55 protein-coding genes (1 of these 55 cut by a window edge) are annotated in these 55794 nt (G+C 62.0%); 29 read left to right on the top strand and 26 right to left on the bottom strand.

The genetic code is table 11. The annotated features are described in order from the left end of the window. The first annotated feature begins 424 nt into the window (after positions 1 to 424). A complete protein-coding gene (locus QEZ49_RS14330) occupies positions 425 to 931 on the top strand; it encodes a hypothetical protein (protein WP_280387918.1) in 507 nt (168 codons plus the stop codon). A 161-nt stretch (positions 932 to 1092) separates the two neighbouring features. On the opposite strand, the gene coaA is transcribed toward QEZ49_RS14330, so the two are convergent. From coaA to mnmE, 8 genes are all read right to left on the bottom strand, one after another. Then, entirely contained in the window at positions 1093 to 2049 is a 957-nt protein-coding gene (gene coaA, locus QEZ49_RS14325; RefSeq protein WP_068462987.1) for a type I pantothenate kinase, read from the bottom strand. Between the two features lie 41 nt (positions 2050 to 2090). After that, the gene (locus tag QEZ49_RS14320) at positions 2091 to 2411 is read right to left on the bottom strand and encodes a phosphoribosyl-ATP diphosphatase (protein ID WP_157066782.1); all 321 of its coding nucleotides are present in this window, start codon (positions 2409 to 2411) and stop codon (positions 2091 to 2093) included. Between the two features lie 127 nt (positions 2412 to 2538). Beyond that, positions 2539 to 3414 carry a ParB/RepB/Spo0J family partition protein gene (locus tag QEZ49_RS14315; protein WP_280387916.1) on the bottom strand — a complete coding sequence of 292 codons (876 nt, stop codon included), beginning with the start codon at positions 3412 to 3414 and terminating at the stop codon, positions 2539 to 2541. A gap of 21 nt (positions 3415 to 3435) precedes the next feature. Then, on the bottom strand, positions 3436 to 4260 hold the full coding sequence (locus QEZ49_RS14310) for a ParA family protein (RefSeq protein ID WP_068462993.1): 825 nt from the start codon (positions 4258 to 4260) through the stop codon (positions 3436 to 3438). Between the two features lie 5 nt (positions 4261 to 4265). Then, the gene (locus QEZ49_RS17290) at positions 4266 to 4613 is read right to left on the bottom strand and encodes an RsmG family class I SAM-dependent methyltransferase (protein WP_348534819.1); all 348 of its coding nucleotides are present in this window, start codon (positions 4611 to 4613) and stop codon (positions 4266 to 4268) included. Then, positions 4510 to 4935 (bottom strand): 16S rRNA (guanine(527)-N(7))-methyltransferase RsmG, encoded by a 426-nt coding sequence (locus tag QEZ49_RS17285; RefSeq protein WP_348534818.1) that lies wholly within the window; start codon positions 4933 to 4935, stop codon positions 4510 to 4512. Before QEZ49_RS17285 ends, QEZ49_RS17290 begins: the two co-directional genes overlap by 104 nt. Continuing rightward, on the bottom strand, positions 4935 to 6812 hold the full coding sequence (gene mnmG / locus QEZ49_RS14300; RefSeq protein WP_280387913.1) for a tRNA uridine-5-carboxymethylaminomethyl(34) synthesis enzyme MnmG: 1878 nt from the start codon (positions 6810 to 6812) through the stop codon (positions 4935 to 4937). The genes QEZ49_RS17285 and mnmG overlap by 1 nt, the downstream gene beginning before the upstream one ends. A 172-nt stretch (positions 6813 to 6984) precedes the next feature. Continuing rightward, the gene (mnmE, locus tag QEZ49_RS14295; protein WP_280387910.1) at positions 6985 to 8337 is read right to left on the bottom strand and encodes a tRNA uridine-5-carboxymethylaminomethyl(34) synthesis GTPase MnmE; all 1353 of its coding nucleotides are present in this window, start codon (positions 8335 to 8337) and stop codon (positions 6985 to 6987) included. A 117-nt stretch (positions 8338 to 8454) separates the two neighbouring features. Between mnmE and QEZ49_RS14290 the strand changes: the two genes are divergently transcribed. The 3 genes from QEZ49_RS14290 to QEZ49_RS14280 all read left to right on the top strand — a co-directional run bounded on the left by QEZ49_RS14290 (position 8455) and on the right by QEZ49_RS14280 (position 11573). Next, complete coding sequence (locus tag QEZ49_RS14290; RefSeq protein ID WP_280387909.1) at positions 8455 to 10482, top strand: thioredoxin domain-containing protein; 2028 nt, start codon at positions 8455 to 8457, stop codon at positions 10480 to 10482. A 118-nt stretch (positions 10483 to 10600) separates the two neighbouring features. After that, positions 10601 to 11425, top strand: a complete 825-nt coding sequence (locus tag QEZ49_RS14285; RefSeq protein WP_280387907.1) for a sterol desaturase family protein — start codon at positions 10601 to 10603, stop codon at positions 11423 to 11425. After that, positions 11391 to 11573 carry a hypothetical protein gene (locus QEZ49_RS14280; protein WP_280387905.1) on the top strand — a complete coding sequence of 61 codons (183 nt, stop codon included), beginning with the start codon at positions 11391 to 11393 and terminating at the stop codon, positions 11571 to 11573. The genes QEZ49_RS14285 and QEZ49_RS14280 overlap by 35 nt, the downstream gene beginning before the upstream one ends. A gap of 374 nt (positions 11574 to 11947) precedes the next feature. On the opposite strand, the gene QEZ49_RS14275 is transcribed toward QEZ49_RS14280, so the two are convergent. Together QEZ49_RS14275 and QEZ49_RS14270 are read right to left on the bottom strand one after the other, a co-directional pair. Then, on the bottom strand, positions 11948 to 12592 hold the full coding sequence (locus tag QEZ49_RS14275; RefSeq protein ID WP_280387903.1) for a DUF2865 domain-containing protein: 645 nt from the start codon (positions 12590 to 12592) through the stop codon (positions 11948 to 11950). Positions 12593 to 13239: 647 nt separating this feature from the next. Beyond that, entirely contained in the window at positions 13240 to 14214 is a 975-nt protein-coding gene (locus tag QEZ49_RS14270) for an NADPH:quinone oxidoreductase family protein (RefSeq protein ID WP_280387902.1), read from the bottom strand. 112 nt (positions 14215 to 14326) lie between these two features. On the opposite strand from QEZ49_RS14270, the gene QEZ49_RS14265 reads away from it, so the two are divergent. Beyond that, on the top strand, positions 14327 to 14866 hold the full coding sequence (locus tag QEZ49_RS14265) for an RNA methyltransferase (protein WP_280387900.1): 540 nt from the start codon (positions 14327 to 14329) through the stop codon (positions 14864 to 14866). A 129-nt stretch (positions 14867 to 14995) separates the two neighbouring features. Next, complete coding sequence (locus QEZ49_RS14260; protein WP_280387898.1) at positions 14996 to 15496, top strand: invasion associated locus B family protein; 501 nt, start codon at positions 14996 to 14998, stop codon at positions 15494 to 15496. Positions 15497 to 15697: 201 nt separating this feature from the next. On the opposite strand, the gene QEZ49_RS14255 is transcribed toward QEZ49_RS14260, so the two are convergent. The 3 genes from QEZ49_RS14255 to QEZ49_RS14245 all read right to left on the bottom strand — a co-directional run bounded on the left by QEZ49_RS14255 (position 15698) and on the right by QEZ49_RS14245 (position 18602). Next, positions 15698 to 16387 (bottom strand): Smr/MutS family protein, encoded by a 690-nt coding sequence (locus tag QEZ49_RS14255; protein WP_280387896.1) that lies wholly within the window; start codon positions 16385 to 16387, stop codon positions 15698 to 15700. Beyond that, positions 16357 to 17724 (bottom strand): MltA domain-containing protein, encoded by a 1368-nt coding sequence (locus tag QEZ49_RS14250; RefSeq protein ID WP_280387894.1) that lies wholly within the window; start codon positions 17722 to 17724, stop codon positions 16357 to 16359. The genes QEZ49_RS14255 and QEZ49_RS14250 overlap by 31 nt, the downstream gene beginning before the upstream one ends. A 146-nt stretch (positions 17725 to 17870) precedes the next feature. Then, positions 17871 to 18602, bottom strand: a complete 732-nt coding sequence (locus QEZ49_RS14245; RefSeq protein WP_280387892.1) for a Tim44/TimA family putative adaptor protein — start codon at positions 18600 to 18602, stop codon at positions 17871 to 17873. Positions 18603 to 18818: 216 nt separating this feature from the next. Between QEZ49_RS14245 and QEZ49_RS14240 the strand changes: the two genes are divergently transcribed. Then, positions 18819 to 19400, top strand: a complete 582-nt coding sequence (locus tag QEZ49_RS14240) for an FxsA family protein (RefSeq protein WP_280387890.1) — start codon at positions 18819 to 18821, stop codon at positions 19398 to 19400. A gap of 104 nt (positions 19401 to 19504) precedes the next feature. Then, positions 19505 to 20020: a protein-export chaperone SecB gene (gene secB / locus QEZ49_RS14235; protein ID WP_068463018.1), complete on the top strand. Its 516-nt coding sequence runs from the start codon at positions 19505 to 19507 to the stop codon at positions 20018 to 20020. 167 nt (positions 20021 to 20187) lie between these two features. Here secB and dnaQ read toward each other — a convergent pair whose 3' ends face one another. The 5 genes from dnaQ to QEZ49_RS14210 are packed head-to-tail and all read right to left on the bottom strand — an operon-like array spanning position 20188 to position 23855. Next, positions 20188 to 20910, bottom strand: a complete 723-nt coding sequence (gene dnaQ / locus QEZ49_RS14230) for a DNA polymerase III subunit epsilon (RefSeq protein ID WP_173952853.1) — start codon at positions 20908 to 20910, stop codon at positions 20188 to 20190. A gap of 36 nt (positions 20911 to 20946) precedes the next feature. After that, entirely contained in the window at positions 20947 to 21564 is a 618-nt protein-coding gene (gene coaE, locus QEZ49_RS14225) for a dephospho-CoA kinase (RefSeq protein ID WP_280387887.1), read from the bottom strand. A gap of 2 nt (positions 21565 to 21566) precedes the next feature. After that, positions 21567 to 22394, bottom strand: a complete 828-nt coding sequence (locus tag QEZ49_RS14220) for a shikimate dehydrogenase (RefSeq protein WP_280387885.1) — start codon at positions 22392 to 22394, stop codon at positions 21567 to 21569. Next, positions 22391 to 23011, bottom strand: a complete 621-nt coding sequence (locus QEZ49_RS14215; protein WP_280387883.1) for a Maf family protein — start codon at positions 23009 to 23011, stop codon at positions 22391 to 22393. The genes QEZ49_RS14220 and QEZ49_RS14215 overlap by 4 nt, the downstream gene beginning before the upstream one ends. Further along, a complete protein-coding gene (locus QEZ49_RS14210; RefSeq protein WP_157066781.1) occupies positions 22995 to 23855 on the bottom strand; it encodes a pyruvate, water dikinase regulatory protein in 861 nt (286 codons plus the stop codon). Before QEZ49_RS14210 ends, QEZ49_RS14215 begins: the two co-directional genes overlap by 17 nt. Positions 23856 to 24289: 434 nt before the next feature. On the opposite strand from QEZ49_RS14210, the gene hemE reads away from it, so the two are divergent. The 3 genes from hemE (at position 24290) to rho (ending at position 27281) form a co-directional block, all read left to right on the top strand. Next, complete coding sequence (gene hemE / locus QEZ49_RS14205) at positions 24290 to 25357, top strand: uroporphyrinogen decarboxylase (protein ID WP_280387879.1); 1068 nt, start codon at positions 24290 to 24292, stop codon at positions 25355 to 25357. A gap of 2 nt (positions 25358 to 25359) precedes the next feature. Next, positions 25360 to 25779, top strand: a complete 420-nt coding sequence (gene hemJ / locus QEZ49_RS14200) for a protoporphyrinogen oxidase HemJ (RefSeq protein WP_280387877.1) — start codon at positions 25360 to 25362, stop codon at positions 25777 to 25779. A gap of 239 nt (positions 25780 to 26018) precedes the next feature. Continuing rightward, positions 26019 to 27281 carry a transcription termination factor Rho gene (gene rho / locus QEZ49_RS14195; protein WP_280387875.1) on the top strand — a complete coding sequence of 421 codons (1263 nt, stop codon included), beginning with the start codon at positions 26019 to 26021 and terminating at the stop codon, positions 27279 to 27281. 103 nt (positions 27282 to 27384) lie between these two features. On the opposite strand, the gene QEZ49_RS14190 is transcribed toward rho, so the two are convergent. The 3 genes from QEZ49_RS14190 to QEZ49_RS14180 are packed head-to-tail and all read right to left on the bottom strand — an operon-like array spanning position 27385 to position 29754. Continuing rightward, on the bottom strand, positions 27385 to 28401 hold the full coding sequence (locus QEZ49_RS14190; RefSeq protein WP_280387873.1) for an NAD-dependent epimerase/dehydratase family protein: 1017 nt from the start codon (positions 28399 to 28401) through the stop codon (positions 27385 to 27387). Between the two features lie 48 nt (positions 28402 to 28449). Further along, positions 28450 to 29028 carry an RNA 2',3'-cyclic phosphodiesterase gene (gene thpR / locus QEZ49_RS14185; protein WP_280387871.1) on the bottom strand — a complete coding sequence of 193 codons (579 nt, stop codon included), beginning with the start codon at positions 29026 to 29028 and terminating at the stop codon, positions 28450 to 28452. A 12-nt stretch (positions 29029 to 29040) separates the two neighbouring features. Then, positions 29041 to 29754, bottom strand: coding sequence for an arylesterase (locus QEZ49_RS14180; RefSeq protein ID WP_280387869.1), 714 nt, complete (start codon positions 29752 to 29754; stop codon positions 29041 to 29043). A 112-nt stretch (positions 29755 to 29866) separates the two neighbouring features. Here QEZ49_RS14180 and QEZ49_RS14175 point away from each other — a divergent pair, with 112 nt between their 5' ends. The 3 genes from QEZ49_RS14175 (at position 29867) to QEZ49_RS14165 (ending at position 34038) form a co-directional block, all read left to right on the top strand. Further along, positions 29867 to 30559, top strand: a complete 693-nt coding sequence (locus tag QEZ49_RS14175) for an ABC transporter ATP-binding protein (protein WP_280387867.1) — start codon at positions 29867 to 29869, stop codon at positions 30557 to 30559. Continuing rightward, positions 30556 to 33135, top strand: a complete 2580-nt coding sequence (locus tag QEZ49_RS14170) for an FtsX-like permease family protein (RefSeq protein WP_280387865.1) — start codon at positions 30556 to 30558, stop codon at positions 33133 to 33135. The genes QEZ49_RS14175 and QEZ49_RS14170 overlap by 4 nt, the downstream gene beginning before the upstream one ends. Positions 33136 to 33294: 159 nt before the next feature. Beyond that, on the top strand, positions 33295 to 34038 hold the full coding sequence (locus QEZ49_RS14165) for a Bax inhibitor-1/YccA family protein (protein ID WP_280387863.1): 744 nt from the start codon (positions 33295 to 33297) through the stop codon (positions 34036 to 34038). A gap of 248 nt (positions 34039 to 34286) precedes the next feature. Here QEZ49_RS14165 and QEZ49_RS14160 read toward each other — a convergent pair whose 3' ends face one another. Further along, the gene (locus QEZ49_RS14160; RefSeq protein ID WP_280387861.1) at positions 34287 to 34676 is read right to left on the bottom strand and encodes a DUF2794 domain-containing protein; all 390 of its coding nucleotides are present in this window, start codon (positions 34674 to 34676) and stop codon (positions 34287 to 34289) included. 743 nt (positions 34677 to 35419) lie between these two features. Between QEZ49_RS14160 and QEZ49_RS14155 the strand changes: the two genes are divergently transcribed. Beyond that, positions 35420 to 37489, top strand: a complete 2070-nt coding sequence (locus tag QEZ49_RS14155) for a M3 family metallopeptidase (RefSeq protein WP_280388565.1) — start codon at positions 35420 to 35422, stop codon at positions 37487 to 37489. Positions 37490 to 37552: 63 nt separating this feature from the next. Here the strand turns inward: QEZ49_RS14155 and QEZ49_RS14150 are convergent, their stop codons facing one another. Next, positions 37553 to 38326, bottom strand: coding sequence for a DUF1223 domain-containing protein (locus QEZ49_RS14150; RefSeq protein WP_280387859.1), 774 nt, complete (start codon positions 38324 to 38326; stop codon positions 37553 to 37555). A 350-nt stretch (positions 38327 to 38676) separates the two neighbouring features. Further along, positions 38677 to 41394 carry an aconitate hydratase AcnA gene (acnA, locus tag QEZ49_RS14145; protein WP_280387857.1) on the bottom strand — a complete coding sequence of 906 codons (2718 nt, stop codon included), beginning with the start codon at positions 41392 to 41394 and terminating at the stop codon, positions 38677 to 38679. Between the two features lie 249 nt (positions 41395 to 41643). Here acnA and ccmA point away from each other — a divergent pair, with 249 nt between their 5' ends. The 5 genes from ccmA to QEZ49_RS14120 all read left to right on the top strand — a co-directional run bounded on the left by ccmA (position 41644) and on the right by QEZ49_RS14120 (position 44762). Continuing rightward, positions 41644 to 42300: a heme ABC exporter ATP-binding protein CcmA gene (ccmA, locus tag QEZ49_RS14140; RefSeq protein ID WP_280387855.1), complete on the top strand. Its 657-nt coding sequence runs from the start codon at positions 41644 to 41646 to the stop codon at positions 42298 to 42300. Then, positions 42297 to 42962, top strand: a complete 666-nt coding sequence (gene ccmB, locus QEZ49_RS14135; RefSeq protein WP_068459762.1) for a heme exporter protein CcmB — start codon at positions 42297 to 42299, stop codon at positions 42960 to 42962. Before ccmA ends, ccmB begins: the two co-directional genes overlap by 4 nt. 118 nt (positions 42963 to 43080) lie before the next feature. After that, positions 43081 to 43842 (top strand): heme ABC transporter permease, encoded by a 762-nt coding sequence (locus tag QEZ49_RS14130; protein ID WP_280387852.1) that lies wholly within the window; start codon positions 43081 to 43083, stop codon positions 43840 to 43842. A 4-nt stretch (positions 43843 to 43846) separates the two neighbouring features. Next, entirely contained in the window at positions 43847 to 44032 is a 186-nt protein-coding gene (gene ccmD / locus QEZ49_RS14125; protein ID WP_280387850.1) for a heme exporter protein CcmD, read from the top strand. A gap of 34 nt (positions 44033 to 44066) precedes the next feature. After that, the gene (locus tag QEZ49_RS14120) at positions 44067 to 44762 is read left to right on the top strand and encodes a DsbE family thiol:disulfide interchange protein (protein WP_280387848.1); all 696 of its coding nucleotides are present in this window, start codon (positions 44067 to 44069) and stop codon (positions 44760 to 44762) included. 127 nt (positions 44763 to 44889) lie between these two features. Here QEZ49_RS14120 and QEZ49_RS14115 read toward each other — a convergent pair whose 3' ends face one another. Then, positions 44890 to 45528 carry a carbonic anhydrase gene (locus tag QEZ49_RS14115; protein WP_068459757.1) on the bottom strand — a complete coding sequence of 213 codons (639 nt, stop codon included), beginning with the start codon at positions 45526 to 45528 and terminating at the stop codon, positions 44890 to 44892. A 215-nt stretch (positions 45529 to 45743) separates the two neighbouring features. Here QEZ49_RS14115 and QEZ49_RS14110 point away from each other — a divergent pair, with 215 nt between their 5' ends. After that, positions 45744 to 47348 (top strand): SulP family inorganic anion transporter, encoded by a 1605-nt coding sequence (locus tag QEZ49_RS14110; protein ID WP_280387846.1) that lies wholly within the window; start codon positions 45744 to 45746, stop codon positions 47346 to 47348. Positions 47349 to 47487: 139 nt separating this feature from the next. Here QEZ49_RS14110 and pdxY read toward each other — a convergent pair whose 3' ends face one another. Continuing rightward, the gene (gene pdxY, locus QEZ49_RS14105) at positions 47488 to 48312 is read right to left on the bottom strand and encodes a pyridoxal kinase (RefSeq protein WP_280387844.1); all 825 of its coding nucleotides are present in this window, start codon (positions 48310 to 48312) and stop codon (positions 47488 to 47490) included. Positions 48313 to 48647: 335 nt separating this feature from the next. On the opposite strand from pdxY, the gene QEZ49_RS14100 reads away from it, so the two are divergent. The 8 genes from QEZ49_RS14100 to QEZ49_RS14065 all read left to right on the top strand — a co-directional run. Beyond that, a complete protein-coding gene (locus QEZ49_RS14100; protein ID WP_280387842.1) occupies positions 48648 to 49547 on the top strand; it encodes a CoA ester lyase in 900 nt (299 codons plus the stop codon). 97 nt (positions 49548 to 49644) lie between these two features. Further along, positions 49645 to 50703, top strand: coding sequence for a MaoC family dehydratase (locus QEZ49_RS14095; RefSeq protein ID WP_280387841.1), 1059 nt, complete (start codon positions 49645 to 49647; stop codon positions 50701 to 50703). A 404-nt stretch (positions 50704 to 51107) separates the two neighbouring features. Continuing rightward, the gene (sdhC, locus tag QEZ49_RS14090) at positions 51108 to 51536 is read left to right on the top strand and encodes a succinate dehydrogenase, cytochrome b556 subunit (RefSeq protein ID WP_280387840.1); all 429 of its coding nucleotides are present in this window, start codon (positions 51108 to 51110) and stop codon (positions 51534 to 51536) included. Next, positions 51527 to 51907, top strand: a complete 381-nt coding sequence (gene sdhD / locus QEZ49_RS14085; RefSeq protein WP_280387838.1) for a succinate dehydrogenase, hydrophobic membrane anchor protein — start codon at positions 51527 to 51529, stop codon at positions 51905 to 51907. The genes sdhC and sdhD overlap by 10 nt, the downstream gene beginning before the upstream one ends. A 4-nt stretch (positions 51908 to 51911) precedes the next feature. Further along, the gene (gene sdhA / locus QEZ49_RS14080; RefSeq protein WP_280387836.1) at positions 51912 to 53777 is read left to right on the top strand and encodes a succinate dehydrogenase flavoprotein subunit; all 1866 of its coding nucleotides are present in this window, start codon (positions 51912 to 51914) and stop codon (positions 53775 to 53777) included. 52 nt (positions 53778 to 53829) lie between these two features. Beyond that, positions 53830 to 54222 carry a VOC family protein gene (locus tag QEZ49_RS14075; RefSeq protein ID WP_280387834.1) on the top strand — a complete coding sequence of 131 codons (393 nt, stop codon included), beginning with the start codon at positions 53830 to 53832 and terminating at the stop codon, positions 54220 to 54222. A 38-nt stretch (positions 54223 to 54260) separates the two neighbouring features. Next, complete coding sequence (locus tag QEZ49_RS14070; protein ID WP_280387832.1) at positions 54261 to 55115, top strand: SDR family NAD(P)-dependent oxidoreductase; 855 nt, start codon at positions 54261 to 54263, stop codon at positions 55113 to 55115. Between the two features lie 208 nt (positions 55116 to 55323). After that, positions 55324 to 55794: the 5' portion of a hypothetical protein gene (locus QEZ49_RS14065; protein ID WP_280387830.1), read on the top strand. The gene runs 93 nt beyond the window's last position; only the first 471 of its 564 coding nucleotides appear in the window; its start codon is at positions 55324 to 55326; its stop codon lies beyond the right edge, outside the window.

The following is a 55794-nucleotide window of genomic DNA, read 5'->3' as shown; positions in this document are numbered from 1 at the left end:
CCGCAAGGGGCGATCCCACCCGACCAACATGACAATCAGCGGCGTCCATCATAACGATGGGCGCCGCTTTCGTTTTCGCTCGGCGGCCGGCTCCCGGAACGGGAGTCGCCGAGCGCTATAAGAAGTGGCGTGGATCCCGACCTGCGTCGGGATGACGGTGCGGGAGGCGAGCGGGGCAGCACGCACCAATCAGCGCTGGCGGCCGGCTGGGCGGAGCACGGTCGCCAGCGCTACCTAAAAGGACGGCGCGACATACAATGCGTGTTGGCATTTGCGCCACAATTGCAGCCGATTGCGCCTCAATCTTTCCAGACTGGTTTCATTGGCTCTGGCAATCCTCTGACTTTCCAGCATTATCGCAAAAGAGATCTGTTCCGGGCGATATGGGTCGATCAAAATCGATATGACCGATTGCAAGCTGACAATGCAGAAGTGTTTCACGCGCACGGCGGGCAGCTTGCCAGCAGCGGACACGTGGAACAGGGGCCAGCGCAACGCCCGCGACGGGCAGGCAGCGTCCCAGCCGATCCCTCTGCACCGGATCATCCCTGACAACAGAACATTCCTCGATGCATGCCGGCGCACGATTTCCCGTGCAGCCCTGCATCGTCGCGCGCGCCGGTTTGAAATCCTGCGCAACAAGCTTCAGGCGGCGTTGAGCACGCTGCCCGATGAGACTATCGCCACCCGAGCTGCTCCGGGGTTGCTGCGGCCGCCGCTGTCAGCAACGCACCACACCTTTGGCCGTGCATCTGGCCAGGTGACCGGACCCAGAGCATTTCAAATGGCGATAGAGCTGCGGACAGTGTTGAGCCCACTTCGTCCGCAACAACAGGCGGTTCAAAATACCCAGCCCGCTTTCAGCGCCTCCTGGGCTTCGAACATCGCGGCATCGACGCTGCGAGAACCGCAACCGCCGCATCAGCATTGAGCGGCATTCCCTGCACCTAGAGCGAATAGAGCGTTACCTTTAGGACCGTCTCCCCAGGCGGTCCTTTTTTATGGGGTATCGGATGCGCGGCATGGTCAGCGATGTGGTGATTGTCTGAGCCGGACGCGGCGTCAACTACAGCAGGCGACAACAGCGTTGCGTCACAGCTTGCGCAGCGCCACCGACTCGACGTGATGATCGGCCGCTTTGCGCAGAATGAGACGCGCGCGCTGGCGCGTGGGCAGAATGTTTTCTTCCAGGTTCTTCAGATTGATGCTGCGCCAGATCTGATTGGCGCGCTCAAGTGCGGCTTCCGGCGTAAGGCTGGCGTACTTATGGAAATAGGCACCGGGATCGCGGAAAGCCGTGCTGCGCAGACGCATGAAACGTGCGGCATACCATTCGCCGATTATCGCCGGATCGGCATCGATATAGATCGAGAAATCGAAGAAATCCGAGACGAACGGAATGGCCTCGCCGCCGCGTGGCAGGCGTGCGGGCTGCAGAACATTCAGCCCCTCGACGATCAGAATGTCCGGGCTTTCGATGACGACCTTCTGATCGGGCAGGATGTCATAATGGAAGTGCGAATAGACCGGAGCCTCGACGTACCTCACGCCCGCTTTCACGCTGGCGAGGAAGTTCAGAAGGCGCGCGCTATCGAAGCTCTCCGGGAAGCCCTTGCGGTCCATCAGGCCGCGCCGCTCCAGCTCGGCGTTGGGCAGCAGAAAACCGTCGGTGGTGATCTGCTCGACGCGGCGATGATCCGGCCAGCGGGCCAGCAACGCCTTCAGCACGCGCGCGGTGGTGCTTTTGCCGACCGCAACCGATCCACTGACACCGATGATGAACGGCGCTTTGCCGTCGGTGGTGCGACCCAAAAACTTGGATGAGACGGCATCGAGCTGCTGTGAGGCGGCGACGTAAAGGTTCAGCAGGCGCGACAGCGGCAGATAGATCTGCTCGACCTCTTCGACGGACAGCTCTTCGATCAGACCGGAGAGCTGCTCCAGCTCGCTCTCCTTCAGCGTCATCGGCGTATCGGCACGCAGGCGCGCCCACTCCTCGCGGTTGAACACGCGGTAGGGTGAGAATTCGATTTTGCCGGCGTTGTGCATGGGCTGGGTTCGGCACGCGCGCAAGCGACTGATGCGAGCGCTCAGCTGCTTGCTCGTCCCGCCTTCTCCTGGAGGCCAGAAATGCCCTGACGGTTGGCCAGAACGGCAAGCACGTCGGCGATGGCGACGTTGCGGGATTCCAGCAGAACCAGCAGATGATAGAGCAGGTCGGCGGCTTCGCCTTTCAGCGCATCGTCGGATTCCGACGTGGCCGCAATGACGACCTCAACCGCTTCCTCGCCAAGCTTTTTGGCGCACCGCTGCGGCCCCGCGTCCAGAAGCTGGCGCGTGTAGGAACTGCCCGAATCCGCAGAGCGGCGGGCGCTGATCGTTGCTGCAAGTTGCTGCAGCACATCGCTCATTGAGCCGCTCATGGGGCAATCCTCAACGGACGCAATGGGTTATCCTGTCGGCGAAATGCAACAAGGGCGCGGCCACGTCAAGTGGTTCGCGCCCTTTTGTCAAAGCCTGTCGGCTCCAGCTAACCCCTCAAGCGCCGCCAAGGCGCTGCCGGATATAGTCGAGCTGGTCGAAATTACCGAACTTGATGATGAGGTTGCCGCTTTCGCCCGAGCCACGCTTGATCTCAACCTTGAGACCGAGGGCGTTTGAAAGATCGCGCTCGAAAGCCTTGGTGTCGGGGTCTTTTTCACGGGCAACGCGCGGAACCGCGCCACCGGCAGGCACGACTTCACCGCCTCCCTGCACCAGCGCCTCGACCTCGCGCACGTTGAGGTTCTGCTCAACGATGCGCTGCGCCAGACCTTCAGCGTCGTCGCGGCCAATCAGAGCGCGGGCATGCCCAGCCGTGAGGCGGCCATCCTGTACCATGGTCTGGACGCCATCCGGCAGCTTCAGCAAGCGCAGCGTGTTGGCAACGTGGCTGCGCGACTTGCCGATGATCTCGGACAGCTTCTCCTGACTGTAGGCGAAGCGCTCGATCAGCTCGCGATAACCAGCGGCTTCCTCGATCGCGTTCAAGTCCGCGCGCTGGACGTTCTCAATGATCGCGAGTTCGAGAACTTCCTGATCGGTAAGATCGCGAACGATCACCGGAACCGTATGCAGGCCAGCCTTCTGTGCCGCGCGCCAACGGCGCTCACCGGCAACGATCTCATAGCCACCGCCGTCGGCCATGCGGACGATGATCGGCTGCACCAGACCCTTGGCTTTGATCGATTCCGTCAGCTCGGCAAGATCTTCCTCACGGAACTCCTTGCGCGGGTTGAGCTTGCTTGAGCGCACATCGACAGTCGGCACCATGCGCTGCTGCCCTTCGGGCGGAAGCGGCGCGCTGCCGGGCGTCGGCTCCTTCATCAGAGCTGCTAATCCGCGTCCGAGGCGGCTGGGAAGGGGGGCGTTCATGATCCCTCTTAGGCGGTTAGGTTAAGCGGCCTTGTTACGGCCTTCGCGCTCGATGATCTCGGTGGCAAGCCGGATGTAAGCCTGGCTGCCCGCGCAATCGAAGTCGTAGAGCAGGATCGGCTTGCCGTGCGACGGCGCCTCGGCCACCCGCGTGTTGCGCGGAATGATGGTCTCGTAGACCTTGGGACCGAAGAACGCCCGGACGTTGTCCGCCACTTCACGTGACAGCGTGGTGCGCGCGTCGTGCATCGTCAGCACCACGCCCTGGATTTCGAGCGACGGGTTGAGCGTGGCGCGGATCTGGTCGATCGATTCCTTGAGCTGGGAGATACCTTCCAGCGCGAAGAACTCGCATTGTACTGGCACCAAAACCGCATTTGCCGCCGAAAGCGCGTTAAGCGTCAACAGGTTGAGCGACGGCGGACAGTCGATGAGGATGTATTTGAACTGCTGATCCGGCGGCAGATTGCGCTGACGGGCGCCGAGCGCCGCTACAGCGTCACGCAACTTGTAGGGCCGGTTGGCGTCGGTCAGCGTGCTTTCGACGCCCACGAGATCGGAGTTTGCGGGAACCACATAAAGGCCGGGCACCGCTGTCGCCAGCGCACACTCGACCAGCCCCAGCCCGCCGGTAAGCACATCAAACGCCGTCCGGGGCCGGCTATCGACATCGATGCCAAGCCCGGTGGAAGCGTTGCCCTGCGGATCAAGATCTATAATGAGAACGCGCTCGCCGATTGAGGCCAGCGCCGTGCCGAGATTGATTGCCGTGGTCGTCTTGCCGACGCCGCCCTTCTGATTGGCTACCGCCAATGTGCGGGGCTCACCTGGTCGCGTCGCGCCCATCGCCACTACTCCTCTCTTTCGACCTCCAACGCCTTTATCGCGACTATTCTCCCGCCAGCATCGGTCAAGCTTGGCTCCAGCGTCGCGTCAAACGTCCACCGCCTTCTTGCTGCCGCTACTTCGGCCTCAGCTTCGCGACCCTTCAAAAACAGCGCCACCGTGTGGGCTGAGAATGCAGGTGCGGCAAGTTCCAGCAAGCGCGGCAAGGGTGCCAGCGCGCGCGCAGTGATAACGTCGACGCCTCCAAGCTTAGATTGAAGTCGCGGCTTTCTCGATTCGCTCCGCGCGGATGTCCACAGCTGCGCTGCAGCGACGGCCCACTTCGCGGAGGAATGCTGCCTTTCGGGTATCACTTTCGACCATGGTGACCTGCGCGCCAGGCCGTTTGGCCAGCATTATGGCCAAAACCATGCCGGGGAAGCCGGCGCCGGAGCCAAGATCCAGCCAATTGGTGGCGTTTTCCGGCGCGAAGCGGAAAAGCTGGGCGGAATCGGCGAAATGGCGCGACCAGACCTGATCCAACGTGCTGGGGGCGACAAGGTTAATGGTCCGTTGCCACTGCCGGAGCAGGGCCTCGTAGGTCAGAAGTTTATCAATCGTTTCACGTGAAACGTCGAAAAGGCGGGCGAAATCCTGCGGACCGGCCACTGATTCTGATCGCGAGTGTTCGCCCATCAGGCAGATTTCCGGGTTTTGGCGGCCTGGGCTTTGATCTGTGCCAGCAGCAGCAGAAGCGCGGCGGGGGTGATGCCGTCAATGCGGGCCGCCTGGGCGATGGTGGCGGGGCGATTACGCTCCAACTTCTGGCGCACCTCGGCGGAAAGGCCTGGCAGGGCAGCGAAATCGAAGCCTTCAGGGATCGCGAGGGCCTCGTCACGGCGCAGGGCGGCGACATCCTGCTCCTGACGGTTCACATAGGACGCGTAGCGGGCATCGACGTAAACCTGCTCGGCGATGGCGGGCGCGATCTCGCCTATCTGCGGCCAGATGGCGGCAAGGCGCTGAATATCGACATCCGGCAGGGCCAGCAGATCAAAGGCTGAGCGGCGGCGGCCATCACGGTTAACGTCAAGGCCGTGGCGACCGGCTTCATTGGGCGTGAGCGACAATTCCCGCAAAAGCTGGGTTGCGTCAGCCAAGGCGACGGATTTGGCCTCAAAGGCGATTCGTCTTGTTTCGCCAACACAACCGATTGCGCCGCCAAGGGGCGTCAGACGCTGATCGGCATTGTCGGCGCGCAGCCGCAGCCGGTATTCGGCGCGGGAAGTGAACATACGATAGGGCTCAGTGACGCCACGGGTGACGAGGTCATCGACCATGACGCCGAGATAGCCATCGGCGCGGGAAACGCCGAATTCAGGGTCGCCGCCACCGGCCAGCAGCGCAGCGTTTATGCCGGCCAGCAGGCCTTGCGCGCCCGCTTCCTCATATCCGGTGGTACCGTTGATCTGACCGGCCAGAAACAGGCCCGGCAGCCGTTTCACGTGAAGCGCGGGGCTCAGCTCGCGGGGATCGACGTAATCGTATTCGATCGCGTAGCCGGGGCGCTTGATGACGACATTGGCCAGCCCCGGCATGGTGCGGATGAAGGCGTCCTGCACATCGGCCGGCAGCGAGGACGAAATGCCGTTGGGATAGACGGTGTCGTCGTCCAGCCCCTCCGGCTCCAGGAAGATCTGGTGGTTATCGCGGCTGGCAAAGCGGACCACCTTATCCTCGATGGACGGGCAATAGCGCGGTCCAGTGGACGAAATCCGGCCGCCATACATCGCCGAGCGCTCAAGATTGGCGCGGATAATGGCGTGGGTGGCCTCAGTGGTGCGGGTGATGGCGCAAGTCACCTGCGGGGTGGTGATGCGTTCGGTCAGGAAGGAAAACGGCACCGGCGGGTCGTCCGCGGCCTGCTGTTCCAGGCTATCCCAGTCGATGGAAGCCTTGGAAAGACGAGCCGGAGTACCGGTTTTGAGGCGACCGAGTTGCAGGCCCAAGCCATATAGACGCTCGGAAAGCTTGAGCGCGGGGGCTTCTCCGGCGCGGCCAGCGGGATATTGCTCCTCGCCAAGGTGGATCAGACCGTTGAGGAACGTGCCGGTGGTTAGAACCACAGCGCCAGCGGCCAGCGAGCGGCCATCGCGGGTTACGACACCGCAAACACGGCCATTGGTGACGATCAGATCCTCGACGCCACCTTCGATCACCTCAAGATTTGCGGTCTCGCGGATGGCCGTCTGCATGGCCTGGCGGTAGATTTTGCGGTCCGCCTGCGTGCGCGGGCCCTGAACGGCGGGGCCTTTGGAGCGGTTCAGAAGGCGGAACTGAATTCCGGCCTGATCCGCGACCCGGCCCATCAGCCCGTCCAGCGCATCGATCTCACGCACCAGGTGGCCTTTACCGAGCCCACCGATGGCCGGATTGCAGGACATTTCGCCGATAGTGTCGAACCGGTGGGTGACGAGCGCGGTGCGCGCGCCCATGCGCGCTGCGGCGGCCGCGGCTTCGCAACCGGCATGGCCTCCGCCCACCACGATCACGTCGAATCTGGCGTCAGTCATCGCTTTGAACCTGATATTCGGCCGATGATCGGAGGCTGGCGACCTATTCGCAGCTCTGGATCAGGCGGCACAGCGGAAAAAGCCACAGACGGCGCGAATCGTCAAAGGGGCGGAACGCCCGCCGAGCTGGCACCGGAATGGTAAACGAATCGTTTCACGTGAAACAACGCAACTACTTGCCAATGCAGAATCGCGAAAAAATCTGGCCGAGAATGTCTTCGACGTCGACGCGGCCGGTAATGCGGCCCAGCGCCTGAACGGCCATTCGCAAGTCTTCGGCGCGCAATTCGTGCTGGTCGGCGTCGCCCGCGAGGAAGCTGGCGAGGGCCTGAGCGCAGTGGTTCAGGCTTTCGCGGTGGCGCTCGCGGGTGAGGGCCGGGGTGGTCTGGTCGCCTATACGCTGCCCGGCGACGGCAGCAATGCGCTCGATGAGGGCGTTGAGGCCATTGCCGGTGCGGACCGAAATCGCGAGATCGGCGGCGAAAGGCAAAGGCGGCGCGTCGGCAGAAGCGGCGGGCAGTAGATCGATCTTGGTCGCGACGGTGAGGCTTTGCGCCGGGTCGCGGTGGGCGACTTCAGCAGGCATTGCGGGCAGCGGCTCGCGAGCATCGGCAAGCCAGAGGACGAGATCGGCCTCCCGGACATGCTCGAGCGACCGGCGAATGCCTTCGCGCTCGATAGCGCCGGAAGCCTCTCGGATGCCGGCGGTGTCGGTGACGATGACGGGCAGGCCGCCGAGGTCCAGACGCACCTCGATGGCGTCGCGGGTGGTGCCTGCTTCGTCGGATACGATGGCGGCGTCGCGGCGCGCGAGGGCGTTCAGAAGGCTGGATTTGCCCGCATTCGGCGCGCCCGCCAGCACGACGCGAAAGCCATCGCGCAAAATTTCGCCGCGATGGCCGTCATCCAGATGGGCCTGAATGTCCGGCAGAACTTCGGCAACAATGGTGCGGGCGCGGGCGAAGGCGTCGTCGGCGACATCGGCTTCGTCGGAGAAATCGATAGCGGCTTCGGCCAGTGCGCTGGCCTCGATGAGTAAGCCGCGCCAGCCCTCGTAGAGCTTCGAAAGCGCACCCTGCGCCTGTGCCAGCGCCTGTTTGCGCTGTGCTTCGGTGTCGGCGGCGATTAGATCGGCCAGACCCTCCACCTGCGCCAGATCTATCTTGCCGTTGCGGAAGGCGCGGATCGTGAACTCGCCTGCCTCGGCCATACGGCAGCCGGGAAAGCGGCCCAGCGCCTCTAAAACTGCGCTTACGATGGCCGGGCTGCCGTGCAAATGCAGCTCCGCCATGTCTTCGCCGGTCTCGGTGCGGGGGCCCTGGAGCCAGAGCACGAGCGCATCATCCAGGACATCGCCGCTCTGATGGTGACGGATGCGGCGCAGTACTGCGCGACGGGTGTCACCACGCGGTGGTGCCATCCGATCGACAACCTCACCAGCGGCAGGACCACTGATGCGCACCACCGCCACGCCTGCCCTTCCGGGCGCGCTGGAGAGTGCGAAGATGGTGTCGGCCTTAGGCATGAAAAACCCGTGGTGCTGGCGGCATCGTGATGTGCAGTTGCGGCCATCCCGGCTTAGAATCGAATGGCATCGGCGGATTAAGCGCCCATCTACCCCTTGAAGGTTAAGGAGGGCCGCATGAGCGAAAACCGCCTGAACAAAGAAACAAGCCCCTATCTCCTGCAGCACAAGGACAACCCCGTCCACTGGTGGGCGTGGGGACCGGAAGCGCTGGAGGAATCCCGCCGCACCGGCAAGCCGATCCTGCTGTCGGTGGGCTATGCCGCCTGCCACTGGTGCCATGTGATGGCGCACGAGAGCTTCGAGGATGAAGCGACGGCCGCGGTGATGAACGAGCTGTTCGTCAACATCAAGGTGGACCGCGAAGAGCGCCCGGACATCGACGCCATCTATATGGGCGCGCTGCACGCCCTGGGAGAGCAGGGCGGCTGGCCGCTAACGATGTTTCTCGACAGCGGTGCGCGGCCGGTGTGGGGCGGCACGTATTTCCCCAACACAGCGCGGTTTGGCCGACCGGCGTTCGTAGATGTGCTGCGTCAGGTGGCAAACGTATTCCGCAACGAGCCGGAGAAGGTGGCCGAGAACGCGCGCGCGCTGACCGCCGCCGTGGGTCAGCCGAAGCCGGCCAGCGCTGCTCCCGCGATCGACGATCGGCTGCTGAAGGATCTGACCCAGCGCCTGGTACCCGCCGTCGATTCGGTGCGCGGCGGTCTGCAGGGCGCGCCCAAGTTTCCGCAGTGGAGCATCTTCTGGCTGCTGTGGCGCGGCGGCATTCGCTATGACCACGCGCCTGCGCGCAACGCCGTAGTGCTGACGCTCGACAACATCTGTCAGGGCGGCATCTACGATCACCTCGGCGGCGGCTTCGCGCGCTATTCCGTCGATGAGCGCTGGCTGGTGCCGCACTTCGAGAAGATGCTGTACGACAACGCGCTGCTGATCGACCTGATGACGGAAGTCTATCGGGAGACGGGATCGCCGCTGTATCGCGCCCGCGTGGCGGAAACGGTGGCGTGGCTTGAGCGCGAGATGATCGCGGGGGGCGGCGGGTTGGCGGCATCGCTCGATGCGGATTCAGAAGGCGAGGAAGGCAAGTTCTACGTCTGGTCGCTGGATGAAGTGCTGAATGTGCTGGGCGATGAGGACGGACGCTTCTTTGCCGAAATCTACGACGTGACGGCCGACGGAAATTTCGAAGGCCACAACATCCTCAACCGGCTCGGCAGCATGGCGCTGCGCAGCGACGCCGACGAGCAGCGGCTGGCGGATCTGCGCGCGAAGCTGATGGCGGTGCGCAATGGACGCGTGCGCCCCGGCTGGGATGACAAGGTTCTGGCCGATTGGAACGGCCTGATGATCGCGGCGCTGGCCCGCGCGTCGTTCGTGTTCGATCAACCACTCTGGCTGGATATGGCCAAGAAGGCGTTCGATTTCATCGTGACGCACATGCAACGCGATGGCCGGTTGCAACACTCGTGGCGCGCCGGCATCGCCAAAGCGCCGGCAACCGCATCCGACTACGCCAACATGATCTGGGGCGCGATGCGGCTGTTTGAGGTGACCGGCGAGCGGCGCTACTTCGATCAGGCCGCTGCGTGGGCAGATGTGCTGGACCGCCATTACTGGCTCAGCGAGCAGGGCGGCTATGCAACCTCAGCCGACGATACGCGCGATGTGATCCTTCGGCTGAAGCCCGGCACCGATGATGCGACACCGAATGCCAATGCAATCATGCTGGCCAATCTTATTGCTTTGGCAACCATAAGCGGTGAACAGCGCTACTTCGCGCGCGCCGAGGCGTTGCTGGCCACATATGCAGGAGATATCGGGCGCAGTGTGGTTGCACACACAGGGCTACTGGCGAGCACATTCGATTTGATAAGCCCGCAGCAAGTCGTTGTCGCGGGCCAGCATCTCCAAGGTGGCGTGGAACTGATGGAGGTCATCAGAAGTATTTCTTTGCCCGGCGCAATGCAGTACGCTTTTTGTGGCGACGCAGACGGCTCGGATTTGCCCGGCCTTCGCGACAAGAGTGCCAATAACTCAAGAGCAACGGCTTATGTGTGCCTTGGCCCGCAGTGTTCACCTGCGCTGACCGAGCCCATGGAAGTTGCAAAGATGCTGAAACAGCAGCGAAGTCTGTAAAGAACAATCCGCCCGGAGGCCGCCTGATTGGCGGTGACCGATGGAGGCCCGGCTAGTTCAGTGTCCGTTACCTCCGTTATGCCAGAGGCTCTGCCTCGCCTGTTGACCGGAGACAATGATGTCAGCACTCCGCGCTATCGTCCGATACGGTTATGCGCCCTTCATGATGCTGGGCCTTATCGGTGCCGCGTACTGGGTTGTTACTGAACTTGTGATCGCCCGCGATAACGTCTGGGCCTATCTGTGGCTCGCACCGCTGCTTGGCCTTGCCTATGCGGTTGCCTTCGCCTCAGAAAAGATCGCGCCGTTCTTTGATGAGTGGAACGATCACGACGCCCACGGCGACGTGCCGACCAACTTCATCCATCTCATTGTTTATGAGATGCAGAGCATCAACGGCGTGCTGCTGATCCCGCTGATCGTCTGGCTGTTTCCGTTCAACGCCGAGATCTGGCCCAATCAATGGCCGCTGTGGGCTCAGCTGCTGATGGCCTACCTGATCTCCGACTTCGTGTTCATGATCATGCACTACCTGAGCCATCGCTTTCCGGTGCTCTGGCGTCTGCATGCCGTGCATCACGGGGTCGGGCGGCTGTACGGCTTTAACGGCGTGATGCGCCATCCTGCTCACCAGGCGCTTGATATGATCGTTGGCAGCATGCCGCTGGTGATCATGGGCATGCCGATCCCGGTGGCCGTGCTACTTGGCTTCGCGATTTCGATTACGCTGATCGTGCAACACTCGAACGTGGACGCGCGGCTTGGCCCGCTTCAGAAGCACTTCTCGATCGGCCGCATTCATCACCTGCATCAGGTGAACTGGGGCACCGAGGGCGACTGCAACTTCGGCCTGCTGCTGGACGTGCTGGGACCGGATGCTGGGCACGTTCCACGAGGAAACCTGCCACGTGAGATCAAGGCCAGCGATCTTGGTCGTCGATGAGATTCCGAACTTCCCGAAGAGCTACATAGAGCAGTTCCTGCTACCGCTGGTTTACGAGCCGGGGCAGGGTGAGCCGGAGCGCTACAAGAAGGCGGCTCAGGAGACACCGGCGCAGGAAGCACGCCGGTTGGTGAACCCTGCGGAATAGAACAGCGGGCGCGGGTCCGCTGAGTCGGTGGCCGATCCACAAATAACGCTGTTACAACTCAAAGCCCCTGCCCAACGGCGGGGGCTTTTTGTTTTGGGATTGCAGCGGGGTGGTTTGGGAAGGGACAGCTGTGGCGCAATGGTTCGGCAGGGCGGTCGGGTAAGAGGCCGGTGCGACGGCAGCAGAACTGAAGAAACTGTTACACGTGAAACATCATATGATTCATAGTGATGTAGCGCAGTGCTAAGTCTTGAAATGAAGACTTGTGGAGCGCGTGGCCTTTGCCGCCTTGGCTTTGCCTGCGGCAACTTCAGAAGTGATGGGCTGTGTCGACGCGCCTGCCCGCGCGGCCTCCCTGAATGGAGGACGGCCGCTCAGTAACGGCTGACGCCACCATCCCACGGCGACTGCTGCGAATGCGGGTCAGGCCCCTGCCGCATGAGATAGGCTTCGATTTCACCGCCACTGCCACCGCCCGCGGGCGGTCCGGCATAACGCTGCTCGCTGCGGCGCATATCCGCCATCATGCGGTCGTCGTCCTTGTAGGCGCGGTGGCGCGCTGCCGATTCAGCCGACCAGGGTGCAGCTTTACACGTGCAGCCGGAGACGAGCTGCTTGCGATAGAGAAACGCGTTGCGCTCCTGCACGTAGGGACGACCGGCGAGGTCAACCATCGTTTCGGGACTGCCGCCCGGCACGGGGTAATAGTAGAGACGCGCTTCGCTGGTGCAGCGGGATTCGCACGCGCGCGCATCCTGATGCAGCCGCTCGCGGCCGACGCCATCACCGATGGGGAAATAGAAGCCGTCGCAGGTGCGGACGCACAGGGTGCGATAACGCCCGTTGTCCGTGGGCCAGTTGCCGCCGCCGTAGCTGTAGTGGTCGTAGCTGCGATCGTAGCCATCGCCCTGGCCGCTGTAGCCGTAGTTATAGGTGGGTGGATTGATGTTGCGCTCGACCTGACGCTGCCCCCAGCCGAGCAGCTTGGAGAAGAAGCCTTCGGCCTGCGCGGGCCACACCGACGGCAGCCGCGCCCGTTAGCGCCATGAGCGCCATCAACCCAAAACGAAAAACCCGCATCGAACGCAACGCCCCACCCAAAAACACTCAGCGGTCAGCATCGCCCCCATATGGCAAATAATTTCTGAACGACGGTTCCGATCTGCTGCATGAGGTTAATGCGGGGCAGGGGGAAAGGGTTATCTTCTGGCGCTCGGCGACTCCCCTGCGGGGAGTTTTAGGTAGCGCTGGCGACTGTGCTCCGCACAGCCGGCCGCCAGCGCTGATTGATGCGCTGCGCCGCTCGCCTCCCACACCGTCATCCCGACGCAGGTCGGAAACCACGTCAGCTTTTTATGGCGCTCGGCGACTCCCGTTCCGGGAGCCGGCCGCCGAGCACGTAGGAATCCTTCCAGGGGCAGGGGCAGGGGCAGGGGCAGGGGCAGGGGCAGGGGCAGGGGCAGGGGCAGGGGCAGGGGCAGGGGCAGGGGCAGGGGCAGGGGCAGGCAAAAACTGCTTCGCTCCGCTGATGGTTTCAATCCCGAACGGTAGCCGGAACGGTAGCCGGAACGGTAGCCGGAACGGTAGCCGGAACATATCCAATATAGTTGGATTCTATATTTTATCGATAAATCAGTTTGTTATTGTGTTATGTTAATGTTATTTATCAGGTTTTGAGCACGACCTTGCCCACCGCCTCACGACGATCGATGACGCCCAGCGCATCGCGAATGCTCGCCAGCGGGAATGTGCCGTGGATGCGTGGCGCGAGCTTGCCTTCGGCCACCCACTGCAACACCTGACGCATGTTCTCGCGGTGTCCGGCGGGATCGCGCTTCACCGCTTCGCTCCAGAATACGCCGATGGCATCGCAGCCCTTCAGCAGCAGCAGGTTGAGCGGGATCTTGGGGATGTCGCCCGACGCAAAGCCGATGACGAGGAAGCGCCCCTGCCAGGCCATGGCGCGCAATGCGGCTTCGGCGCTGTCGCCACCGACGCAATCGTAGACAACGTCAACGCCACGGCCGCCGGTCAGCGCCTTGAGACCGTCTTTCAGGTCACGGCCGGCATAGTCGACCGCATCGTCGGCGCCGTGCGCGCGGGCTACGGCGAGCTTTTCCTCTGACGAGGCCACGGCGATGACGCGGGCGCCCATCAGTTTGGCGATTTCGACTGCTGCCAGACCGGCGCCGCCCGCAGCACCAAGCACCGCAACGGTTTCGCCCGCCTGCAGATGGCCGCGATCCTTGAGGCCATGCATCGCGGTGCCATAGGTGACGGCGATGCCAGCAGCGCCCTCATCGGAAACGACTGCCGGGATGGCAACAAGCTGATCGGCCTGCGCAACGACCTGTTCGCGCGCGCCGCCCCAACCGACATAGGCGGCGACGCGATCACCAAGGGCAACGCCGCTGACGCCTTCGCCCAGCGCCTCGACCACGCCCGCGATTTCACCTCCGGGAGAGAACGGCAGCTCAGGCTTGAACTGGTATTTTCCGCGCGTGATGAGCGTGTCGAAGAAGTTGAGCGCCGCGGCCTTCACGCGGACCAGCACCTCGCCCGCACCGGGCTGTGGCGTCGGAATTTCTTCCACCGAGACGCCGGCGGGGCCATCGAGGCTCTTACAAAGGGCCGCTTTCATGTAAAACCTCTTGGCAGAACAGAAATTTCGATACTCGGGCGCGTGCACCCTGCGCGCCTTTTCGACCACGCCCCGCGTTGCACCGCAAGCGGGCGACAAGGGAAAATCAGCAATGACCAATCAGCCGGCCCCAAGCTGGTCGCATACCAACTGGCCACCGAAGGCGCGTGGCTATTTCGCTATCGGCGCGGAGCGAATGTCGAAGTCGCGCAACCTTGGCAACCTGATGCGCTCGGCGCACGGGTTTGGCGCCAGCTTCACGTTCACGGTGGGAGCGACATACAAGGCGCTGGAAGCATTTGCTGACACCTCCAAGAGCCAACTGCATCTTCCGCACTACAACTGGGCGGGCCTGGAAGAGCTGACGCTACCGCAGGGCTGCAAACTCGTCGGTATTGAACTGCTTGATAAAGCGATTGATTTACCCAGCTTCCGCCATCCTATGAAGGCAGCTTACGTGCTGGGTCCGGAGCAGGGTTCGCTTTCGGAACCGCTACTGGAGAAATGCGATTACGTGATCCGCATACCGACCAGTTTCTGCGTCAATGTTGCGATGGCGGGCGCAATCGTCATGTACGATCGCGTGCGGACGCTGGGGAAATTTGCCGACCGACCGGTGCGTGAGGGTGGCCCAAGAGAAACATCACAATAAAACATCGCGCAATGAGGCCATCTTCACGTCGAGAAGCGGGAGAAGATGGGGACAGGCGGATGACGCCGGACAGCAGGATGCATATGCTGACCTTATAATAAGCGCTTCGACTTTTGAGGAAGGGACCCAATGCGCACAACTATCGCATCGGCCATCGCAATTTTTGCGTTTGTCGGCACCGCCGCCGCACAAAATGTCGACCTCGTCGAAAAGCAGGGCGCCTGGAGCGTTTATGCCGACGCAGCGAAGGAAGTTTGCTTCATCGCATCGCAGCCGCAGGCAGTTGAACCACTGGGCGCCAATCGCGGTCCGATATTCTTCTACATTTCGGCCTGGCCCAAGGACGGTGTGAAAACCGAACCGAGCGTGAAAGTGGGTTATCCGGTCAACACCGATAAGGATATGTCGGTGACGGTCGGGTCGGACACCTTCAAGCTGTTCGTCAAAGGTGAGCGCGGGTTCGTTTCCGACGCCGCCGAAGAACAGCGACTGGTGGAAACCATGAAGAAGGGTTCGAACGCACTGGTGAAGGCAACCTCGGCGCGCGGCACCAACACCACCGACACCTATTCGCTGATGGGCATCACGGCAGCGCTGGACAAGCTGGCGGCAACCTGCCCCGGCAGCTAAGCGCAGCATCTGGCTGACGTGTTCGGCAATTGGCCGCGCAGAATGCTGTGCTGTTTTTGAAATTTGCGACGGGTAGTTTCACAACGGTAGAGCTGCCCGTTGTTTTATTGCGGTGTCTCCAGAAAGCACCCGTTTTCCGACAGGAAGCACGACAAAACAAACACCAAGAGCTGTCCCGAGATTCAAGAAACGCTGAAGGCTCTAGATATCCGGCATGCCGGGGCGGCGGCGCAGATGGACATAAAGCGCGCCCTCGCCACCGTGCCGGATAGCAGCGGTTGTGAAACCGATTATGAGCGGCGAGACATCGGGCTCGGCCAGCCAACGGGGAACATTCCGGCGCAGCACACCGCGCAAATCGCCGTCACCGTCGAAGCGCTCGTCATAGGCGGTTTTCACCGGCGCGCCCTTGCCCGTGATAACGAGCACCCAGCGCTTGCCGTCGCCATAGGCGCGATGCAGGAAGCGCAACAGTGCACTGTGCGCCTCGGCCTGACGCATGCCGTGCAGATCGATGCGGCCTTCGATTTCGATACGGCCGGAGGAAAGCTTGCGTGCCTTGCGGCGCTCCAGTTCCAGCGGTGATGGCCCCGGTGCGGGCAACGCTGGCGGACGCTTGATCAGGGTGTGAGGTGGTGAAGGTATGGTCGGCTTGGCGACGCGGACCATCTTGCCGGGCGGCGCTTTTTTGGCTGGCGCTGGAGCCGCATCTTTTTCCGGCGGCTCGTCTTCAGGGACGGCGGGGTGAAAGCGCTGCTTCTTGCCCTTGATGGGATTGATGCTTTGCGCCGTGTACTCCCACAGTGCGCGCTCTTCCGTTGTCAGACGCGCGGGATTTTTCTTGCCCCACGGGGATTTTTTCAGCGGGCGCTTTTCACTGTCGTCTGCCATTGCAGGTGCTCGCCGAACCTCAAACCCTGTCCGGCCACCGCTTCGGCAGCTACGGGTAGCAATACATAGAAGTTTCCGGCGTGCCGCGTGGTGCCAGCCAGTTTGCCGGCAGCCGTGCCAGAACCGAAATAGATGTCGCCTCGCTCCGCCCCTTTAATGGCAGAACCAACATCCTGTGCAACCATCAATCGATGGAAGCCATCATCCTTTTTTGCACCCTTAAGGCCCGGCACGGAAAGATAAATCGGCGTACCGAGCGCATGGTAGGCAGGGTCAACCGCCAAGCTGCGGCCCGGAGTCAGCTCCACCTGCATGGCACCCATCGGCCCTTCGCCGTCAGCCAGTTCGCGGAAAAACACATACGACTGGTTCTGCCACATGACCTTCTGGCCGCGTTCCTTGTCTTCGCGCAGCCATTTGCCCAGCGCCTGCATGGACATGCGATTGGCGGGCAGAATCTCGTTTTCGATCAGGTAGCGGCCGATGGATGAATAGGGGTGCCCGTTCTTGCCGTCGTAGTTGATCCGCACCGTAGTACCATCGGTGAGCTCGACACGGCCTGAGCCCTGAATGTGCATGAAGAAGGCTTCGACGGCGTCTTCCAGATACAGCAGCTCCAGACCCTTGCCATCCAGCGCGCCCTGCTCGATCTGGGCCCGGGTGGGATAGGCGGAGGTGCCTGACGACGTGCGGCGGACGTGGGTGAGACCATCCTGCTGCGAAGCGCGGTCGGCCTCATCGACCACATTCATCAGGTCGGTGGGGCGCTTATAGACCGGCGTTTGAAACTTGCCCTGGCGGGTGCGCGAGCCCTGCATGACCGGTTCATAATAGCCGGTGAGCAGGCCTTCGTTCTTGGTATGGACGACGCGGTGCGGCGCGAAATTGGCTTCAAAGAAGGCTTTGGCCGCCGCCTTGGTCGAGACGTCCGCCGATTGCGCCAGCCGGCAGGCGGAGGCCAGCACACTGCCCGGAACGCGGCATTGAGCTATCGCGCGGGTTGTCGGCCTTTCGGCCATGCGGATGGCATCGTCGCAGGATTTCACGAACGTCTTGAAAGCTTTGAGGTGATCGTCGGTTTCCCAGCCGATGAGGTCAGCAAAGGAAGCGGCCTCCAGCTTGGCTTCGGGTACCGAGTTGCGGGCGGCTTTCTTGCTCTTGCCGCTGGCGCTTTTCTTGGCTGGTGGGCTGGCGTCTTTGGCCATGGCGGTCTGCGCTATCGCTGCGGTCGTTGATGCGAGAATGCCGCCAACTAGCGCGACTGCGCAGGTGGCAGCCAGCATAGGCCATGGCGTGCGAACGACACGGAAAAAGCCGGATGCGCGATCACCGGACATGGTCGCGTATGGCCCCCAAAAAACAGCAGCGCCGGACCAATTGCCGACGCCACCCCTTGCCTCTCCCCCGCGTTGCACCAGAGCCGCAACGCTAAAATTCAGAATGGGCCGCCATCGAGATGATCGAGGGCGGCCCATAATTCCTATCAGGCGGGTGACTGCGTTGCGATCAGGCGCCAGTTTGGATTGGCGCGCGCCTTCGCGGTCGAGATATCACGGCTGAAGGTCCAGATATCAGTGACTTCCTTGATGCGCTGCGGGTCACCGTTGATGATTGCCCCGGCCTTATCGCGGGTGGCCGAAATCAATTCGCTGACGAAGCGAACGGTGACGGAAGCAATCCCGCCCTTCAATTCAGCTTCGGAGATGTTTGCCGAGTTGATGCCGACGAAGCTCTGGTCGACCTGCTCGCCGCGCCCCTCGCGCTCGGCGATGGCGCCTTCGAAGCCATCATAGACTTCGCGGCTCAGCAGATCATTGAGCAGCTTGCGATTGCCCTCGGCAAATGCCGTGACGATCATCTCGTAGGCTTGCTTTGCGCCGCGCAGGAACGTTTCCGGTTCGAACTGCGGGTCAAGGCGAGAAATTTCCACCAGACCGGAACGGGCGGCGGCTTCAACGCCCGGCATGGTCTTGATGCGCTCTTCAACGTCGGCCTGGTTGATTTCAGGCGCGATGGTGGCGCCCGAAGTATCGGCATCGCGACGGGGCAGAGCGACGACGTTGTCGCCCGGCGCACCGGCGGCGCCCTGACGGGCTGCTGTGCGGCGCTCGATGCGGGCTTCCTCGTCACCCGTACGGCGTCCCAGAACGCTTCTCAGCTTCAACACCACGACGACCGCGACGATGAGCGAGATGAGGGTGAACAGATCGGTCATAGAACGGCTGCCTTCCTGGCAATCAACAGCGTGACTGGATACGACAGCAATATATGATCGCGTCTTAATGGAAGCCCAAATCCGGGGAAAGATGGGCCTCTGATCCGATCCGCCATCAGGGGTTAAGGTAGTCCTTTCTTCAAGGTAAGGCACAAAAATGGCAATGCCAACCCGATTGCGCCGATGCACCACATTTGCGCGCGGGATGGTGCTGGCATGCTCAACAACCTGCTAGCGGGAAAGGAAAAGCCGGCAATGATGTCGCCGCTGCAACTTATGGCGATCCTAGCCCTGCTGGCGCTGCCGGTCATCGAGATCACGCTGATGATCCTAGTCGGCCAGCAAATCGGCTTTCTGGCCACTGTGGGCCTGCTGATATTGGCGGCTTTTGCCGGAATTCTCATTATTCGCTGGCAGGGCAGCTCCATGCTGCTGCGCATGTTCGATTCGGTGAACAACGGCCGCCTTGGCGTTTCATCGATGGCGGAAAGCTACGCCATCATCTTTGCCGGCAGCCTGCTGATCGTGCCCGGCTTTCTGACGGACGCGCTGGGTCTGGCGCTGCTGGTGCCACCGCTGCGGCGCTTGCTGTTGGGATCGGTCTTGCCCGGGATGGCCGCCCCAGCGCCGAATCACAACGACAACGCCGCAGATGGCAACAAAGACCGGCGCCGCCGATGGCGCTCGCCGGGGCGCGCACAGGCAGAACCCCAGCCGGAGGCCCAAAAGCCCGGCGAACCGGTCATCATTGAGGGGACTTTCACCCGCCTGGACGATGACGAAGATCGGTCACGTTAACCCGATGATGAGCTTACAGCGTTGTCGCGACGGGGCCAGCGTGTTAGCTAGCCGCCACTCACACGCGGCCAATTAGGCGCAACCCCGGCACGGAATTGAAAGCAATGGCGAACTCGACAAACGGCAACGGCAAGCCCGACGAGGGCATCAATCTGCAGCCCCAACCCGTGAAGGTTAGCGTTGCTGCCCAGTACATTAAGGATCTCTCGTTCGAGAATCCGAACATTGAAAAGCTGATGCAGGACCCGGGCGATCAGCCCAATCTGCAGCTCATGATCAATGTCGGCGCAAAGAACGTCGGCCCGAACATGTACGAGAGCGCGATCGATTTCGATGCGCAGGCGACCAACAAGCACGGCAAGATCTATCAGCTGCAGCTCGTTTATGCCGGCCTGTTCCGCATCGAGAACATTCCGGAATCGGCGCTTGAGCCATTCCTGCTGGTGAACTGCCCGTCGATCCTGTTCCCGTTCGTGCGCCGTCTGGCTGCCGACCTGACGCGCGAAGGCGGCTTCCCGCCGCTGCTGCTCGATCCGTTCGACTTCACGCAGCTCTACATGGCCCGCCAGAAGGAAAAGCACGCCAAGTCTGGCGAGGGCGAGTCTCAGGTCAAGAACTGAGACGGCGCTAAGCTGAGGCCGAAGTATTCGGCGGACAGCTATTTCAGATATGCAAAAGCTCCGGCCGCAACGCCGGAGCTTTTTTATTGGCCGGGTTCTGAATGGCCGGAGATTGCCGGCGAATTTGTTGGGCAGTCGGGGCAATACGTTGGCTGCCCGATCCGCGATCAAGCGTCTTCCGACACTGCAAGATAGCGGCGCCACAGCGCCTTCTCGCCCATAGACTTCACAAATTCGAGATGGGCTTCGACCATTGCCGCATCAAGCCGGGGAGCCAGCGGAGCCGGCCGTTGCGCAGCTTTGCGTTGACCGCTGAATGTTGCGGCCTCACCACCAGCGGCACCTGAACCATCGGCAGCGAAATCGACGAACGTCGCCTGCCGAACGCCCAGCAACTCAATGTAAACTTCTGCCAGCAGCAACGAGTCGACCAGAGCGCCGTGCTTGGTGCGCTTCGAATTGTCGATGCCGTAGCGCTTACATAGTGCGTCGAGCGTATTGGGCCCTGCCGGATGACGCCGACGCGCCAGCTGCAACGTACACGTCACCCGATCCTGCGCGATCAGCGGAAAGCCGTGCAGCCCAAGTTCGAAGTTCAGAAAGCCGATATCGAACTGCGCATTGTGAATGATGAGCGGATCGCCGGCGATGAAATCCAGAAAGCTCTGCGCCACCAGCGGAAACACCGGCTTGTCGAGCAGAAACTCGGTGGAGATGCCGTGCACCGCCTGCGCGTCGGCCGGAACATCGCGCTCCGGATTGATGAAGCAGTGATATTCGCGCCCCGACGGGATGCGATTGACCAGCTCGATGCAGCCGATTTCAATCAGCTTGTCGCCCTTGCGCGGATCGAATCCGGTCGTTTCCGTATCCATGATGATTTCGCGCATGGACGATCCAATCGGTGCTGAGAGATCAAGTGAAGGTCAGGCAGACCAGAAGCGGTTGAATGCAGCGCCGTGCCGAGCGCGCAATGCTTCGAGGATTGTATCCAAAGTCGCCCGGCTTTCTTCAACACTGACGCCGGTGTCCACGACAAAATCGGCGCGCTGACGCTTTTCTGCATCGGGCATCTGGCGGGCGAGCAGCGCATCCAGCTTTTCCGGCGACACTCCGCGTTTCAGCACGCGCTCACGCTGCACCTCGGCCGGAGCGGATAACACGACAACGGCGTCCACCATCCGGTCAGCGCCGGATTCAAACAGCAGCGGGATTTCCAGAACAGCGATCGGCGTGCCGCGACGGGCTTCGGCATTCAGAAATGAACGCTCGGCCTCGCGGACGAGCGGGTGCACGATCGCCTCCAGCTCGCGAATGCGCTGGGGATGTGCGAGCAGGGCCGCGCTCAAACGCTGGCGATCGACGCCTTGCTGTGTGGTCGTGCCCGGAAAGGCGCGTTCGATCTGTTCAACAGCCTTTCCTCCGGCATAGAGGCGATGCACTTCCGCGTCGGCATCAAACACCGGCAGACCACGCGCCCGCAGATGTGCAGCGGCGGTGGATTTTCCCATACCGATTGAGCCAGTGAGCCCAACGATCAGCATTTTCAGCCCTCGATGTCGGCAATGATGCGCTGGCGGAGCTCGGGGGTTACCTGTGGGCGTACACCGAACCAACGCTCAAATCCAGGCACAGCCTGATGCAACAACATCCCCAGGCCATCCACGGTGCGCAAGCCAGCGCTTTTTGCATCGGCAATGAGCTGCGTTTCCAGCGGCACATAGACAATGTCGCTGACCACGCAATCGGGATTGAAGCCCGCGAAGTCGATGCCAAGCGATCCGTTGCCCTTGAGACCAACGGCGGTGGTGTTCACCAGCACACAGGCATCGCGCGATGCATCGCTGCGATTGTCCCAGTCGAACACTTTCACCCGCGGGCCGAACTGATCGGCAATGGCTTCAGCGCGCTCACGCGTGCGGTTGAAGACCCGAACTTCCTCAACGCCGGTTTCAAGGAAGCCGTAAACGATGGCGCGCGCGGCGCCACCCGCACCCAGAATGCAAACCGGACCATCATGGGCAAGCCAGTCCGGCACCACATGGGACAGGTAGGTCATGTAGCCATAGGTGTCGGTGTTGGTGGCGAACAGCCGATCGCCCTCCAGCCACAGCGTGTTAGCGGCACCGACGACGCGCGCGGCTTCCTCAGCCTCTTCAGCGATGGAAAACGCGATTTCCTTATGTGGTACCGTGACGTTGCAGCCGACGAAACCCTGCTCCGGCAAGGTGCGCAGAAACTGCGCGACATCGTCGGGCGCAACGGCAACCTTGGTATAGCTGCCGTCGATGCCGTGCTGGGCAAGCCAATAGCCGTGGATCAGCGGCGATCGCGAATGTTCAATCGGCCATCCGATGACACAGGCGCGCTTCATGCTTCAAGTTTCCCGCGGCCGCGCAATTCGGCCAGAACCTCAAGCAGCGGCAGACCCAGAATTGTGAAGTAGTCGCCGTCGATACGCTCAAAGAGCTGAACGCCCTGGCCTTCGAGCTCATAACCGCCGACCGACTGCGTGACTTTCTCGCCGGCGCGCAGCAGATAGTCCTCAAGGAACGGGTCGGAGAAATTGCGCATCGTAAGCCGGGCCGCGCCGACATGGCGCGAGGTGACCTTGCCGTTTTCGGCAAACACGACGGCCGAATGCAAAACGTGCGAACGGCCGCGCAGGCGCTTCAGTGTTTCGCGCGCTAGATCCATGTTCGGCGCCTTGCTCAGCAGCTCAACGCCCAGCGCCAACACCTGATCGGCACCGATGACAAAAGCGCCGGGGCAACGGGCGCTGACTTCCTCGGCCTTCGCGGTCGCCAGCACCTCGGCGATGTGTTGCGGCGTGATGGAAGGGTTTTCGCGGAAAAGCCGGTCGCGAATTGCGGGCTCATCGACATCGGCCGGCAGCACCGTGAACGGGACACCGGCGGCCGCCAGCATTTCACGCCGGGCGCGGCTGCCGGATGCAAGTACGATCTGATGGGCGTTAGCCGTCGCTGGCATCTTTTGTCTCTGCTTTCTTAGGGGTTTGACGATCGTGCAGCAGCCGCAGGATCTGCGCCGCCGATTCTTCAACCGAGCGGCGCGTCACATCAATGATGGGCCAACCCTGTTGCGCGCAGATCCGGCGTGAATAGGCAATCTCTGCGGTGATGCGGTCGCGATCGACATATTCGCCAAGGTTGCGATCGCCCATCATGATTGCACGCTGGCGGCGCACTTCGGCAATGCGATCGGGGCTGGCAACCAGACACACGACGAACGCGGAGTGCGGTTTCATCAGCCGTTCCGGCAGCGGGATCGAAGGCACCAGCGGCAGGTTGGTGGTCTTGTAACCGCGCTGGGCGAGATAAATGCTGGTGGGCGTTTTGGATGTGCGCGAGATGCCGAGCACAACGATGTCGGCGTCGTTCATGTTTTCAGGCAGATGCCCATCGTCATGCGCCGTGGTGAAGTTGAGTGCATCGATGCGGCGGAAATAATCGGCATCGAGAACATGCTGGCCGGCAACTGTCGGCGTGCGCGGTGCGCCGAGATAACTTTCCAGCACCTGCATGATGGGATGCAGCACGGCAAGGCAGGGAATTTTCAGCTCGACGCAGCGGCGTTCCAGTTCCTCGGACAGCTCGCGGTTGGTGATCGTGTAGAGCACGATGCCCGGCGTCTGCTCGATTTCCTGCAGCACCCGTTTCAACTGACGCGGGGTGCGCACCAGTGGATGCACGTGCTCGATCGGGCGCACCAGCGCGTACTGCACCGAGACCGCCTTGGCGATCGTCGTCAGCGTCTCGCCGGTGGAATCCGACACGAGATGCAGATGAAAGAAGCTCGGCAAACTGGCCGTCATGACCTTGGCGTTCCGCGGGACGGATTGTTGATAAGGTGCCGTGTTATCCAGTGAGCTGATACAACCGATGGCGATCCTACCTCGGCCTAACCCACTCATCCACGATATGGCTCACAACAGCCGGAACCGGGATTGCTGGACGTGATAGCTGTCTCTCCCTGAGGATTGAAACTTTCTTGGCGTCTCGTCCAGCATCTCTCAACAGGTAGGACGCGCCACTTGCAGATCCCTGTCAGCCGCCATGCCATTGTTTTGAGAAGCATTCAGCGGTCCTAGTGGCTTTGCCATCCGACGAGACACCAGATAGAGCGGTGAGGCTGCGCCCCTGTGCGCGAGCCGAGGATTAGGCTAGGACAACAGGCTAATCCTCGAAACCCCCTGAGGTAAGAAGAATAAAAATAAGAGTCTCAGATTCTAGATTGGTTTAAGTAGAGATGAGTGCACCCGCACACCCCGACACCTCCATCAAGGCCAACCGCAAGCTGCTGAGAGCTCTCGCAGGCGAAGCCGTCTGGCCACCGCCCATCTGGCTGATGCGTCAGGCAGGACGCTACCTGCCGGAGTATCGGGAGGTTCGCACCACCGCCGGTGGATTTTTGAATCTCTGCTACAATCCGGCGCTGGCGACCGAAGTGACATTGCAGCCGATCCGCCGCTACGGCTTCGATGCTGCGATCCTGTTTTCGGATATCCTGGTAGTTCCCGATGCGCTGGGTCAGCAGGTGCGGTTTCTCGAAGGCGAGGGGCCGTGCCTTGATCCGATTACGGATGATGCGGGCCTTGGGCAGCTCAATCTTGCGGGAACGGGCGAAAAGTTCGGCCGCGTGTACGAAACGGTTGCGCGGTTGCGGCAGGATCTGCCAGCCGAGGTGGCGCTGATCGGCTTCTGCGGCGCGCCGTGGACGGTGGCGACGTACATGGTCGGCGGTCGCGGCTCGTCGGATCAGGCGGCGGCGCGGATGTTTGCCTATCGCGATCGGGAAGCGTTCACCCGGCTGATCGACATCGTGGTCGAAACGTCGATCGAATACCTCGACGGCCAGGTGAAGGCCGGCGCCGATGCGCTGCAGATATTCGATAGTTGGGCAGGAAATCTCCCGGATGGGGAATTCCAGGCGTGGGTGGTAGCGCCGACGGTGAGAATCGTTTCAGAGCTGAAGCGTCGGCATCCGGACGTGCCGATCATCGGGTTTCCGCGCGGGGGGGGCCTGAACGCGGAAGATTATGTTTTGGCTACGAAAGTTGACGGTTTGGGATGCGATACGGCAATGCCGCTGGGCCAGATGCGGGCCCTGGCGGAGTTTGCCGGTGTGACGGTGCAGGGCAATCTCGACCCGTTGCTGCTGGTCAGCGGTGGCCAGGCGCTGGAGGACCGGATCGCGGAAACCCTTGAGGCGTTGCGCGACGTGCCGGCGATTTTCAACCTCGGCCACGGGATTGTTCCGCAGACGCCGCCTGAGCATGTGGCGCGGCTGGTTGAGCTGGTTCGCGGGGGCACCTGACGATGCTGTGGCTGAAAGCCCTGCACATCATGGCTGTGATCGCCTGGTTCGCGGGGCTTTTCTATCTGCCGAGGTTGTTCGTTTATCATGCCGATGCGCCGGTCGGCTCGCAGCTTTCTGAAACCTTCAAGGTGATGGAATATCGGCTGCTGACCGCCATCATGACCCCGGCGATGCTGGTGGTGTGGATCACGGGCCCCTTGCTAGCATATACTATGGGGGCTTTCGCCGAGCCCTGGCTGCACATAAAGCTGCTGCTGGTGTTTCTGCTTTCGGGATATCAGGGGGCGTTAAGCCGCTGGCGGCGGGAGTTCGCGGCCGACAATAATACCCATCCGGCGCGCTTCTACCGGATTGCCAACGAGGTGCCGACGCTCTTCCTTATAGCGATCGTTCTGCTGGTGGTTCTGAAACCGTTCTGACCGAAATCTTGTCACAGACGCTTTTCTCTTGCTTTTCTCTCTGATATAACTTGCATGAAATCCGCATCGACTCGGGGCCGCTCAGGCTTATGAGTTGGTCGCCAATGCTCATCCAAGGGCATGGCCGACCGCCAGTGGCGCTGGCCACAATCTAATAAATTCCCCAGTTTTCCGGCCCGGCTAACCTTCTCATTGATCAATTCCCGCCCCAACAGCCGTGGCCCCCGGAGCCATACCAAATGGAAATGAAGCTCGAAGACCTGAAGCTCAAGTCTCCGACCGAGCTGCTGAGCTTTGCCGAAGAAAACGGCGTTGAAAATGCGTCGACCCTGCGCAAGCAGGAGCTGATGTTTGCGACCCTTAAGCAGCTCGCGGCCAAAGATATCGAAATCACCGGCACCGGTGTGGTTGAAGTTCTTCAGGACGGTTTCGGCTTCCTGCGTTCGCCCGAGGCGAACTATCTGCCGGGGCCTGACGATATATATGTGTCGCCCTCACAGATCCGACGCTTTGCGCTGCGCACGGGCGATACGGTCGAGGGCCAGATCCGGTCTCCGAAGGATGGCGAGCGCTACTTCGCGCTGCTGAAGGTCAATAAGATCAACTTCGAAGAGCCGGAAGCGACCAAGCACAAGATCCACTTCGACAACCTCACGCCACTATATCCCACCCAGTGGCTGAAGCTGGAAACTGAAGATCCGACCGTAAGGGATCTGTCGCCGCGAGTGATCGATATCGTGGCGCCGCTCGGCAAAGGCCAGCGCGCCCTGATCGTCGCCCCGCCGCGTACCGGTAAAACGGTGCTGCTGCAGAACATTGCCCACTCGATTACGCATAATCACCCCGAGTGCTACCTCATCGTGCTGCTCATCGACGAGCGCCCGGAGGAAGTGACGGACATGCAGCGTTCGGTGAAGGGCGAAGTGATTTCGTCGACCTTCGACGAGCCGCCGTCCCGCCACGTGCAGGTTTCGGAAATGGTGATCGAGAAGGCCAAGCGTCTCGTCGAGCACAAGCGTGACGTGGTCATTCTGCTGGACTCGATCACCCGTCTCGGCCGCGCCTACAACACGGTTGTTCCGTCCTCCGGCAAGGTGCTGACCGGCGGCGTTGATTCCAACGCGCTGCAGCGCCCGAAGCGCTTCTTCGGTGCGGCCCGCAATATCGAAGAAGGCGGTTCGCTGACGATCATCGCCACCGCGCTGGTCGATACCGGCTCGCGCATGGACGAAGTGATCTTCGAAGAGTTCAAGGGCACCGGTAACTCGGAAATCATCCTGGACCGCAAGGTTTCGGACAAGCGCGTGTTCCCGGCCATCGACGTTGCCCGCTCCGGCACGCGCAAGGAAGACCTGCTGGTTCCGAAGGATCAGCTCAAGAAGGTCTACGTGCTGCGCCGTATCCTCAATCCGATGGGCACGATGGACGGCATCGAATTCCTTATCGACAAGCTGAAGTCGACCAAGACCAACGGCGAGTTCTTCTCGTCGATGAATACCTAATCGCGCGAATGCGCGATGCGGCTCCAGGCTTTCGTTTGGACCGATGATTGACGTTTCGGACGATATTTGGAGCTGCGATGGCTGGTGCTGTCGCAGCTCTTTTTTATGCGATGCGCGTGGCGCCCGGCAGCGCGCAGGCACGGTCATCGGCTGCATAGTCGAACTGGTCCGGAGGCAATGACGCCAGAACCGGCAGGCGCTCGCGCCAGTTGCCGTTATCGACCGTATCTAGCAGCCAGCGGATGGCTGGCTCGACGGCGCGAGCATAGAGTTCGGCACTGTCGATAATAGTTGAACACACCATCGGATGTGGAATGGACCACGGCGTCGCGCCGAATTGCGGTGGGTAGTTGGGCTCATCCGGCAGCGCGATCAGTTCGGCCTGCATCCCCATCAGGCGCATGATGGTTTGCGCGATGTCAGTTACTGTCGGGCAATCGGCATCCGCGACGTTGACGATTGGCGGGAGCTGGCCGTTTGCGGCCTGAATGACGGCGTTGGCGATGGCGGCTGTGGAGGTCGTTTGCAACTGGCTGGCGCCGCGATAGGCCAGCGGGATGGATTGTCGACCATCCAGCAGGCGCTTCACGAACCACCATTCGCGCGCCAGTTTGCTGTGCGGGCCATGGATTGCGCCGGGACGCAGTATGGTGACCGGGCAGCAAGCCTGCTGCAACAGTGCCCGCTCCATCGCAATTTTGTTGGATGAATAGGTGTTTGAATCCGGATCGACGGTCGGAGTCTGTTCCGTCAGCAAACCTGAAAATCGTGGTGCACCGGTCGAAGCGGCGGTGTCGAGATATCTGCCGGCCGTATCGCAATAGACGCTGGCGGTGGAGACAACTGCGATTCGCCCAACCGCGGAGCTGATGCCAGCAAGGCGCTGGGAGTCGTCGGCACCGTAGGCCACGCAGGAAAGCAGTAGATCGGTGTCCGTTCCAACAATGGCACTTAGCGCGACTGCATCCGTGCCATCTGCAACGGAGTGCCGGAATTCTACCGGAAGGAGCGGAGCCGGGTGACGGCTGGTGAGCGTTACGTTCCAGCCTGCCTCGACCAAGCGTTGCGCGACTGCGAAACCGATCTGGCCGGTTCCGCCGACGATGACGGCATTCGCCATGGCTAATTCCCGATTGAAGCGGCCATGCCAAGGAGTGGCGCGCCGGGCTTACCAGCTGTAGTCGAGGTCGAGGTCGGTGGCGTATTCGCCGCCGCGCAGGTTGAAAGCTTCCTCGATGGCATAGGGGCCGCCGCCAGTGTTTGGCTTGGCGGAATAAAGTACGAAGCGCGAGACGATGAACGGGCGCGTGCGGAAGGCGCCAAGGCGCTGCAACACGCGGGCGATGTCATCGGAGCTGGCGTATTTCAGTCGCGCCAGGGTGACGTGTGCCTTGAACGCACGGCCATCGGGCGGCAGGCCTGCGGAACGGGCAGCGCGATCGTTGGCGCGGGCCAAAGCTTCGAGCGGCGCGGAATCCTCGACCCCGGCCCAGATCGAGCGTGGTTCGTTGCCGCCGAATACGCCCAGACCTGACAGCCGCAATTCGAATGCGTCGAGGTCGATGGATTCAAGATTATCGGAAAATTCCTGCGCCTGCGGGGGCTCGATGTCGCCGACGAAGCGTAGCGTCAGGTGCAGGTTGTCGGGTTCGGTCCAACGGCTGCCGCCCGGAAGCGGATGTTTCAGCCGGGCGATTTCCTCCCGGATTTCGGGGGGAATTTCGATGCCCGTAAACAGGCGCGGCATGGCACTGACCTTTCAACTTTTCTCGGCGGCGCGTTGCGCTTTCACCTTGCCGATCAATTCCTCAACGGAAGGTGTGATGCGCCGGACAATTTCGGCGACGCCCTTGGCGTTGGGATGCATGCCATCCTTCTGATTCAGCTTCACGTCGAGAATGACGCCATCAAGAAAGAATGGATAGAACAGGAGGCTGTGCTCCTTGGCCAGCTCCGGGAAGATGGCGTCAAAGTCATCGGAGTAGGTTTCGCCCCAGTTCGCGGGCGAGCGCATGCCGGTGAGCAGCACGGGCAGATTGCGCCCTGCAAGAGCGCTCAGGATTTTCTGCAGGTTCTCGCGCGTCACCTTGGGATCGATACCACGCAGCGCGTCGTTGGCGCCGAGTTCGACAATGACGGCGTCGACATCATCGCCGATGGTCCAGTCGATGCGTGCAAGCCCCGCCGCGGTGGTGTCGCCAGCAACGCCGCCGTTGCTGACGGTGACGTTATGGCCCTGCGCCTTGAGGTGTTTCTGGAGCTGCACGGGAAACGCATCGGCCGGCCGGACGCCATAGCCGGAGGTGAGGCTGTCGCCGAATGCAGCGATGTGGATCGCTTTTTCAGCCGCAGCGGCGTGGAAGCTCGATGCGAAAAGCATGATGGCCACCAGCATGTTGACGATCATAGTCGTAGACACCACCTGACCGACAGCCGGAATTCTCTCCGCCGTTACGTTATGTCTTTTCTGCATCGGTCTCATGCTGCTCCTCGACAACGTACGGGCCTTAGTGACCCTATGACGTAAAGGCGCCCTCAAGCTGAGACAAGTGTGGCACGCCCATCAACCGCCAACGGACCAAACTGTGACCCAACCCATAGTTGCTCTTGAAAAGGTGTGCCTTACGCTGCCAACGCGCGCCGGGCCTGTATCAATCCTGCGTGATGTCGATTTGAAGGCGCAAAGCGGACAGTCGCTGGCGATTGTCGGGCCGTCGGGCTCGGGCAAGACATCGTTGCTGATGGTGATGGCCGGGCTTGAGCGCGCGACCTCGGGCAAGGTGAGCGTGGCGGGGCACGATCTTTCGGGCTTGAGCGAAGATGCGCTGGCGCTGATCCGCGGCGCTGAAATCGGCATCGTGTTTCAGTCGTTTCACCTCGTGCCGACGATGACGGCGCTGGAAAACGCCGCATTGCCGCTGGAATTTGCGGGGGACCGCGACGCACAGGACACCGCGCGTGCGCTGCTGGAAGAAGTGGGGCTGGGCCACCGCATGGATCATTATCCGGCGCAGCTTTCCGGCGGAGAGCAGCAGCGTGTGGCCATAGCGCGGGCGCTATCGCGCAAGCCGAAGCTTATTCTGGCGGATGAGCCGACGGGAAATCTGGATCGCAGCACCGGCAGCACGGTGGTCGATCTTCTGTTCGGTCTGCAGCAGCGGCGCAAATCAACGCTGATCCTCGTGACGCACGACGAGAAGCTGGCGGAAGCGTGCGACCGCATCATTTACATGGCCGACGGCCGCATTGAACGCGAACGGGAGGCGGCCCTCACGTGACGGCAACGGATACCGATACGCTGTCGCCGCCAATCGGGGCGCGGCGGCGCACACTGCCGCTTTTGCTGGGCATCGCCGCGCGCGAGCTGCGCTCCGGCATTTCGGGCTTTCGCATTTTCATCGCCTGCGTGGCGCTGGGCGTGATGGTGATCACCGGCGTCGGGGCGGTTTCGGACGCGCTGCGCACCGGATTTGAAAGTCAGGGTGAGGCGCTGCTCGGCGGTGATCTGACGCTGACACGCACACATGAACGCTCTGAAGGCGAAGAGCGCGAGAAGATAGACAGCCTCGGCTGGGTGAGCGAAACCGCCACCATGCGCACCATGGCGCGGCGGCCCGATGGCGGCGATCAGGCGCTGGCGGAGCTGAAGTCCGTCGATGATGCCTATCCGCTGGTGGGCGAGGTGGAACTGGACGACGGGCGCGAACTATACGAGGCCCTAAGCGAAGGCGCGGTGGTTGACCCGACGCTGCTGGAACGGCTGAAGCTGAAGGTTGGCGACGAGATTGAAATCGGCGCGATCAAGCTGAAGGTTGCGAGCGCGCTGAAGGCGGAGCCGGACGGGCTGACGGATCGGCTGACGTTCGGACCGCGCGTTTTCATTTCCGATGCAACGCTGGCGCAATCCGAACTGCTGAAGCCGGGCACGCTGGTGCGCTGGCGCTATGCGGTGAAGCTGGAAGATAGCAACGTTTCCGACGCCGCGCTGGCGGGCATGAAACCGAAGATCGAGGCGATGTTGCCGGAAGCTGGGTTCACGGTGATGGACCGTCGCGAGCCGTCGCCGCGCATCAGCCGCACGCTGGATCGGCTGCGCGAGTTCCTCACCTTCATCGGGCTGACGGCGTTGCTGGTCGGTGGTGTCGGCATCGCCAACGCGGTGGCGACGTTCATCGACAAGCGCCGCAAGGTGATCGCAACGATGAAAAGCATCGGCGCGACCAGCCGCATGGTGCTGGGCATCTTTCTGGTCGAGGTGCTTGCTGTTGCGGCAGTTGGTGTCGTGATCGGCCTGGTGCTGGGTTTGCTGCTGCCCTATGGGCTCAACGCACTGTTCGGCGGTTTGCTGCCCATTGAAGCAAAGATGAGCGTTTCGACGCTGAGCGTCGTGACGGCGCTGGTGTACGGTTTCGGCGTGGCGCTGTTGTTCACGCTGTGGCCGCTGGGCCGGGTGGAACGCGTGAGTGCGTCGATGCTGTTCCGCGATGAGGTGGCGCCGGACAAGCGATGGCCATCGGCAACTATGATGTCGGCGACGTTCGTCATCGCGCTGGCGCTTGCGGGATTTGCGCTGCTGACATCGGATTCAACGCGCATCGCGTTTTCGTTTATCGGCGGGCTGATCGTGGTGTTCGCGGTGTTCCATGCGCTAGGCATGGCAATTACATGGGCCGCGCGGCGTGTGCGTCGTCCACGGCAGCCGGAGCTGGCGCTGGCGATTGCTAACATCGGTGCGCCGGATGGTCTGACGCGTTCGGTGGTGTTGTCACTGGGTGCGGGTCTGTCGCTGCTGGTGGCGGTGGCGCTGGCGGATGCATCGCTGGTGCGCGAGTTGCAGGATGGTCTACCGACGCGGGCGCCAGACTATTTCATGATCGACGTGCCGAAGGACGACATGGCGGCGGTGGACGCGCTGCTGAAGGCAAAGCTGCCGGGCACGGTGGTTGATTCCGAGCCGATGCTGCGCGGGCGGCTGGTGCGGCTGAAGGACAAGCCGGTCGAGGAGTTCAAGCTGGCTCCCGAGGACGAATGGGTGCTGAGCGGCGACCGCGGGCTTTCCTATTCGGAGGAAGTGCCGAAGGGATCGCGCCTGGTGGCTGGCGAGTGGTGGCCGAAGGATTATGCGGGCGAACCGCTGGTTTCGTTCGAAGCGCGGCTGGCTGAGAAGCTGGGGCTGAAGATCGGTGATGAGGTTACGGTCAACGTGCTGGGTCGCAACGTGACCGCCAAAATCGCCAGCACGCGTGCGGTGAAATGGGAAAATCTGGCGATCAACTTCGTGATGGTGTTCTCGCCCAATACGCTGGCGGGCGCGCCGCATAATCTGCTGGCGACGGTGACGCTACCGGAAGCCGCTTCGCCAGAGGCTGAAAACGCCGCGATGCGGGCGATGGGGCAGGAGTTTCCCTCGGTGACGGCCATCCGGGTGAAGGACATGCTGTCGAAGGTGGGATCGATCTTCACCCAGGTGATGACAGCGGTGCGCGGTGCCGGCAGCCTGACGCTGCTGGCCGGTGCGCTGGTGTTGGCGGGCGCTTTGGCAACGGCGCAGCGGCGGCGCATCCTTGAGGCGGTTATCCTGAAAACTCTGGGCGCTACGCGACGGCGTATTCTCACTGCTCACTTCGCCGAATATCTGGTGCTGGCGACGGTGACGGCGCTGGTGGCGGCGGTTGTCGGCAGTATTGCCGCCGCACTGGTTGTGACTCAGATCATGAAAGTGAGTTTCAGCTTCTCGCTCGGCGCAGTCGGGCTGGCGCTGGGACTGTCGATGGCCTTGGTGTTTATCTTCGGCAGTGCAGGCACTTGGGCCGTGTTGAGAGCACCACCGGTGCCTTACCTCAGGTCCGAGTAAAGACTTGATGAATATCAAGTAATATCGGGGCTGATAAATTCTTCGTCAGCGGGCTGCTGAACCCATTGCATGTCTTGAAAGAGACGCGTTGACAGAGCATATTTCGAAACAGGATTTGGCTAAAATCGCCAGATCAGACGAATCTTCAGGGATATACATATGGCTCAGCTCGACAACAGGTACGCGACATCCGGCTATTCCGCCCAGAACCGGGCCGGAGTGGACGAAGGCCTGCGCTCCTACATGCTCGGCGTCTACAACTATATGGCGGCGGGCGTGGCGCTGACGGGCATCGCGGCCTACCTCACTTACTCGCTCGCTTTGTCCGGCGGCCAGCTCACTCCTTTCGGTCAGGCGCTTTACACATCGCCGCTGAAGTGGGTTGTGATGCTTGCTCCGCTCGCGTTCGTCTTCTTCCTCTCCTTCCGGGTTGAGAAGATGAGCGTTGGTGCTGCTCAGGTTACGTTCTGGCTGTTCGCGGCTGTGATGGGTGTTTCTCTGTCGTCGATCTTCATGGTCTTCACCGGCCAGTCGATCACGCAGATCTTCTTCATCACCGCAGCAACGTTCGGTGCTCTCAGCCTGTGGGGCTATACGACGAAGCGTGACATCTCCGGTTGGGGCTCCTTCCTGTTCATGGGCCTGATCGGCATCATTCTCGCCTCGATCGTGAACATCTTCCTGCAGTCCAGCGCGCTTCAGTTCGCTGTGTCTGCGATCGGTGTGCTCGTGTTCGCCGGCCTCACCGCCTATGACACGCAGCGCATCAAGGACACCTACTTCCAGGTTGCCGGCAATGCCGAGCTTGCGGCCAAGAGCGCCATCATGGGCGCGCTGAGCCTCTACCTCGACTTCATCAACATGTTCATGATGCTTCTGAACCTGTTCGGTAATCGCGAGTAATTAGTTGGCCGCGGCCGGCCTCCCAGAGGGGCGTCGCGGCTAACAAATGAAAAGAGGGCCCCGGAGCAATCCGGGGCCCTTTTTGTTTTGGAGGAAGGTCGGCACCGTATCGGTCGTCATGCCGGCGCAGGCCGGCATCCCGGCCAGCCGCTGCGCAATGAACCGATGCTTGTTCCGCGCAACGTTGCGTGGTTCCCGACCTTCGTCGCGATGACGTTGGATGATTACTTCAGAATCTGCGCGACCGATTAAGCGATCACCAGTCGCGGCTTGCTTTCCAAGACCGCCAGCACGCGTTTCAATTCATGGCCGCGCTTTAGGATGAGGCCGGTGGCGGCGATGACGCTGTACGCGCCCTGCTTGCGCGCCAGCTTCGGGTTTTTCTCGATGCGATAGAGCGGCACTTCGCTGGAACGGCGGAAGACGCTGAACACCGCCATGTCCCGCCCCAGATCGATGGCGTAGTCGCGCCATTCGCCCGAGGCGACCTTGCGGCCATAGACATCAAGGATTGCGGTGAGTTCCTGGCGGGTGAAAACGGTATGGCGCTGGGCGTCGGTGCTTTGACTCGCACCTTGAGGCCCGCGAGTGGAGCCCGCGCGCGGCGGGCTGAAAACTATCGGTTCAGAATCGCCCAATGGAGCCTCCCTGTCACGATAGCTTCATGATTGCCCTGACTGCGGACGATTTCAAGCGTCACAAGGTTTAAATGTTTGTTGCGCTCGGCGACTCCCCTGCGGGGAGCCGGCCGCCGAGCGCGTTGCTGCTGAGCCGTCGCCAGCAGGATCGCGAGCCCTGCGCCAATACTCGCGGCGCGGAGTTCGTCGGCATCAGTGCAGCCGCACGTTGGCATCGAAATTTCACGACATGGTCAAATTCGCTCCGCGCGATGGCCAATGATCTGCCTCAAAGCGAAGCGATATTGAACACCGTAGCCGACGGGCCCGATCCCAGTGGAGCTGAACGGAAACAGCCCCCCAATCTCCCCGGGAAGTTCCAAGGATCGGGTTTAAGGCGCACGCTTCCGTAGCACTTTGTCTCTCCCCAATTCAGGGCCGGTTCCCCCAACCGGCCCTATTTTTTGCGCGCGTGATCCGATGGTGGCGCGGCACGGTGAAGCCGTTGGTGCTGCTGATTGAGCCGGTGACTGGACGTTAGCGCGCGCATGCTTACGTTAGCTTCAGCGCAGGCAGTGCGCGCGCGAAACGGAGCGGACAAAGTGGCGAAAACGGCTGGCAAGGCGACGACGAAGAAAAAGGGCGCGGCGCTGAAGGTGAAAGCGACCGCCAAGCGGATCGCGAAGGTGGCGGGCAAGTCTGCAACGGGCGAGACCGCAACCGCGCGCGTGAAGGTCAAGCCGGTTTCAAAGCGCCATGTATTGGTGGGCAAGGGTGACAAGGTTCGTTCAAAGCCGCGGTCAAATCCGCTGTTGTCGCGCTGGGGTGGTGCCTATGAGTTGCCGCCGTTCGGCAAGATTACGCCGGAGGATTTCCGGCCTGCATTCGCCGTTGCGCTGAAGGAACACAAGGCCGAGATCGCGCGCATCGCGGATCAGACGACGAAGCCGACATTCGCGAACACGGTGCTGGCGCTGGAGAAGGCGGGGCGCACGCTCTCGCGCGTCGCGTCGGTGTTTTACAATCTCGCTGGTGCGGATACGAACGACGCGTTGCAGGAAATTGAGCGCGAGATGGCGCCGAAGCTGGCGGCGCATGAATCGGCGATCATGCTCAACGGCAAGCTGTTCAAGCGGATTGAAGAGCTGCACGAGCGGCGCGATGCATTGAAACTCGACGATGAGCAGCGCCGGATTCTGGAACTGCATTACAAGTGGCTGGTGCGTTCGGGCGCAAAGCTGAACGGCAAGCAGAAGAAGCGCGTGGCGGAAATAAATGGCCGTCTCGCGACGCTGGCGACGCAGTTCTCGCAGAACGTGCTGAAGGACGAGCAGTCCTGGCGCATGGTGCTGGACGAGAAGGATCTGGATGGTCTTTCGAATGAACTGCGCGATGCAGCGGCGCGCGCGGCTGTGGATGCTGGGCTGCCTGGCAAGTACGTGATCACGCTGTCGCGTTCATCCGTTGAGCCGTTCCTGCAGTTTTCAGCGCGCCGCGATCTGCGCGAACAGGCGTTCAATGCCTGGATCCGTCGCGGAGAGATGGGTGAGAAAACCGACAATCGCGCCATCACCGCTGAGATCATCGCGCTGCGGACGGAATTTGCGAAGCTGCTCGGATATCAAACGTACGCTGACTATAGCCTTGAATCGACGATGGCGAAGACGCCGGATAGCGTGCGCGATCTGCTGACGGCGGTGTGGGAGCCGGCGGTGAAGCGTGCGGGCGATGAACGCGATGCATTGCAGGAGCGCGCGCGCGCCGAAGGCAGCAACATCGAAATCGCGCCGTGGGATTGGCGCTATTACTCGGAGAAGGAGCGCAAGGCGCGCTTCGACGTAGATGAATCGGCGACGCGGCCCTACTTCGCGCTCGATAACGTGATTGCCGCGGCATTCGATACGGCGGGCAAGCTGTTCGGCCTGAAGTTCAAGGAGCTGAAGGACGCGCCGCGCTATCATGACGATGTGCGTGTGTGGGAAGTGACCAACCGGCGCGGCGAGCATGTCGGCATGTTCCTGGGCGATTACTTCGCGCGGCCGTCCAAGCGTTCGGGTGCGTGGATGTCGGCGTTCCGTTCGCAGTCACGCGTGGCGGGCGATGTGCGCCCGATCATCGTCAACGTGATGAACTTCGCCAAGGGCGAGGAGGGCCAGCCGAGCCTGCTGTCGCTGGACGATGCACGCACGCTGTTCCACGAGTTTGGCCACGGTCTGCATGGCCTGCTGTCGGATGTGACGTATCCGTCGATTTCCGGCACGGCGGTGACGCGCGATTTCGTCGAGCTGCCGTCGCAGCTTTATGAGCATTGGCTGATGGTGCCCGAAACGCTGGAGAAGTATGCGACGCATCACGCCACCGGCAAGCCGATGCCGAAGGCGCTGCTGAAGCGCATCAAGAGCGCGCGCAACTTCAATCAGGGCTTCTCGACGGTGGAATATCTGGCGTCGGCATTCGTCGATATGGATCTGCACGCCGTCGATGCCGAGAGCAACGAAATGCTGGATGTGGCCGCGTTTGAGGAAAGCACATTGCAGCGTCTCGGCATGCCGAACGAGATCGTGGCGCGCCATCGCATTCCGCACTTCCTACACATCATGGGCGGCTACGCGGCGGGCTATTACAGCTATCTGTGGTCGGAAGTTATGGATGCGGACGCGTTTGCGGCGTTCGAGGAAACCGGCAACGCGTTCGACCGCAAGACGGCGAACAAGCTGCACAAGTTCATCTATTCCGGCGGCAACCGTCGCGATCCGCTGGAGGCCTACGTGGCGTTCCGCGGCCGCCCACCGGAGATCACAGGCCTGCTGAAAAAGCGCGGACTGGCGGGCTAAAAGTCGGGCGTTCGGCTGCTTGCTATGTGGCGAGCCGCCGGACGCCTACCAACGCAAAGACGTCTACCAAAGCCCCATCCAGGCGGCGCCGATGATGGGGCCAGCCTTGCCCTCCTGCAGCAGCACAACGGCGGCGTCGGTTTCCGGACGCATCACTGCCGTGCGTGTGAGCTGCAGGCTGAGCGCTTCGCCGTTCCACGACCCCACTGGCAGCATCTCGCGCACGATGTTGGTGTAGACGATGGTTTTGCCTTTGTTTTCGCCGTGCTCGATCGGCACTTCGGCGCGCTTCTGAATGACGGCGAACCAGACCGTCGCTTCCTTGTAGCGATGACCTGCGGGAGCGGCGGCGGCTTCAACCTTCAGCGTGTTGCGGTCGTGCCAGAAGCGAACGGGAATGCGCGCGCCATAGAGCGCCTGATTGGTGATGCTGACGGCCTGTTCAACGGCGCGAGCATCGGAGCCCATCACGCCAAGCATGCCGTTGACGATAATCTGCGGCGTGTAGATGGCGCCATCGCCGCGCGTTTTCGCATAGACGCGCTGACGCTCGGAGTTTTTCTCCGATGCGAGGGTGTCCTTCCAGCCAAGATAATCCCAGATGTCGACCGGCATGGTGAGCGCGATGACGTTGGGCCGTTCGGCGAATTTGCTCAGCACATCATCGGCGGGCGGACAGCTATCGCAGCCCTGGCTGGTGAACAGCTCCAGCACATCAATGGCGGGGCGTGACTGGGCTGATGAGGCGTCGGCGGGCGCGGGGGCCTCTTCAGGCATCACCGGCCCGGTGGTCAGCAGCAGCGCCGTGGAAAGCGTGATGATGGAAGCCAGCCGCATGCGCGCAATATACCGCCTGAAAGTTCGCCCGGAGCCGCAAGTTTAGGCGGGGCCGCGGCGCGCGACAACCAAGCCTCACGAAAGAGTGTAATGGCCGCGATCCGCAACGTGCGGGTGAAAAATGCATAAGGGATACCGGGACATAGCAGGCGTGTGACCGCGGACTGGCGTGGATCCCGGTCTGCGCCGTGATGACGGCACGAGAGCATGATCAGGGCCGTGGTGGGAGGCTGTTTGCGAAGTCCCAGAAGATGATGAACCTCTGCGTGGAACACCGGAAAGAAAAACGCCCGGCAGGCGCGATGGCATGCCGGGCGTTTGAATGTTGGTTTGTGCAACCTGTGGGCGGATCAGGCCGCCGCGAGATTGCGCAGCACGTAGTGCAAGATACCGCCGTTGCGGAAGTATTCGATCTCGTCCAGCGTATCGATCCGGCAGATGATCGGAACCTTGCGCACGGTGCCATCGGCGGAGGTGATTTCGGCCTCCATCTTCTGGCGCGGCTTGATCGTGGTGAGCCCTGGGATGCTGACGATTTCGTCGCCCTTGAGACCAAGGGTTTCCCAGCTCGTGCCTTCCTCGAACACGAACGGCACAATGCCCATACCGACCAGGTTCGAACGGTGGATGCGCTCGAACGACTGGGAGATCACAGCGCGCACGCCGAGCAGGTTGGTGCCCTTGGCGGCCCAGTCACGCGATGAACCGTTGCCGTATTCAACGCCCGCGAACACGACCAGCGGCACGTTCTCATCGCGGTAACGCATGGCCGCGTCGTAGATCGACATCTGCTGGCCGGACGGATAGTGCACCGTGTTGCCGCCCTCCTTCACGTTGCCATCGGCGTCGCGCAGCATGAAGTTCTTGATGCGGATGTTGGCGAAGGTGCCGCGCATCATGACTTCGTGGTTGCCGCGCCGCGTGCCGTACTGGTTGAAGTCGGCGACGGCGACATCGTGCGAGGTGAGGTATTCGCCAGCGGGTGACGACGGCTTGATCGAACCGGCCGGAGAGATGTGGTCGGTGGTGATCTTGTCGCCGAACAGGCCGAGGATGCGCGCGCCCTTGATATCGCTGATCGGACGCGGATTTTTGCTGATGCCCTCGAAGTAAGGCGGGTTGCGCACGTAGGTGGATTCGTCGTCCCACGTATAGGTTTCGCCGCCCGCGGTATCGATCGCGCGCCAGGAAGCATCGCCGTTGAACACGTCGGCGTAGCGTTCCAGGAACAGCTCGCGCGTGATGTTTTCGGCGATGAAGCGGTGGATCTCCTGCGAGGACGGCCAGATATCGCGCAGGTAGACGGGCTCGCCGTCGCTGCCAATACCGATCGGCTCGACGGTGAGATCCTTGGCGACAGTTCCGGCCAGAGCGTAAGCGACGACGAGCGGCGGCGAGGCAAGATAGTTCGCCTGCACATCCGGGCTGACGCGGCCTTCGAAGTTGCGGTTGCCGGAAAGCACGGCGGCCGCGACGATGCCGTTCTCGTTGATGGTGGCCGAAATTTCCGGCGCCAGCGGGCCGGAGTTACCGATGCAGGTGGTGCAGCCGAAACCGACGAGGTTGAAACCGACCTTGTCGAGATACGGTTGCAGGCCAGCCTTTTCGAGGTAGGCGGAAACGACCTGCGATCCCGGCGCCAGCGATGTCTTTACCCACGGCTTGGCGGTGAGGCCCTTCTCGACCGCCTTTTTGGCCAGAAGGCCGGCGGCAATGAGAACGCTGGGGTTGGACGTGTTCGTGCAACTCGTGATGGCGGTGATGACGACGTCGCCGTGGCCGATGTCGAAGTCGCGGCCCTTCACCGGGAAGCGCGCCGAGGTGTCGCCAGTCTTTTTGTATTCGCCAGCAAGTGCAGTGGCGAAGCCGGGTGCAACATCCGGCAGTGCGATGCGGCCTTCGGGACGCTTCGGGCCAGCCATCGACGGCACAACGGTGCTGAGGTCGAGTTCCAGCGTATCGGTGAACACCGGATCTTCCGAACCGGCGATGCGATACATGTTCTGGGCCTTCGCATACTCCTCGACGAGTTCGATGCGGCCAGCTTCGCGGCCGGAGATGCGCAGATAGTTGAGCGTCTCACCGTCGATCGGGAAGAAGCCGCAGGTGGCGCCGTATTCCGGGGCCATGTTGGCGATGGTCGCGCGGTCGGCAAGTGGCATGGTGTCGAGGCCGGGGCCGTAGAATTCGACGAACTTGCCGACGACGCCTTTCTTGCGCAGCATCTGCGTGACGGTCAGCACCAGGTCGGTGGCGGTGACGCCCTCGTTGACCTTGCCGGTGAGCTTGAAGCCGATGACTTCCGGCAGCAGCATTGACTGCGCCTGGCCGAGCATCGCGGCTTCCGCTTCGATGCCGCCCACGCCCCAGCCGAGCACGGCGAGACCGTTGACCATGGTGGTGTGGCTGTCGGTGCCGACGAGCGTATCGGGATAGGCGAGGATGGTGCCGTCCGGCAGTTCGCGCGTCCAGACCGTCTGCGCCAGGAACTCAAGGTTGACCTGATGGCAGATGCCGGTGCCGGGCGGGACGACGCGGAAGTTGTCGAACGCGCCCTGGCCCCACTTGAGGAAGTTATAGCGCTCGACGTTGCGCCGGTATTCCAGTTCGACGTTCTGGGCGAAGGCCTGCGGCGAGCCGAATTCATCAACGATCACCGAGTGGTCGATGACGAGATCGACCGGCACCAGCGGATTGATCTTCTGGGCATCGCCGCCGAGGCTCTTCATGCCGTCACGCATCGCGGCGAGATCGACCACGGCTGGCACGCCGGTGAAGTCCTGCATAAGCACGCGGGCGGGGCGGAAGCCGATTTCCTTGCCGGCCTTGCCCTTGTCGTTCAGCCAGGCGGCAACGGCTTCGATGTCGGCTTTGGTTACGGTGCGGCCATCCTCGTGGCGGAGGAGGTTCTCAAGCAGCACCCGCATTGAGAAGGGCAACCGGGAGATGCCCGCGAGGCCATTCTTCTCAGCCTCGGGCAGGGAATAATAGGTGTAGGTCTTGCCGCCAGCCGAAATGGTCCGGCGGCACTTAAAACTATCCAGCGAGTTCGGCTGCACGTCGCTCAAAATACGTCTCCAGTTCTCTTGCAGTCGACCGCTGCAAAGCAAGAAGCGGCCGCACCCCCCAGTCGTCAACCCTGCCGCAGGCGTGGCAGAGGACGGCGCAGTTTTATGCTGATATGCTGGCGGCGTCGGAAGCGAATGCCATTGGCTCGCAGGAGCGTCCGGCCCCAGCCCAGCGCGCTTGCACCGCTATTCTGCGGGATTTCAGTATCGTTTCGCTAGCGCATTCTGCCACACGGATGATGAAGCCCAGTGCAGCTTGTTGCTGAAAACTTGGTCTTGGAGCGCGGCAATCGCAAGGTTGCGAATGATGTTTCCTTCACGCTTGAGGGTGGGTCGGGCTTAGTCCTGACAGGCCCGAATGGGTCGGGAAAATCAACACTTCTGCGTGCGCTGGCCGGATATCTTCGCCCGGCTTCGGGCTCGGTTCGGATTCTGGGCATTGGTGGCTCGGATGGCGACACTGGTGAATCCTGCGAAGTGGGGGAGGTGTGCCACTTTGTCGGACACCTGGACGGGATAAAGAGCCATCTGACGGCCGCTGAGAACCTGACCTTTTGGGCAACCTACCTTTCGGACCGGGCTGATTCGGGCCATTCGGTCGCACATCGGGTGTACGACGCGCTGGAAGTTTTCGCGCTCAATGCCCTCGCTGACATCCCCGCTGGCTACATGTCTGCAGGCCAGAAGCGCCGCCTGGGGCTGGCGCGTCTGCTGGTGGCGCATCGCCCGCTGTGGCTGCTGGACGAGCCGACCGTGTCGCTGGACACCGGTTCAGCCGACATTCTGGTCAAAGCCATCAATCGGCATCTCAGCGACGGCGGCATGGCCATCGTTGCCACCCATCTGCCGCTCGCTATCGAACCGGCGCGCGGTATTTCGTTGGTGCGGAAGGAGGCGCAGGCGTGAGCGCATTCCTGGCACTGCTGAAACGCGACCTGATGCTGAGCGTCCGCCAGGGCGGCGCTCTGGGTACGGCGCTAGGTTTCTATATGCTGGTGGTGACGCTGCTGCCGCTGGGGCTCGGACAGGACCTCAACCTGCTGTCGCGCATCGCGCCGGGCATTCTGTGGATCGCGCTGCTGCTGGCGGCGTTGCTCTCACTTGGCCGTGTGTTTTCATCGGATCACGAGGACGGCACGCTGGATGTGCTGGCCACGGGGCGGATGCCGCTGGAGATGGTGGTCGGCGCAAAAGCGCTGGCGCACTGGATATCGACCGGCATTCCATTGGCGCTGACGGCGCCGGTGCTCGGCCTGATGCTTAACCTTGATATCGCGGTCTATCCGCTGCTGATGGCGACGATGCTTGTGGGCACGCCGGCGGTGAGCTTTATCGGTGCGGTGGGCGCGGCTCTGACGCTGCGGTCCTATCGCGGCGGGCTGCTGATCGCTCTGCTGGTGCTGCCGCTTTACGTTCCGACGCTGATCTTCGGCATGGCGGCGGTAAACGGGCTGCTTGGAGTGTCGGGCACTTCGGCCGCGATGCTCATTCTTGCGGCGCTTTCGCTGACTTCGGTGGTGCTGTGTCCGTTTGCGGCCGCAGCGGCCCTGCGCGTGCAAATGCAGTAGCGAATGCGATGGACGGACCGGGGCGGAAAGGCGCAAATATGACGGGTCGTGAAAGAACATGCCGTTGGGACAGCTTGTTCATTTGCGCTTCAGGCTCCCCTAGATTAGATCAATTCTGATGCAGACGCTGACACAACGCCTGGCCAACCCGACCCGCTTCATGGAGCTTTCCGGTTCCGTGCTGCCGTGGATTGCCGGTGCTGCCGCCGTGGTGATTGCATACGGTCTTTATCTGGCGTTTTACGTCGCCCCGCCGGACTACCAGCAGGGCGAAACGGCCCGTATCATGTACATCCACGTGCCGTGCGCATGGCTGGCGATGGCGGTTTACGCCATGGTCGCAATGTCGGCCTTCGGGTTCCTGGTGTTCCGGCATCCGCTGGCCGATGTCTCGGCCAAAACCGCCGTGCCGCTGGGCGCAGCCTTCACGTTTCTGGCGCTGGTGACGGGCTCGCTGTGGGGCCGCCCGACGTGGGGCACATACTGGGTGTGGGACGCGCGGCTCACCTCCGTGCTGATCCTGTTTTTCCTGTATCTGGGCCTGATGGCGCTGCGATCTTCCATTGAGGATGAGTCGCTGGCCTCGAAGCTGACCGCCATTCTGGCGCTGGTCGGCATCGTAATGCTGCCGATCATCAAGTTCTCGGTCGATTTCGGTAACACGCTGCACCAGCCTGCCAGCGTACTGCGCGTCGGCGGCCCGACCATCGACACCGCCATGCTGACGCCGCTGCTGGTGATGGCGCTGGGCTTTACGCTGATGTTTGTGGCGATGCACTTCAAGGCGATGCGCAACGAGATCCTGCGCCGCCGCGTGCGAGCGCTGCAGTTGGCCCAGGTCGAGAAGGCTCAGGCATCGCAACTAGCGGCGGCGGAGTAGGCTGATGGAACTGCTGCTCGGCATCGATCTTGGTCCGCACGCCAGCTTTATCTGGGCGGCTTACGGAGCGGTCGTTGCGGTGATCGGTGGCCTCATCGCCTGGCTTTACATTGACGGACGCATCCAGCAGCGGAAGCTGGCGGCTCTGGCTGAACAGGGCGTGCGCCGCCGCTCGGCGCGCCGCGCCTGATAACGATAGATCCTCTCAAGCAGACCGGAAGATTATGCAACCGGACCCCGCGACCAACGCCAATACATCTTCCCAGCAGCTTGCTCCGCGCCGCCGCAAGACCGGCGCCGTGCTTGCGCCTCTGATCGTTTTTGCGGTTCTCGTGGCGGTGTTCGGCTTCGCCCTCAAAACCGGCGATCCCTCCAAGCTTCCTTCTGCGCTGATTGGGAAACCCGCGCCGCAGACTGAGTTTGCGCCGTTGCCGGGTCTGGCTGCGGATGGACAGGCCGTGCCCGGCTTTTCCAGCGCCGAGCTGGCCAACGGCAAGCCGGTTGTCGTGAATTTCTGGGCTTCGTGGTGTGTGCCGTGCGCCGAAGAGCAGCCGCTGTTGGTGAAGCTGCAGCAGCGCACCGGCGTGGCGCTGTACGGCGTCAACTACAAGGACGATCCGGTTTCAGCGCGCCGCTTTCTGGGCCGGTTCGGTAATCCGTTCGCGGCTGTCGGCGTAGATCCGAACGGTCGTGGCGCCATTGAGTGGGGCGTCTACGGGATGCCGGAAACGTTCGTGCTGAACGGCAAGGGCGAGATCATCTACAAGCACGTTGGTCCGGTATCGGCGCAGAGCCTGGCTGAAAAGGTGGAGCCGATGATCGTCGAGGCGCAAAAGGCGGCTGCAGGCGCAGGCACTGCGGCATCGCCCGCCCCGGCTTCGTCCGCTGCTCCGGACTCGGGCGCGACGCAGCCGAACTGAGCGCTGCTGGTTTCTGCTCGGTCGGCGCAGAGAGCCCCGTACGTCCGCACCGCAGGGCTGAAAACAAAAAGGGCGAAGGCGCTGCATGCGGCCTCCGCCCTTATTTTTATCGCTGCCCGAATGCTGATTACAGCGGGAAGAACTCGCCGCGCGAATGATTGAGCACCGTCAGCGTGCCGGTTGAGATGTCGAAATAGCAACCGTGCAGCGCCAGACGCCCGCGATTTTCCGCATCGGAAACGAATGGGAAGGTGCGCAGGTTGGTAATCGAGTTCTTGATGCCTTCCTTCTCCAGCGCTGCCTGCTTTTCGGCCTGCGGGCAGTCGTGGTGGGTTTCCAGCACCTTGGTGCGAGCGTCATCCAGCATCGACATCCAGCGCGAGATGAACTGCGCCTCGGTCTGAATGGCGGCGCTCTGGTTCAGCGCGGCTTTGACGCCACCGCAACCGGAATGCCCCATGATGATGAGGTGCTTGATGCGCAAATTGAGGATGGCGAACTCGATCGCCGAGCTGACACCGTGGAACCGGCCGCCGGTTTCGTAGGGCGGCACAAGGTTGGCCACGTTGCGGACGACGAACAATTCGCCCGGCATGGCGCTGAAGATCGTTTCCGGATCAACGCGACTGTCGGAGCAGGAAATGATCATCGCCTCGGGCTTCTGCCCGTAGGTTGCCAATTCCTCATAGTCCTCGGCGCGCGGCAGGAAATGGCGCTTGTGGAAGCGGCGATAGCGGTCGGCCAGTGTTTCTGGAAAGCTGCTCATGGAATTTCCATGCCTGTTTCTTGGTTCAGTGCGTAGGCGTCAAATCGTCCGGGTAACGAGTGATCGGCAGAGCGCCGTTTAACCGTTGCCGAGGGCGTCGGGTAGGGGAAACTTGCCGCGTGGCAACGCGCGGTTTATCGTCCGCAGCGCCGGGGGAAGCGGCAAATGATCGTCAATACAATGCCATCGCGCGCCTGCCGGCGAGCTGGCACAGCATGGACTATAACCTTATGAATGCGCCCTATTCGTCCGCGGCTTTTGGCCGTGATTTCATGGCGTCAATAGTAGTTTTTCTAGTCGCACTGCCACTTTGCATGGGCGTTGCGCTGGCTTCGGGCATGCCCCCGATGGCTGGCATCATCACGGGTATCATTGGCGGCATCGTTGTTGGTTTCCTTGCCGGTTCGCCGCTGCAGGTGAGCGGTCCGGCTGCCGGATTGACGGTGCTGGTGTGGCAGTATGTGCAGGATTTCGGCGTCGAGATGCTTGGCGTCATGGTGCTTTTCGCCGGTCTGATCCAGCTCGTCTCTGGAATGCTCAAGCTGGGTCAATGGTTCCGCGCCGTTTCGCCGGCAGTCATTCACGGCATGTTGGCGGGCATCGGCGTGCTGATTCTGGCCTCGCAGTTCCACGTCATGATGGACGCCAAGCCGCTGGGCGGCGGCATCGAGAACCTGATGGGCATCCCGAGCGCGCTCATAAATGCGTTCCGTACGGGTGATTCGCACTTCACTGCGCTGCTGGTTGGCCTGCTGACCATCGCCGTGATTTTCGGCTGGAGCGCGATTGCGCCGAAGCGCCTGCGCCTTGTGCCCGCGCCGCTGGTTGCGGTGCTGGTGGCCATCGCGGTCGCCGCGGCACTCAATCTGAAGATCGATTACGTCAGCGTGCCGGAGAACATCTGGGCGGTTACGGTTTTCCCGACTACCAGCAACCTGATGCGCATTCTTGAGACGCCGATCCTGATCGGTGCCATTTCGATCGCTTTCATCGCCAGCGCCGAAACGCTGCTGTGCGCCACGGCTGTGGATCAGATGCATCGCGGTCCGCGCACCAAGTATGACCGCGAGCTTTCGGCTCAGGGCATCGGCAACGCGATCTGCGGCGCGCTGGGTGTGCTGCCGATGACGGGTGTGATCGTTCGCTCCAGCGCCAACGTTGAAGCAGGCGCCGAGACGCGCAATTCGGCCATTTTGCACGGTGTTTGGCTGCTGGTGTTCGTGGCGCTGCTGCCGTTCACGCTGGCCTATATTCCGATTTCGGCGCTGGCCGCGATCCTGGTCTATACCGGCTATAAGCTGGCCTATCCGAAGATCGTGCCGACGCTGCGCAAGTATGGCCGTGGCGAGGTGGTGATCTTCTTCGTCACCGTCATCATGATCGTGGCTACCAACCTGCTGGAAGGTGTGCTGGTGGGTCTGGCGCTGTCGCTCATCAAGCTGCTGTACGCATTCTCGCATCTCGATGTGCGCAAGGAAGAAGCGGCCGACGGCAAGCGCGTTGACCTGCACCTCAGTGGCTCTGCAACTCTCATCCGTCTGCCGAAGCTGGCTTCGGAGCTTGAGACGCTGCCGCGCGGATCACAGGTTCATGTGCACATCGCCGATCTGGAATACATCGATCACGCGTGTCTCGACCTGCTGACGAACTGGGATCGCCAGCACGCGGCGACGGGCGGATCGCTGACGATCGAGTGGGATCAGCTTTCGCAGAAGTACCACCAGCGCCGCATCTCCAGCCGCAAGGCCGCGCGGGAAGCAGCCAAGGCCGGTGCGTGGTCTGGTCCAACGCCGACGCCGGAAAACGCATCCCGTTCTTGAGGGGTTGCTGACTGATCCGGCTCTGCGCAAACGGCGCGCATGAAAAATCGAAGGGCGGTTCGTGGAAACGGGCCGCCCTTTTTCGTGGCTGGTTGAAGTTGCGATTGGTCGGCCGACTTGATGTTGTCCGGGGTGCGCGTCAGACGGCGCTGACCGGCAGCGCCTTGGCTGACGCCCATAGCGCCGCCGCTCCAGCCAGCGGCAGTTCCTCCAGTCCGTGGGCGGCGGTCACACTGGCATCCACCGCCGAGGCAGCGGCGCTGAGGCAATCGGCGGGGGCGTTGCCGTTCAGAAGCTGGCCGAGGAACATGGCGCATAGCATGTCGCCGGTGCCGTGGGGTGCTTCCTCGCGCAGCTTCACGCTGCAGGCGAGCGCCTCGTCGCGGGTGACAAGCACATTTGCCAGCCGGTTATCGCCATCGGGTACCGATGTGGCGAGCAATGTCGGGACGGCGAGCTTGCGGGCCGCGTCGCGCGCTTCGACGGGATTACCGACCGGCGCCTTCGCCAGCCACGAAAGCTCGAAGCTGTTGGGCGTGGCGAGATCGGCCAGCGGCATGAGTTCGGTGACGATGGCGGTTGCAACGGCTTCGGGCAGATAAAGCCCGCCGGGTTCGTCGCCGAACACAGGATCGCACAGATAGCGCGCGGCAGGATTGGCCGAGCGGACCATCGCCACGGCAGCGCGCGCGGCTGAAACATGATCGCGCGTCGGCAGATAGCCGGTGATGACCGCGTCGGTTCCAGCTAGCCAGCCGTTGGCGGCCAGTGCTTCGGCAATCGCGACGATGCGATCGGCGGGTACGGCGTCACCAGCGAAGTGCGGATAGGCCGGATTGCACGACAGCACCACGGTGGGCAGCGGCATCACCTCATGGCCGAGCCAGTGCAGCGCCGGCACGATGGAGGCGAGACCCACCGAGCCGTAAGCGACGTGGGAGGAGATGGCGAGCACGCGGGCCATGGCTTGTTCCGGGATTGGGCTGTTGTGGTGCGGGATGTGGACGTGAGGGCGGAATGTGCAGCGTTGCGCGCCGGATGAAAGCCCAAATGACTGCGGGCGGACAGAAGAAAGTCTGAGTGGAGCACAGGCGTCCGGTCACACGCTGGATCGCCGCGCCGTGTAGGACATTGGTAGATGGGACAGATCGCACTTGCGAAAGGCAACATGCAGCCCTTCCGGATTCGCCCGCTGAACCAGCAAATGCTTTTTCTACAGGCGCTTGGCGGCAGTGATCGTTAATCGCCAAGCCATCTAATCCGGCTAGAATTGTGCAGCGCACATGAGAGGGCCTTGCCATGACCGTCCGTCCGCGACGCAGCGTGCTTTATATGCCGGGTGCCAACACGCGCGCGCTGGAGAAGGCGAAGGTCCTGCCTGCGGACGCGCTGATTCTCGACCTTGAGGACTCGGTGGCGCCGGAAGCGAAGGCCGAAGCGCGCGAGAACGTGTGCGAAGCGGTGCATGGCGGCGGCTATGGCCGGCGTGAGCTTGTCATTCGCGTCAACGCCATCGAGACCGCGTGGGGCATGGACGATCTGCGCGCTGCCGCCAGCGTCGAGCCCGATGCGATCCTGGTGCCCAAGGTTTCGAGCCCCGGCGATATCGTCACCGTGGCCAAGGTGCTGGACGCCATCAACGCGCCATCCAGAGTGCGGGTGTGGGCGATGATGGAAACGCCGAGCTCCATTCTCAATGCGCGCGAGATTGCGGCGCTGGGGGCTGATCCGGAAACACGGCTTTCGTGCCTGGTGATGGGCACCAACGATCTGCTGAAGGAAAGCCGCGCTCGCGCCCTGCATGATCGCGTGGCCGTGGTGCCGTGGCTGGCGATGGCGATCGTTGCCGCCCGCGCCTATGGGCTCGATATTCTGGATGGCGTCTACAACGATTTCCGTGACGATGTCGGTTTCCGGGATGAGTGCGAGCATGGCCGTACGCTGGGGATGGACGGCAAGACGCTGATCCATCCCTCGCAGGTGGGGCCATGCAACGAAATCTTCTCGCCGACCGTTGAAGAGGTTTCGTGGGCCAGAAAAGTCATTGCCGCCTTTGAGGAACCCGCCAATCGCCAGAAGGGCGTCATCACGCTGGAAGGCCGGATGGTCGAGCGCCTGCATCTGGTGATGGCGCGGCGGACTGTGGCCATCGCCGATGCCATTGAGGCCATGCGGCGAACCGAAGAAGAGTGGTTCTGAGGGGCGTTTCCGGGTCAAAGCGGCGAAAAGGCAGTCGACAGAGCCTGTCTTTGTGGACTATTCGGCCCTTGCGCCCAAGGAAAGGACCAGCTCAGCGATGACTTCGACCAAGACCAATCCCGGCAATTATTTCGAGGATTTCAAGTTCGGGCAGGTGATCGTGCACCCGACGCCGCGCACGGTGTCGGTGGGCGATGTGGCGCTCTATACAAGTCTTTACGGCACCCGCTTCGCGGTACAGTCGTCGGATGCGTTCGCCAAGGCCATCGGCTATCCGCAGTCGCCGCTTGATGATCTGCTGACGTTCCACGTCGTGTTCGGCAAGACGACGCCGGAGATCTCGCTGAATGCGATTGCCAATCTCGGCTATGCCAACTGCCGCTTCCTGAAGCCGGTTTACCCGGGCGATACGCTTTCCTCGACCTCCGAGGTGATCGGCCTGAAGGAAAACTCCAACGGCGAGACCGGCACCGTTTATGTGCGCTCGACCGGGCGTAACCAGAACGGCGACATCGTGCTCGACTATGTGCGCTGGGTGATGGTGCGCAAGCGCGACAAGGCTGCGCCCGCGCCTGAGGCCATCGTTCCGAACCTGCCGCAGCGAGTAGATCCGTCCGAACTGGGCGCCGCTGTGCCGCCGCTCAACACCAGCCAGTATGACTATGCGCTGGCCGGTTCGCCCTATCGCTGGGGCGACTATGAGGTGGGCGAGAAGATCGCGCACGTCGACGGCATGACGCTGGAAGAGGCCGAGCATCAGATCGCGACGCGGCTTTATCAGAACACGGCCAAGGTGCATTTCAACCAGCACACCGAGGCCAAGGGCCGCTTTGGCAAGCGCATCGTCTATGGCGGCGTGGTGATCTCACTGGCGCGCGCGCTGTCGTTCAACGGTCTGAACAACGCGTTCCATCTGGCGGCGATCAACGGCGGGCGGCATGTGTCGCCGTGCTTCGCGGGTGATACGGTCTATGCGTGGTCGGAAGTGCTGGAGAAGGTGGAAGTGCCGGGCCGCACTGACCTGGGCGCACTGCGCACCCGCCTCGTGGCGGTGAAGAACAATGACTGTTCGGATTTTCCGCTCAAGGATGCAGATGACAAGTACGCCGATGGCGTGATGCTCGATCTGGATACCTGGGTGCTGCTGCCGCGCTGATCGGACTACGACCTGCTGGCTATCGATGCGCCCGTCTGGCTTTTCCGGTTTCGGAGGCCGGCGGGCGTTTCTCTATGCCGGCGATCGGGCGGGAAGGCTGGCCGGGCCGCCAGTTGTACTTTAGCAGGCTAGAGCCTTTCAGCGTTTTATTGAAACGCGGAAAGGCTCTAGATGTTTGTTTGTCGTGCTTCTTGCCGGAAAACCGGTTCCCACTTTTCCGGAAGCACTCTAAGGGCATCGCGACGTCCGGCCTTCGCAAGATTTGCAGTCTAGAATCGCAAACTTTTACGGAATTCACAGGGGTTAGCGCTGCTTGCAAATGTGCAGATGTGGCGTTTGGCGGTTTGCCGCGGACCGTTCTGCGCGTTAAAACGAATCTAAGACCCAACAGTGAGGCAATCTCCATGGCCGGGGTGACAACCGAAAAGCGGTCGCGCGCGCGGCCGCTATCGCCGCATCTGCAGATCTACCGTCCCATGATCAACATGGTGATGTCGATCCTGCATCGCATTTCCGGAGCAGCGCTGTATTTCGGCTCGCTGCTGCTGGCGGTGTGGCTGCTCGCGGCGGCGACGGGGCCGGATCAGTTCAAGTTCGTCAACTGGCTGTTCTCGACCTGGCCGGGCATCATCGTGCTGGTTGGATACTCCTGGGCGCTGATCCTGCACATGCTGGGCGGCCTGCGCCATTTCATTTGGGACACCGGCAGGGGCTTTGATATCGGCACGGTCGATCTGCTGGGTTGGGCCACCGCTGTGCTTTCGGTGCTGCTGACGGCGGCGCTGTGGATCTACATCGCCAGCCAGCAGGGATGGTTCGCGGCATGGGCATGACAACGCCATTGAAGCGCGCGCGCGGGCTTGGCTCGGCGCATGAGGGCGCTGACCATTTCATCAAGCAGCGCGTTACCGGCGCGATCATCGTTGTGCTGTCGGCGTTTGCGATCGGCATGATCGTGCATCTGGCGGGCGCTGATCTTGCTACGGTGAAATCGACGTTCGCCAATCCGCTGGTTGCCGCTGCGCTGATCGCGCTGATCCTGGCGACGGCGGTGCATATGCGGCTGGGCATGCAGGTCATCATCGAAGATTACGTCCACGGCGAATTTTCAAAGATGCTGCTGTTGCTGGCCAACACGGTGTTTTCGGGAGCCATTGCATTGGTCTCGGTTTTCGCCGTCCTGAAATTGAGCTTCGAGGGCTAGCTCGATGGCGCAGAAAAAAAAGAATGGCGCGGCCAATTCCGCTGCGAAGAAGCCGGCACCGGCGCCGCTGATCGCTGGCCACGCTTATCCGATCCACGATCACACGTATGATGTGGTTGTTGTCGGCGCGGGCGGAGCAGGTTTGCGCGCAACGCTCGGCTGCGCAGAAGCCGGCCTCAAGACGGCGTGCGTTACAAAGGTGTTTCCGACGCGCTCGCACACCGTGGCGGCGCAGGGCGGCGTGGCGGCATCGCTGGGCAACATGGGCCCCGACAACTGGCGCTGGCATATGTACGACACCGTCAAAGGGTCGGACTGGCTGGGCGATCAGGACGCGATTGAATATCTGTGCCGCAATGCTCCAGCTGCCGTTTACGAAATGGAGCACTACGGCGTTCCGTTCAGCCGCACCGAGGATGGCCGCATCTATCAGCGTCCGTTCGGCGGCATGACGACCGAGTTCGGCGAAGGCCCGCCCGCGCAGCGCACGTGCGCCGCTGCCGATCGCACCGGCCACGCCATGCTGCACACGCTGTACGGTCAGGCGCTGCGCTATTCGGCTGAGTTCTTCATCGAGTATTTCGCGCTTGATCTGCTGATGGACGAAGATGGCGTCTGTCGCGGTCTGCTGGCGCTGTGTCTCGACGACGGCACGATCCATCGCTTCCGGGCCAAGCGCACCATTCTCGCCACTGGCGGCTATGGCCGCGCTTACTTCTCGTGCACCTCGGCGCATACCTGCACGGGCGACGGCAACGCGATGCTGCTGCGTGCGGGTCTGCCGCTGCAGGACATGGAGTTCGTGCAGTTCCACCCCACCGGCATTTACGGCGCGGGTGTTCTGATCACGGAAGGTGCGCGCGGCGAAGGCGGCTATCTCACCAATGCCAACGGCGAGCGCTTCATGGAGCGTTATGCGCCGAGCGCGAAGGATCTTGCGTCACGCGACGTCGTTTCGCGATCGATGACGGTTGAGATCCGCGAAGGTCGCGGCGTCGGCCCAGATGGCGATCATATCTTCCTGCATCTGGATCACCTCGATCCGGCCATTCTGGCGGAGCGTCTGCCGGGCATCACCGAAAGCGCGAAGGTGTTCGCGGGCGTCGATCTGCGACGCGAGCCCATCCCGGTTATTCCGACCGTGCATTACAACATGGGCGGCATCCCGACGAACTATCACGGCGAGGTGCTGACGCTGAAGGACGGCGATCCGAACGCGATCGTTCCGGGGCTGATGGCTATCGGTGAAGCTGCGTGCGTTTCCGTACACGGCGCCAATCGTCTGGGTTCGAACTCGCTGATCGACCTTGTGGTGTTCGGCCGTGCTGCCGGTCTGCGGTGTGCTGAAGCGCTGGAGTCGGGAACGGCGCAGCCGGATCTTCCGGCCGCGGCGACCGACCGTGCGTTGGCTCGCCTGGACAAGTTCCGTTACGCCAAGGGTCCGACGCCGACGGCGGATCTGCGTTTGCAGATGCAGCGCTCGATGCAGTCGCATTGCGCAGTGTTCCGCGATGGCCCGGTGATGGCGGAAGGCGTGAAGCAGATCCATGAGATCTGGAACGCTTCCGGCGATATCGGCATCAACGACCGCTCGTTGATCTGGAATTCCGATCTGGTCGAAGCGCTGGAATACGACAACCTGATCGCGCAGGCCGCAGTGACGGTTGTCGGTGCGTTGAACCGCGAGGAAAGCCGTGGCGCCCATGCGCGCGAGGACTTCCCCAACCGCGACGACACCAACTGGATGAAGCACACGCTGGCCTGGGCTGATTATGCGTCGAAGTCGGTGAAGCTGGATTATCGTCCGGTGCACACCTACACGATGACGAACGAGATCAGCTATATTGAGCCCAAGGCGCGCGTTTACTGATGCGCGCCTGAGAATGGCAGGCTGAAACGCGGGCCGAGAGGGGATGGACGGGATGCTCAAATCCGGAATGATCCCCAGCCTCAGGGCCCGCGACCTCGGCGCAACGATCGACTTCTACCAGCGGCTTGGCTTTGCCCTGAAGGGCATCGAGCCTTGCGGAGGTCCGCCGCAATGGTGCGCCCTTGGCCGCGATGATGCGGTGCTGCATTTCCATGTGATGGATCTCGACGGGCAGTCGCGGGAACCGGCGCTGTCGGGCACGCTTTACATTCCGGTTGATGATGTCGACAGGCTGGCCACCGAGTGGGCCGGTTTGACCCCTTATATCTGGGGCCCTGAAGACATGCCCTATGGCTGGCGCGAGTTCGCAATTTGCGATCCCAACGGCTATACACTCGGCTTCTTTCAAAAGGCGCACGGCCAGCCGGCCAGTCCAGAAGCTTAGTCCGGGCCCATAACAAGCGCCGCCGCAGGGATGTGAGAATGAGCAAGCGTACTGTGCTGATCACCGGGACGTCGGCCGGGTTTGGGATGCTGGCTGCTGTCGAACTGGCGAAGCGTGGCTGGCATGTGATCGCGACCATGCGCAATCTGGAGCGGCGCGGCCGTCTCGATGCCGCCATTGCGGAAGCGGGCGTCGCCGCTAACGTGGATCTGGTGCAGCTCGACGTGACCGACCCGGATTCCATTGCTCGCGGTGTCGCCGACACGCTGGCGCTGACTGGCGGCAAGCTGGATGCGGTGGTGAACAACGCTGGCGTGGCTGCGGGTGGCGCATTTGAGGATATTCCGGACGCTGACTTGCGCCGGGTGATCGAAACGAACTTCTTCGGCGTGCTGGGGCTTACGCGTGCGCTGCTGCCGACATTCCGCAAGCAGCGTGCCGGTCGCATCGTTTTCATATCCAGCGAGGCGGGTTTCAACGGCCAGCCGGCAAACTCAATCTATGTAGCTTCGAAGTGGGCGCTGGAAGGCTGGGTTGAATCGATCGCTTACGAACTGGAGCAGTTCGGCATCGAGCTGGTGCTGGTCGAGCCTGGCCCGTACGTGACCGACATTTGGCAAGCTTCGCCGCGCGTAGCTCCGGCCGACAGTCCCTATCGACGCTGGAGCGAGAACGCTTTCCGCGCGGGTGACGCGCACGTTGCGGCCGATGGCGGCGATCCGCAGGACGTGGCGGTAAAGATTGCCAAGGTGCTGGAAGTAAAGCATCCGCGCTTCAGAAATCCGGTGCACCGGACAGCACATTACATGCACATCGTGCGTGGAAAGCTTCCCAGCCGCTGGATCAAGCGCGGTGTTGAGGCGTATCTCGGCCTGAGAAAAGTGCGGCTCTGATCGCGTTGCGGCGATGCCATGCTGTGCGGGTGGAATTGAACGATGCTCGCTATGCGAGTCTGTATCTGGCCCGCCACGCCTGTGCTGTCACTTGATGCCAGCGGTGCGCTGAAGCCGCAAAAGCCGCTCAATTACGTGTAAGTGTGCGCAGCCTCCAGCCGCATTCCGGTAGAGGCGTGCTTACGCTCAGCTATCAGGAAACGAGCAGATGATTAGCAAATTTTGCGTCCGGCTGGCTTTTGTAGCGGCCGCTTTTTCAGTTCTGGCCGTAGCGCCCGCTGCGGCTGCAGAAGAATGTAAAGACCCGGTGACGGCAGCCGGTGCGCCGGCAACGCTGCGTGACCTTGGCGCCTATCCCAATTCGCTGTTCGCCTGGCGTGCTGCCGTGAAGGAGAAGTATGGCCACGAGTTCAACTCCTGGCGCTACTCCAAGGAGCGCAACGTGGATTGCAAGGAATCCGGCGGCAAGTGGACCTGCACCCGCACCGCAGTTCCGTGCATCGACAAGCTGCACCAGCTGACCGGCGCGGCCAAGGAAGCGATCAAGAAAAGAGAGTGCAAGGCTGAGTCGCTGAGCTCCTACGGTGCGCGCAAGAAGTACCGCATGGAGGCTGAAAAGCAGGCGATCTATGGTTGGGAAATCGACGTGCGCCAAAAGCACGGCAAGGAATGGGCTGTC

The organism is Hyphomicrobium sp. D-2, from assembly GCF_029872155.1.
GTDB lineage: Bacteria > Pseudomonadota > Alphaproteobacteria > Rhizobiales > Hyphomicrobiaceae > Hyphomicrobium_A.
This window is presented reverse-complemented; position numbering and strand designations above follow the sequence as displayed.

Excerpts from the sequence above, each read along its gene's own strand:
- QEZ49_RS14330 (WP_280387918.1), top strand. The coding sequence starts at position 425 with ATGCAGAAGTGTTTCACGCGCACGGCGGGCAGCTTGCCAGCAGCGGAC.
- coaA (WP_068462987.1), bottom strand. The coding sequence starts at position 2,049 with ATGCACAACGCCGGCAAAATCGAATTCTCACCCTACCGCGTGTTCAAC.
- QEZ49_RS14320 (WP_157066782.1), bottom strand. The coding sequence starts at position 2,411 with ATGAGCGATGTGCTGCAGCAACTTGCAGCAACGATCAGCGCCCGCCGC.
- QEZ49_RS14315 (WP_280387916.1), bottom strand. The coding sequence starts at position 3,414 with ATGAACGCCCCCCTTCCCAGCCGCCTCGGACGCGGATTAGCAGCTCTG.
- QEZ49_RS14310 (WP_068462993.1), bottom strand. The coding sequence starts at position 4,260 with ATGGGCGCGACGCGACCAGGTGAGCCCCGCACATTGGCGGTAGCCAAT.
- QEZ49_RS17285 (WP_348534818.1), bottom strand. The coding sequence starts at position 4,935 with ATGGGCGAACACTCGCGATCAGAATCAGTGGCCGGTCCGCAGGATTTC.
- mnmG (WP_280387913.1), bottom strand. The coding sequence starts at position 6,812 with ATGACTGACGCCAGATTCGACGTGATCGTGGTGGGCGGAGGCCATGCC.
- mnmE (WP_280387910.1), bottom strand. The coding sequence starts at position 8,337 with ATGCCTAAGGCCGACACCATCTTCGCACTCTCCAGCGCGCCCGGAAGG.
- QEZ49_RS14290 (WP_280387909.1), top strand. The coding sequence starts at position 8,455 with ATGAGCGAAAACCGCCTGAACAAAGAAACAAGCCCCTATCTCCTGCAG.
- QEZ49_RS14285 (WP_280387907.1), top strand. The coding sequence starts at position 10,601 with ATGTCAGCACTCCGCGCTATCGTCCGATACGGTTATGCGCCCTTCATG.
- QEZ49_RS14270 (WP_280387902.1), bottom strand. The coding sequence starts at position 14,214 with ATGAAAGCGGCCCTTTGTAAGAGCCTCGATGGCCCCGCCGGCGTCTCG.
- QEZ49_RS14265 (WP_280387900.1), top strand. The coding sequence starts at position 14,327 with ATGACCAATCAGCCGGCCCCAAGCTGGTCGCATACCAACTGGCCACCG.
- QEZ49_RS14260 (WP_280387898.1), top strand. The coding sequence starts at position 14,996 with ATGCGCACAACTATCGCATCGGCCATCGCAATTTTTGCGTTTGTCGGC.
- QEZ49_RS14255 (WP_280387896.1), bottom strand. The coding sequence starts at position 16,387 with ATGGCAGACGACAGTGAAAAGCGCCCGCTGAAAAAATCCCCGTGGGGC.
- QEZ49_RS14250 (WP_280387894.1), bottom strand. The coding sequence starts at position 17,724 with ATGTCCGGTGATCGCGCATCCGGCTTTTTCCGTGTCGTTCGCACGCCA.
- QEZ49_RS14245 (WP_280387892.1), bottom strand. The coding sequence starts at position 18,602 with ATGACCGATCTGTTCACCCTCATCTCGCTCATCGTCGCGGTCGTCGTG.
- QEZ49_RS14240 (WP_280387890.1), top strand. The coding sequence starts at position 18,819 with ATGCTCAACAACCTGCTAGCGGGAAAGGAAAAGCCGGCAATGATGTCG.
- secB (WP_068463018.1), top strand. The coding sequence starts at position 19,505 with ATGGCGAACTCGACAAACGGCAACGGCAAGCCCGACGAGGGCATCAAT.
- dnaQ (WP_173952853.1), bottom strand. The coding sequence starts at position 20,910 with ATGCGCGAAATCATCATGGATACGGAAACGACCGGATTCGATCCGCGC.
- coaE (WP_280387887.1), bottom strand. The coding sequence starts at position 21,564 with ATGCTGATCGTTGGGCTCACTGGCTCAATCGGTATGGGAAAATCCACC.
- QEZ49_RS14220 (WP_280387885.1), bottom strand. The coding sequence starts at position 22,394 with ATGAAGCGCGCCTGTGTCATCGGATGGCCGATTGAACATTCGCGATCG.
- QEZ49_RS14215 (WP_280387883.1), bottom strand. The coding sequence starts at position 23,011 with ATGCCAGCGACGGCTAACGCCCATCAGATCGTACTTGCATCCGGCAGC.
- QEZ49_RS14210 (WP_157066781.1), bottom strand. The coding sequence starts at position 23,855 with ATGACGGCCAGTTTGCCGAGCTTCTTTCATCTGCATCTCGTGTCGGAT.
- hemE (WP_280387879.1), top strand. The coding sequence starts at position 24,290 with ATGAGTGCACCCGCACACCCCGACACCTCCATCAAGGCCAACCGCAAG.
- hemJ (WP_280387877.1), top strand. The coding sequence starts at position 25,360 with ATGCTGTGGCTGAAAGCCCTGCACATCATGGCTGTGATCGCCTGGTTC.
- rho (WP_280387875.1), top strand. The coding sequence starts at position 26,019 with ATGGAAATGAAGCTCGAAGACCTGAAGCTCAAGTCTCCGACCGAGCTG.
- QEZ49_RS14190 (WP_280387873.1), bottom strand. The coding sequence starts at position 28,401 with ATGGCGAATGCCGTCATCGTCGGCGGAACCGGCCAGATCGGTTTCGCA.
- thpR (WP_280387871.1), bottom strand. The coding sequence starts at position 29,028 with ATGCCGCGCCTGTTTACGGGCATCGAAATTCCCCCCGAAATCCGGGAG.
- QEZ49_RS14180 (WP_280387869.1), bottom strand. The coding sequence starts at position 29,754 with ATGCAGAAAAGACATAACGTAACGGCGGAGAGAATTCCGGCTGTCGGT.
- QEZ49_RS14165 (WP_280387863.1), top strand. The coding sequence starts at position 33,295 with ATGGCTCAGCTCGACAACAGGTACGCGACATCCGGCTATTCCGCCCAG.
- QEZ49_RS14150 (WP_280387859.1), bottom strand. The coding sequence starts at position 38,326 with ATGCGGCTGGCTTCCATCATCACGCTTTCCACGGCGCTGCTGCTGACC.
- QEZ49_RS14130 (WP_280387852.1), top strand. The coding sequence starts at position 43,081 with ATGCAGACGCTGACACAACGCCTGGCCAACCCGACCCGCTTCATGGAG.
- ccmD (WP_280387850.1), top strand. The coding sequence starts at position 43,847 with ATGGAACTGCTGCTCGGCATCGATCTTGGTCCGCACGCCAGCTTTATC.
- QEZ49_RS14120 (WP_280387848.1), top strand. The coding sequence starts at position 44,067 with ATGCAACCGGACCCCGCGACCAACGCCAATACATCTTCCCAGCAGCTT.
- QEZ49_RS14115 (WP_068459757.1), bottom strand. The coding sequence starts at position 45,528 with ATGAGCAGCTTTCCAGAAACACTGGCCGACCGCTATCGCCGCTTCCAC.
- QEZ49_RS14110 (WP_280387846.1), top strand. The coding sequence starts at position 45,744 with ATGGACTATAACCTTATGAATGCGCCCTATTCGTCCGCGGCTTTTGGC.
- pdxY (WP_280387844.1), bottom strand. The coding sequence starts at position 48,312 with ATGGCCCGCGTGCTCGCCATCTCCTCCCACGTCGCTTACGGCTCGGTG.
- QEZ49_RS14100 (WP_280387842.1), top strand. The coding sequence starts at position 48,648 with ATGACCGTCCGTCCGCGACGCAGCGTGCTTTATATGCCGGGTGCCAAC.
- QEZ49_RS14095 (WP_280387841.1), top strand. The coding sequence starts at position 49,645 with ATGACTTCGACCAAGACCAATCCCGGCAATTATTTCGAGGATTTCAAG.
- sdhC (WP_280387840.1), top strand. The coding sequence starts at position 51,108 with ATGGCCGGGGTGACAACCGAAAAGCGGTCGCGCGCGCGGCCGCTATCG.
- sdhD (WP_280387838.1), top strand. The coding sequence starts at position 51,527 with ATGGGCATGACAACGCCATTGAAGCGCGCGCGCGGGCTTGGCTCGGCG.
- sdhA (WP_280387836.1), top strand. The coding sequence starts at position 51,912 with ATGGCGCAGAAAAAAAAGAATGGCGCGGCCAATTCCGCTGCGAAGAAG.
- QEZ49_RS14075 (WP_280387834.1), top strand. The coding sequence starts at position 53,830 with ATGCTCAAATCCGGAATGATCCCCAGCCTCAGGGCCCGCGACCTCGGC.
- QEZ49_RS14070 (WP_280387832.1), top strand. The coding sequence starts at position 54,261 with ATGAGCAAGCGTACTGTGCTGATCACCGGGACGTCGGCCGGGTTTGGG.